Raw genomic sequence first — 57671 nt, 5'->3', positions numbered from 1 at the left:
AAGGTAATGAACTGCCAAGCTCAAAAGGCGTATTGTAGGAGTGACTATGACAAAGCAAAACATCGTTATTATTGATACGGGCTGCTCTAACGTTTCATCAGTGAGATTTGCGATTGAGCGTTTAGGTTATGACGTTACGATAAGCCGTGATCCGCAAGTTGTTTTAGCGGCGGATAAGTTGTTTTTACCGGGTGTTGGCACAGCAAGTGAAGCGATGAAAAACTTGGCTGAACGAGATCTTATTGAGTTGGTTAAACAAGTTGAAAAGCCGCTATTGGGTATCTGTTTAGGTATGCAGCTGCTGGGTAAACTTTCTGAAGAGAAAGGCCAAAAAGCAGATCAAATTGTGGATTGCTTAGGCTTATGTGATGGCGAAGTTCGTAAGCTTCAAACCGGTGATTTACCACTGCCTCACATGGGTTGGAATACCATTAAACCAGTTGAAGGTAACCCGCTGTTTAAAGACATTCCAGAGAACAGTTACTTTTACTTTGTACACAGCTTTGGCATGCAAGTAGGTGATTATACGATTGCTTCTTGTGACTATGGACAACCGTTTACCGCCGCGCTACAAGCGGGTAATTATTACGGAGTTCAGTTTCACCCAGAGCGCTCAAGTAAAGTGGGTTCAAAGCTTATTCAGAACTTTTTGGAGTTGTAAAAGAGAGGGGCAGAATAGAAAGAGTTCAGATCGGTCGCAAGCTCCCTTGCAGAGTTCAGAAGAAGGTGAGGTGATAATCAATGTTATAGCGGCTTTTCTGAATTCTTCAAGCGAAGCGATCTGAACTCTATTACTCTGAAAGTACAGTATTTAATAGCGTAAATAAAAATTAGGAACTCACAGTAAAGTGAGGCGTAAAAGGATATTTATGATCATTCCAGCATTAGATTTAATTGAGGGCCAAGTAGTTCGTCTTTTCCAAGGCGATTACGGGCAAGTAACAGAATACAAAGTTGATCCAGCAGAGCAGTTTAATCTGTATCACCAAGCGGGTGCAAATTGGTTACACCTTGTGGATTTAACGGGCGCAAAAGACACGACAGCACGTCAGTTAGATTTAATTGCACGCTTGTTAGCAAGTACCCCTGCCAATATTCAAATTGGTGGAGGGGTACGTAATGAAGCGGACGTACAAGATTTATTAAACGCTGGTGCACAGCGTGTGGTGGTTGGTTCTACCGCGGTAAAACAACCAGAATTAGTTAAAGGTTGGATGGAAAAATACGGCGCAGAAAAAATCGTATTAGCGCTAGATATTAACATTGATGAAAACGGCACCCGTAATGTGGCTATTTCAGGCTGGCAAGAAGACTCAGGCGTGACTATTGAAGCACTACTTGAAGATTACCTAACCGTTGGTTTGAAGCATGTTTTGTGTACTGACATTTCACGCGATGGCACGTTGCAAGGCTCGAATGTAGAACTCTACGTAGACCTATGTAAACAGTACCCACAAGTGCAATTCCAATCTTCTGGTGGCATAGGGTCACTGGATGATATTGCCGCGCTGAAAGGCTCTGGTGTTGCAGGTGTCATTGTTGGTCGAGCACTGCTTGATGGCAAGTTTACCGCAGAGGAGGCATTCCAATGTTGGCAAAGCGAATAGCCGTTTACTATAGGCTCAGTTATTGACTTGTCCTTAACGCTGTCCTTTGCGTGTCCCTAGCTGTTGTTGGGTGTCCTTAGTTGGGCTATGATGAGGTATATAAGACAATGAGCCTTCGATTATGAAAAACAATTCAATCTCTATTGCACAAGAGTTAGAGCAAATTAAAAGTGTTATAGAACGGGTAAATAAACCGTTGTCAAAGAGTGAAATTCATCAACTGTTGTCTTTTGATATCAATGAAAAAACGCTTCAGAGACGACTTAAAAAACTCGCTGATGAGTCTCATATTGCGACATCGGGTCAACGAAGTGCTCTTAAATACTTGTCTTTAACCAAGAGTATGGTCAGTTCATCAGTACTTCAAGACAGAAAATCAGTTGATAGTCATAGTTTCTTGTTAACTCAAGAGTCCCTAGAGAAACTTAAGAGACTCGATACACCTTCTTATGCTCGCGTTAAAGTGTCCTATGATCAGTCTTTAGTCGAAAGTTATGTCCCTAATCAGACGAGATACGTATCTGAAGATATTGCTCTGAAACTCAGAACTCTAGGTAAACGTTTTAATAAAAAGCTTGCTGCAGGTACTTATGCTAAGGACATTGCACAGAGACTTCTCATCGATTTATCATTTAACTCAAGTCGATTAGAGGGAAATACATATTCAATTCTTGATACAGAAAGGCTACTTCAAGCTGGTGAAGCTGTTAATGGTAAGTTCGATGAAGAAACCATTATGATCTTAAACCACAAAGAGGCAATTCTGTTTTTGATTGAAAATGCTGAAGAGATTTCCGTAACTCCTTTTGTGATCAGAAATTTACATCAGTTATTGTCTCAAGATTTGTTATCTGATAGTTCTTCATGCGGTAAAATTAGGCAAATTGAAGTCAAAATTACTAAGACTTCCTACCTACCGTTAAATTCTCCGCAGCAATTAGAAGAATTATTTACACTGCTTTTGAGAAAGGCAGTAAAAATTAATGACCCGTTTGAGCAATCCTTCTTTCTATTTATGCATCTATCGTATATTCAAGCTTTTGAGGATGTTAACAAGCGTACGGCACGCTTAAGTTGTAATTTACCGTTTATCCAAGAAAACCTATGTCCATTAAGCTTTGTGGATGTCCCTAGAGATGACTATGTTAAAACGCTGATTTATTTTTATGAAACAGGGGACTACATTCCTGCACTAGAGGTATTTTTGTGGGCATATGAGCGTTCCTGCGAGCAGTATAAGGTTGTTGAACAGTCGATTGGTGTTATTGATTCGTACAGGATTAAATATCGCAGTGAACGTAAACAAGTGATCGGTGAAATTATCAGAGGAATGATTGTTGGTGTGGAGGTTCAGGCTCATTTGGAGCTATTCTGTACTGAGAATAAGATTCAAAATGCTGATAAGTTCATTTCTATCACTACGGTTGAACTTGATAAACTTCATAGTGGCGCGATTATTTCACTTGGTGTCACTGAGAATATCTTCCTTATTTGGAAAGAAAAGTTCGACACGAGCAAGGTAGCGTAAAAAATATAATTAAGACAGTGTGTAAACCGGAAAGTTTGCTATCAGAATTTTTACTTTTTGTCTTTTTATGTATAACAAAAATGTGTACATTGTCTTTATGAATTAACGATTTAGTCTTGAATAAAAATTCACGGATATTCAGTTTTAAATATGATAAAACAAACATACTGTTGTAATTCATATTTCTCAAGTTGATATTTGCTGATTTCTTACAGGCTTTGAACGTATTAAATGGAGTTAACGAGTGTTATTTCAAAAGCTTATTGGTGAGGTGCTAGATGCTAGCTAAAAGAATAGTTCCTTGTCTTGATGTTAAAGATGGGCAAGTCGTAAAAGGCGTTCAATTTCGTAATCATGAAATCATCGGTGATATCGTTCCTTTAGCGCAGCGTTATGCTGAAGAGGGTGCCGATGAGTTGGTATTTTATGATATTACCGCATCAAGTGATGGTCGCGTAGTAGATAAAAGTTGGGTTGCACGCGTCGCTGAAGTGATTGATATTCCATTCTGTGTGGCAGGTGGTATTAAAACGGCAGAAGATGCGGCGAAGATTTTAGAGTTTGGTGCTGATAAGGTATCAATTAACTCTCCTGCATTAGCGAACCCAGAACTTATCACAGAACTTGCCGATAAATTTGGTGTTCAGTGCATCGTCGTGGGTATTGACTCTTACTTTGATAAAGATACGGGTAAATACCAAGTTTATCAATTTACTGGTGATGAAGAGCGTACCAAAGCAACCAAATGGGAAACCAAAGATTGGGTGCAAGAAGTTCAAAAGCGTGGAGCAGGCGAAATCGTATTAAACATGATGAACCAAGATGGTGTTCGTAATGGTTACGATTTAGAACAATTGAAAATGGTACGAGAAGTGTGCCATGTTCCATTAATTGCGTCAGGTGGTGCTGGTGAAATGGTTCACTTTGCGGATGCTTATAAAACAACCAATGTTGATGGTGCGTTAGCAGCGTCAGTATTTCACAAACAAATCATCAATATTGGTGAATTGAAAGAATATTTAGCCGAACAGGATGTAGAGGTACGCCGATGAGCCAACAAGAATTAGCAACACGAATTGATTGGGAAAAAGTGGATGGTTTAGTACCTGCTATTATTCAAGATTTTGGTTCAAGCCAAGTATTGATGATGGGTTACATGAACCAAGAAGCCTTGGCGAAAACGCTAGAGACAGAAAAAGTCACATTTTTCTCTCGCACTAAAAACCGTTTATGGACCAAAGGTGAAGAGTCGGGGAACAGTTTAAATCTGGTGAATATCTCTCTAGATTGCGATAACGATACTCTGCTTATTAAAGTAAACCCAGTTGGTCCAACGTGCCATACAGGAACCACTACGTGTTGGGATGGTGATAAAGCCGAAGAAACACAATTGGTGTGGCTTCATCAGTTGGAACAGCTACTTGCCGAGCGTAAGAATGCTGATCCTGACTCATCTTACACAGCAAGTCTCTATGCCCGTGGCACCAAACGTATTTCGCAGAAAGTTGGTGAAGAAGGCGTTGAAGTCGCGCTTGCAGCGACGTCGGGTGACAAGGCGGAGTTAGTGTGTGAATCAGCCGATTTAATGTATCACTTATTTGTTCTGCTTCAAGATCAAGGTCTATCGTTCGATGATGTGATCAATAAACTGAAAGAACGCCATAAGTAAGCCTCTTTAATTACAAATAATAACTCAACGCCGGTCATCTGATCGGCGTTTTTATTGGAATTGAGATACCATCCTCGCTATACTCTGCGCTCAATTTTAGGAGCGCCAATGTTCGATATCCTTTATCAAAATTCAGATTTTCTTGTTATAAATAAGCACCCAAACATCAGTGTTCATAAAGATGATGGTGAAACCTCATTATTGATTGAGTTGGCTAAAGTTACTGGTGATAAGCAGCTTTATTTAATTCATCGTTTAGACAAGATGACGTCAGGGCTATTGCTGATTGGTCGTAATCAGTCTGCTGCAAGTGAATTATCACAATTGTTCGCAAAGCGTTTGGTTGAAAAATATTACCTCGCTATTGGTGATAAAAAGCCTAAGAAAAAACAAGGTCTGGTTATTGGCGATATGGAACGTTCACGTAGAGCATCATGGAAGCTGATCAACAGTAAAGAAAACCCTGCAATTACTCAGTTTTTCTCAACGGCTGCACATAGTGGCAATCGCCTGTTTTTATGTAAGCCTCATACTGGTAAAACTCATCAAATTCGAGTCGCATTAAAGAGTGTCGGTTCGGGTATTTTGGGTGATTCAATTTATAGCTCATCTAAAGCAGATCGTGGTTATCTTCATGCGTATGCTTTACGCTTTACTTATCAAGAGCAAGCGTTTGAATTTGTAGAAGTCCCAAAACAAGGCGATGAATGGCAAGATAACATCATTCAAGCAGGATTAGCGCAGTGGCAAACACCGTGGACATTAACTTGGCCAGAGATTAAGAAGAAATCATGAAGATAGAAGCATTAGATACGTTATTTACTCACTTAGAAGCACAGCTAGCAACACCACAGAATGAGCTTCGTCGTTTATTTCATGGCCGTGGTCAGTGCTTTGAAGGCTTAGAACAGCTTACCGTTGATTGGCTTCAAGGTCAGGGTTCTCAAAGTCAGAGCTCTCAAGGTCAACTAGTGGTGGCGTTATTTAAAGAGCAAGAGCCTACTTTTGTTGAAGCTCTAGAATCAAAGCTACACGTGTTTGCCGGATCTGATACATGGAAAAATGCCAAAGGCCAAGCCATTTTATTGCAACATCGTTATCAAGAGTTAGCACCAACTCAAGTCGTATGGGGCAGTGAAGAGACTTTCCCTGTTGCTGTAGAAAATGGTTTGAAATATCAGCTAGAGCTTAAAAAGAACCAGAACATGGGGCTATTTTTAGATATGCGTTATGGTCGTAAATGGGTTCAAGCGCACAGTGAAGGTAAATCGGTATTAAACTTGTTTGCGTATACGTGTGGCTTTTCTGTTGCTGCAATTGCGGGTGGCGCGACTCAAGTGGTTAATTTAGATATGGCGAAAGGACCGCTGAGCCGTGGTCGTGATAACCATCGTTTAAATGATCATGATCTGTCTAAAGTTAAATTCTTGGGTCATGATATTTTTAAATCGTGGGGTAAGATTAAGAAATTAGGCTTGTATGATTTGATCATTATTGATCCGCCAAGTTTCCAAAAAGGCAGCTTTGCATTAACCAAAGATTATCAGAAGATCTTACGCCGTTTACCAAGCTTATTGAGTGAAACGGGTGAAGTATTAGCTTGTGTGAATTCACCAGCGGTTTCTACTGATTTCTTAATTGATGGTATGGCTGAAGAAGCGCCAGAGCTGAAGTTTGTAGAGCGTTTAGATAACCCGCCAGAGTTTGCAGATATTAATCCTGAAAGCGGCTTAAAAGTGATGCGTTTTACGCGTTAGGTTGTAAGGTCGAAGTATAGATTTAGAAAAGCCCTCTCATTATGTTATGACTAGTGAGAGGGCTTTTTATTACCTGTCGGTATGAATTTTATTTTCCTTCGTTCATCTGTTCGCGATCTAAACACGACTGTTCATTAACAAAAATATCGTTTTGTTTTTGACCACGAGAATTACGAATTAGGTAACGATAAGAAACGCCTTTTTCTAGTACAGGGCGAATTTCTTTATCATTACAATAAGTGGTGATACTGTTTTCAATGATTTGATTAGTACTCATTTCACCAGCGCCACTGTCTAAAAAGATCATTTCAACGACACCTTGCTTCTCTTTTACTTGAATTAAGGTGAGTTGTCCCATCTCTAGTGGAAGGGTACTGGCAAGAATACTGGCACGATAGTCTGCCAACATTTCTATTTTTTGTTGCTGTTCGTTAGAAGCACAACCTGAAAGCAGAATAGCGCTTAACGCAGTAAGAATAAGTTTTTTCATTGTGATTCTTTTTAGTTAAATACAAGTGAGTTATAAACATGAATAGAGTAATGGATCATGTTTAAACAGGAAATTAAGCGGGCAGTACTTTTTTAAATGGTTTTACGATAACATTTGCATAAACCCCAGCATCAATATATGGGTCATTGTTAGCCCACTCTTGAGCGGCTTCTAATGAATTAAAGTCAGCAATTACGGTTGAACCAGTAAAGCCTGCTTCTCCTGGGTTTTCTGAGTCGATTGCAGGCATTGGCCCTGCCACTAATAAACGACCTTCATTTTGCAGCAGGGTAAGACGTTCTAGATGTTTTTCACGAACACTTAAACGACGCTCTAGGCTGTTTTCAACATCTTGAGAAAAAATTACATACCACATGATTGAGTCCTTTTATTTTGTATCATCATTGATATAGCCATCATAAAAAAAGCTCTAGCCATAAACCAGAGCTTTTTATGAATTAATCAGAAAAATTCTAATAACTACGCAGTTTTAGGGATTGGACGCGGTTTTCCACTCGAATCAATCGCAACATAATTAAAAGTGGCGTCACAAACCATAAAGCGATCGCCAACACCGTGTTCTTTAATTGGCTTAACCCATACCTCAAGATTAATTGACATTGAAGTATTGCCAATTTTTACACATTCGCCGTAGCAGCAAACAACATCACCTACTTTTACGGGTTTTTTAAAGGTAATACTTGATACTGAAACAGTGACAATACGACCACCAGAAATCTCTTTCGCTAAAATACCGCCAGCTAAATCAAGCTGTGACATAATCCAACCACCGAAAATATCACCATTCGCGTTGGTGTCAGCGGGCATAGAGAGAGTACGAAGAAGCAGTTGGCCTTTAGGGGCTTGTCCAAAGTGAGCTGGGGTTGTCAAAGTGGTTTCCAATACAACTAAAATGAAGTTAAGCCGATTTTAGCACATAAAAAAGCCGTGTTGTATACACGGCTTAATCATTATCGTTTTAGCTATTCTTGTTCTTCTTTTTTCTCTTTTGGCATGTGTTTATAGACGTACATACCTGTAAATAGAGTATATAAGAAAGTTAAGCCTAATAAGCCAAAGACTTTAAAGTTAACCCATACATCAAGTGGCATTTCAAATGCAACGTACAAGTTAGCAATCGCACAAACCGTAAAGAACAGTACCCATGCGTGATTTATCTTTGCCCATTTATCATCAGGTAATGTCACCTCTTTGCCTAACATACCTTTAATTACTGGTTTACCAAGAATATGGGTAACGATTAAACCTGCTGCAAATACACAATAAACAATGGTAACTTTCCATTTTATAAAGTTGTCATCATGTAAGAATATCGTCATCCCACCAAATACAGTCACCATAAGGAAAGTGATAAGCTGCATTTTTTCAACTTTTTTGTATAGGGCGTAAGTTACGACTAGCTGCACTGCAGTCGCAATGATTAGTGCACCTGTTGCTGTGTAGATATCGTACATCTTGTATAGCGTGAAGAAGATGATCAGTGGAATAAAATCTAAAATCTGTTTCATATATAGGTTGAGCCAATAATTAATTATGTAGCGAGTGTATCGAAAATTTAGAAGGGAGGGAATCGCTAAAAATTGCTTGTTACATTTTTGCGGAATAGATAGAAAAAGAAAAGGCCAACTCATATGATTTGGCCTTTTCTTTTAAAGAGAACGAATGTTACGCTTCTTTATTTTCAATAGGTGTGTCTATTATTTCTGTCGTTTCAACCATAGCATCAACAATTACCGCACAGGCGGCATCGCCAGTGATGTTAAGCGCGGTACGGATCATGTCAAAGATACGGTCTAGAGCGAATAGAAGTGGTAGACCTTCGATTGGAATACCTGCAGCAAGCAGAACCGCAACAACAAGGAAAGAAGGGCCTGGTACGCCAGCTTGACCTACAGCGCCTAGCGTTGAGGTAACAATAATCGCAACATAAGCGCCAATTGATAAATCAATGTTGAATAGTTGAGCAAAGAAGATAGCCACTAAGCCGTAGTAAATAGCGTTACCAGACATGTTGATTGTTGCACCTAATGGCAGAACAAACGAAGCTGTAGAGTTACGAACACCTAGGTCTTTTTCAACGGTTTCCATTGTTACTGGCAGTGTAGCCATTGAAGAGGCTGTAGATAGTGCAACGGCTTGTGGCTTTTTCATTGCAAGAAGGAATTTCTTGGCTGAGGTTTTAGTTAATAGGCCTACCATTAACGGGTAAACGATAAAACCAAACACAAAAATAGCGGCAACATAAACCATAAAGAGTTTAAATACGACCATTAGCGCGCCGAAACCAAAAGTACCAACTGCTTCCGCCATTAAGCCAAATACACCAATAGGGGCGATGATCATCACTTTGTTAATAGTAAAAAGAAGATTATAGCGGTATTATGTTCGAAACAATGAAACATTTAGGTCAGTTTAAATATGAGACTCAATGATTTAGCAGTAGTGGTATCGAACGTTAAACCCGTAGTGATCACTTACACACGATTTTCTACAAGCATACAAAAAGAAGGTTTATCAGAGTATCGACAAGATGAATTGACCCAAAGGTATGTAATTGATTTTTGTGAAACACATGGTGTTCCACTCAACGATATAATATCTCTGAAAGATCGTGGTGTGTCAGCATACCGTGGCAAAAACATGACGCAAGGTTCGTTATCAGAACTGATAAACCTGTTTAAAGGTGGTGAACTTCCAAAAGTGTATAACGAGAAGGGCGAGATAAACACATTCTTTTTCATAGAATCCCTTGACCGATTAACACGTTCAGATCTGCATACTGCAAACAAGCTTTTCTTAGATTTGGTTGAATACTGCAACATCGTAGTTGTGGCTGAAAATGAACAAAAAATCTATTCCTTGAACTCACTCAAATCAGATATGGGAATGTTGGACTTGTTTTCTGCGCTTCTCACGCTTTCTCGATCACATAATGAGAGCCGAATGAAAGAAATGCGACATCGTGAAAACTGGTCGAAAAAACGCCAAGAAGTCATTGATTATTTCGATTTGACTGAGGATCAAAGAGGTGGTCTGAATTATCCTTTAAACCCGACAAAAACTTGTCCTTGGTGGCTTAAACCGAAGCCAGATAATCGAGGTTTTGAATTTATAGAAGAAAATAGAAAAGCAATGAAGTTTTTCTTAGAAAGAATGCTTGATGGATACGGTCTAACTTCGTCAATCAGACGTTTAAATGATGCTATAACTAAGGGCGAATTCAAAGTCGAGTTTTCAAAGAAACAAGATACAAAAAAAGGTTTTCAAACACACACTTTTTATCAGGTTCTTACAGATGATAGTAATGAATCATTGATTGGAAATCTGATCTTTCATAAAGACTATTACCCAACAGAAAAGGATGTTCAGCAAGGGCTGTATGATAGAAAAAAATTAGGGAAAAAGGTGCGTATCCCTGTTTATACGGCAAAAGGATTTTACCCTGCATTGTTGACAGAGATTGAGTTTCTTATGTTAAGAAAGATGATGGGTGAAAGAAAGCAATCAAATACAAAACCAAATAAGCGAGTAGCAAACATTGCGCAAGGGATTTTAAAGTGTCCTAAATGTGGATATAGCTATGTAGTAAATGATGATAAACGTTCAGGCAGACACGCAAACTTAGTTTGTAGTTATTCTCGATCAGGTAAATGTGATGCGTATACGTACCGTGTTGAGTTTTTTGAACATAATCTATTGAGTTATTGCAGAAACATTAACATTGGACGAGTGCTTGGGTATCAAGTTGACGATAGTGCTGTCATGGAAGAACTGACAAGACTACGGCACGATCAATATCAAATAAATCTACTAAAATCACAAGTACAAGTCGAAATTGAACAGTTGGTTAACAATATATCTAATATTACGATTCCATCATTGCTTGAAAAAGTTCAACACGATTACTCCAAAAAAGAACTACGAATTCAAATGTATGAAGATCAGATGAAAGCTATTGAAAGCGATATATTAGCTATCAATATGCGACACAAGAATAGCATAGATACCAATGATTCGATTTACGAACTGATAGATGTTGTGTCTGAAAAAAGAGATGTTGAAAAAAGGGAAAAACTAAATATAGAATTGAAAAAGATAATCAAATCTATGAACTTGATCAATAAAAAAGACGCAGACAATCCATTTGGAAGAAATCTTTTGAAAGTTGACTTTTTTGATGGTTATTCAAGATTTATTCCTGTTGATCGCAAGCTTGAAAACGAAGAATTGTTTGATATTTTACCTGTGATAGAAACAGAGACAGTTAAAGATTCGATTGATTATACAACTACAATAATTTTACCAATAGACTATCTGGAAGGATTAGAGAGCAAAAAATACCCGCCAGTTGAAAAAATGGCACAATTCTATCAAGAAAATCCAGCGAAATACCTAAAAATAAAAAGGCAAATCGAACAGTCAGATCAAATCTTTGTTTGATAATTTAAAGGCACTTTCATAAGTGCCTTTTTTATACCTGTTATTTTTTTTAGAATTTTGCCACTCTATAAAAAATCTCATTCATCAAAACCACGCAACAAAAGCATTCTTGCTGTCCCTCTGTGATATCTCATTCAATGTATATTGAAAAAAGCATAAAAAATGATACATAAATCATATATGCAGAAGGAAATTTAGAATGAAAAAACAAAGAAAAGAGTTGCTTTCTAAAATCGAAAGTGAACAAAAAATCATAAATGATTACATTCTTCAAAATCAAAAACTGAAAGACAAAGTTGATCTGTTTGAAGAGCAAGAGAGTGTTTCAAGCTTTGAAGCTGACAAGATTCATAACTACTATCAACACTATTACTTAATCAAATCAAAAATCAACGAAGTGAATGATTTAGAAAGATTAGTTAAAGATTTGGGTATAAGAAACATAGTGTCTAAAACAAAATCGTTGATAGATGATAAAGAAGCTGAACTTGATATTTTAATGAATAGAAGAGTTGAAGTTGAACAGTTGTTAGAGTCTTTAAGCAAAGAGTTATCTAATGAGATTGAAGCTGAAAGTTATGATTGTGATACTGCCTTTTCTTATGCAAATTTCGATAATGAACAAGAGTATTTGAAAAGAGAAATTGAACGTGTTGAAAAGCAAATTGAAACATTGAAAATCAACAAACTAAGTAAGTTAAAAAAAGCATTAGTGATGCTGTGTGTAGTTGTCGTTATTGCAGAGTTATTTTTATAAAACAATAAATTAAAAGAGAGGAATAGAAAAATGAGTATAAAAAGTATTTTATTAAACCTAATGGCAGTATCAATATCTATCTACACAGTAGCAAGTAAAAGTTCAATTGAATGGCTTGCTGTGCAAGAACCAATCTTAGCCATAGCTTTGATGATTCTTATGTTTATGTATATCTTAACCAGTGTCTTTATGACGCTTCAAGCTATGGAGTATAAGCAAAAAGGTAAGGAGTTTTATCAAGCTGTATGCGCTAACGCTTTGATGCTGATAACGGGGATTATAACGATGTTTAGTGCTGAACTTATCACGACAGCTATATATAAGCCATTTATCTTAGTTTACTGCTACTTCGGTCTTTGTTTAGTAGTGTTATTGTTAAAACAAAATTCAGTGAAAAGTGAGTAATTCTATGAGCGAAAGTATGAAAATATTTTTTAATTCTGATTTATCGAAAGATTGTTTAACTTCTCTGCTGCCAGTTTTTTTGATGTTAGTTTGTATATATATTACACAAAATATGTTTTTCAATATTTCAGTTAGTAGCTCTTACGTAGAATCAAAGCACAATGTCTTTGAAGTAAGTCATAACTTACCAAACGCAAAAAAGTTGAGCGATGAAGAAAAGAAAATGATTTATGAAAATGCTGATTTGGCACTCAATGCTTTTATGAATGTATCTGCAAATCAAAGTTCAAACAATGACAATGAATAAAACAAAGTGATAAGCAAAAGCTTATCATTTTTTATGAATAACCCACATCAAACCCACAACAACAACCCTCGCAATCTTAAATAATCCAGAAGACACGCTCATAAGAGCGTGAAGAATCACAATAATATAATTATTATTGTTCTATGTTTGATTTTTCCCTTCATTCCGTTGTTTCTAATGTTTGTTGTAAAGTTATGCGTATCTTTCTGCGTAGGACAAACGCCAGCTTGAATATTGTTGAGTAAAGACAAGGTTCAAAAAATTAGATTTAATCTCACGTTTATAGAAAATAGCATTAAAATATTTTTTCGTTTTACTCTTGCATTTTTCTTTTAATATGTTTTATTGAATACATGACAAGGAAGTTATTACTATGAAAGACATAAATAATAAAGAGATAAAATTTAATCACGAAGATTTAAAATTTATCAATGAAAAGAAAGAAATGACACTTGATGATCTTGCCGATGGGGTTAAGTTTGAGAATCAAGAAATGAAGTTTAAGTCAAAGTTGCCAAAAGCAAGGAATAGCTTTAAACCAAGACGATAACTTTTAAACAAGAAATATTGAAAAAACTCCTTTTTGATATTTCCAAAGAAAGAAGCTTAATTGCTTCTTTTTTTGTATCTGGATTTGCAAAATCTTATTTTTTTGATATCACATATAGTATAACTAAGGAGAAATATTTATATGATTAACAGTAAGGTTTTTAACAAAGATTACGACATTTTTATTGACGTTATTGACTACGATTTAGACTATGAAGAGTTTCATTTTATAGTTGATGAAGAGACTTTTGTATTGAGTCTAACAATGCTTAACGGCTATGAGTTAATGACGAAAGATAATTCAATGATTGAACACGATTCAGATTATGAATTGATTGATCAAGAAGAGTTGCACCAACTTCACCAGAACTTAAAAGCAACAAGCTTTTACAGGAAGGTGAAACAAAGAGCTATCGAACAGGTGATTAAAGCTGATTCTGAAATGGCTTCAATCGACTGGAATGAGCAAGAGCTTTATGAGACTGAACTAATATTGGACGATTTACAATAGCACTTTTGCAAAAATTGGAAATGTGCTTAACAACTGAAAAACAAGGAATTTTTAAATGAATAGAGAAGAATACACAAAAACCAAAATCCAAAAGACAGAAGAATCTTTGAAGCAAAGACCTTCTGATTTGAACTCATTGAGAGTGAATATGAACCAACAAAACTTTGAATCTAATGAAGAGTTTGTTGATGAGCTTTTCAACCAATGTTCAAAATACGATATTAGACCTGAGATATTTTTAGACCAAGAACAGAACTATCTTCAAATGCCAGCAGAAGCAAATGAGCTTTTACAAGACAAAGTGATTGACTTTCAAGACGCTGAACAAAAGGCTTTTGTAGCTCAAAATGACCAAGACGTTTTAGATCAAGATAAGACGTTGATGAAGTTTAACCCTGCAAAAATTAACGACTTTAAAGCAACTGATGAAGCTACGAATGATGAACAAAATGATCTGGTTATTGGTAATTCTGATGAAGAGCAATTTGTTGATTATTCTGGTGTTAATGATGTAAACCCTCTTAAAAAAGCTGAACCAGAGAATCAGAGTGATAGTGAAATTCAACAGCAAATAAAAAAATACGATGAGTGGGAAAAAGAGTATCGTGAGAAGCTGAAAGAGTCTTTGTCTTTTGAAAAGCAAGGTGTGCTTAAAGAGCGTGTTTTTGATCCAGATTCAAACACCTTTGCGACTTACACAAAAGCCATTGGGGGCGGTTATAAAAATGCGAGTGCTGGTGCTGACGCTTCGGTTAAACAGATTAAATCAATGTTCGCCAATGTAAAACCACCTGTATTAAACAACGCTCCAAAAGATGAAGAGACGCTTAAAAATGTCGTTGAAGCGTGGAAAGAGTTAAAAGCTGATGGATATGATATTTCAAAAATTAGTTGTGGCTTTGGAGTGCCAAAAGCATACAAAGAAGCTCTAAAAGAACTACAAAAACAAGATTTAGTAGTTAATCAAGAGTTAGAACTTGATAACTCTCTACAAATCGGAAAACCGATTGATGTTCCTGTTGAAGCTATTGAAAATGAGTCTAAACAAACAGAAAAGAACGTTGTAGAAGAGCCAAAATCTGAACCAACAAGCGACACTGAATCACCAGAATTTCAACCAGAACAAACATCGCAAGGCGATGTAGAGCAAGAGAATGAAGTTGTTTCGCAAGAGATGAGTGATTTTGCTAATGAGCTAAACGAAAAAGCTGCAATACCAGTTCAAGATTCATCCAACGCTTATGAAGAACCGCCTGAATTTGATGATGGTTTTGATTTCACGAGTGAACCAGTTAATGAAGATTCTGACGTTCAGCAAGAACAAACATTCGAGAACCAAGAGACTGATTTTGACGAATTGCCAGTGCAAGAAAATGCACCATCACCGACATACAGTGATGAAGGTGAGCTTGCTTATTATGAGCGTCTAAATGTTGAAAAACAGCAAATTGATGATGATCAGTCAGACGTTAAAAATGATGAGGTTGAGCCAGAGCAAACCGTTGAACAAGCACAAGAAGAAGTGCTTGAAGTAGCGCAAGTAGTGGATCACGATGCTGAATTACTGAAAGAGCTTGAAAATGATGTAGATAATGCACTTGAACAGCAACAACAAAAAAACGACTCTCAAAAACAAGATCGTAGAAGTCGAAATCGACAACGTAGATAAATGAAAAGAACAGGTTTCAAACCTGTTCTTTTTTTATACTGTAACTTTGTTCAATGCTTGGCTCATACACGCTTTTATCAACATTACTTCGGGTATGTAGTAAAGCTGTCTAAGATTGAAATTCTCTTCAACGTTTCTGAACTGATTTAACTGAATCAAATTCTCTACAAGACTATCTAATCGCATTTTACAGCTACCCCTTTCAAGCACCGACACTTCTTCATAGTGTCTTTGCAATTGCTCTTCTAAGACCAAGTAAGCTTGCTTATATGCTTCTGAACATTGTGGCTTGTCGTCAATCGTCAGAGCGTTAATAAGCGCAACGACTGAACGAGGCTTCAAGCCAACGTTTCTGAATTCATTCATTAACTCGTTTTTAAGCTCATCGTGTTCTAAAAAAAACGTCAAGGATTGATGAATCTCTTCAAAAAAGACTCTTTTAATCACTACTGAGCGACTGTGCTTCTTCTGTAATGCTTTCCAAATTTCTTCAATTGTCAGATCTTCGCTTTTAGTTAAATCAATGCCAAAAGATTTAATGAACATATCGACCATTTTATTATAGAAATTGTCTCTTTTCTCTAATGCTTTTTTTGTCGATTCTGAATATTTATCAGCAGCATAAGCTTGTAAGTATTGTTTGTTTAACAGTGAAAAATTAGCAGTAATTTTAAGCAAGCTTTGATATTTAAAGCCAGAAGCTAAGCAGATAAATTGATTTAAGCGATCATTTTCTTCTTTTGTTGCAGGTTGCTTGATATGTATGTATTGCACTAAGTTTGATAGTTGTTGTTTATTCATATAGATACTCCATTATAGTTTTTGTGATTGCTATAATATCTATACCATTTTTAATATAACTTTCAATTTTCTAAAAGAGTTATGCTTTTTTTGCTATACATTTTTTCATCAAAAATGGAAAAAGTTCAAAAGTAAAAGACCTTGTTTAAAGTGATATTTGTTAGTCTAAAAAATATTTAATAAATCTCTATTGAATAAAAAATATTTGTTGTAAATAAATATTATAAGAAACAATAATTAAAAATGGAGAATAAGAATGAGATTAAATCTTTTAACACTATCACTGCTTTCAGTAGTTTCGCTAAATGCGAATGCTGCGTTTGTTGCTGTTGTTCATAGCACAATAAGTAATCAAGAATTAGAAACACCAACGGCTTGTGTTTCAAGAACAGATCTGGTTGAAATGATAAAAAATAATGAAGATGTGACAAAAGTAAATACAAGTTGCATAACAGATTTTTCATTACTTTTTGACTACAACACTACATTTAATCAAGATATAAGCAATTGGGATGTGTCGAATGGAATAAATTTTACATCTACATTTATCGATGCATCGGCATTCAATCAAGATATAAGTGGTTGGAATGTATCAAAAGGAACGAGTTTTACGGGTATGTTTCGCAATGCAGTATCATTTAATCAAGATTTAAGTAAGTGGGACGTATCAAAAGGAACAAGATTTACATATATGTTTAATAATGCAACATCATTCAATCAAAATATAAGTGGCTGGAATGTATCAAAAGGGGAAGAGTTCAGTTTTATGTTTTCTGGTGCTACTTCATTCAATCAAAAATTAAACAATTGGAACGTATCCAATGGTGTTCGATTTAGTTCAATGTTTGCAGGTGCATCATCATTCAACCAAGATCTAAGTAGTTGGAATGTATCAAAGGTAAGAAAGTTTGATTCTATATTTAGTGATGCAACCGCATTTGATCAGGATATAAGTAGTTGGGCAATCTCTGAATATGCAACGAAAACTAATGCTGATATAAATTCTCCGATCCACAACACAGCGAAATCACCATTTTCTGCGCCAAAAAATGCTTGTGATACACAAACAGAGCTTACAAGAGTCGAATTAGATGCAATGATTGCGAATGGTGATGATGTGACGAACGTCTGCACAAAGGGTATTACTGATTTTAGCAATATGTTCTTAGATACATCTTTTAATCAAGATATAAGCAACTGGAATGTAGAGAATGGAGTGAATTTTTCTCGAATGTTTTACAGAACAAGCTCTTTTAATCAAGATTTGTCAAAATGGGATATGTCGAATGCTGAAAATTTATTAGATATGTTTTACGCAGCAGAACGCTTCAATGGAAATATAAACAATTGGAATGTAGAGAATGTATCAAATTTCAGGGGTATGTTCAGTCAAGCAGTGAAATTCAATCAAAATATAAGTGGCTGGAATGTAGGGAATGGTACAGTTTTTGCGAGTATGTTTTTCAAAGCATATGACTTTAATCAAGACATTAGTAAATGGAATGTTTCAAAAGGAACGAATTTTGGGTCTATTTTCAGTAGTGCAAGCTCTTTTAATCAAGACATAAGTGGTTGGACAATCGCAAATGGAGCTAATGTTGAATATGCTGATTTTAATTCTCCAATTCATAACACCGCTAAATCACCATTTTAAAATCATTATTAAACTAAAAAAGCACATTATTTGTGCTTTTTTTGTGTCTGATAGTATTAAAATAAAAAAGTTGAATTTATTTTCATGACCTAAAAACGTGATGCAAATCACATTGCAAAAAATTGGTTTTAACCTGTTTTTGGCTGTGTTTATGCTTTGTTCGGTATAAAAGCAATAAAATGTTCTTAAAACTCAATAACTTAAAAAATATTGAATTTTTATTTTAAATCACACCTTGGGTTTAATGTCAAGTTTTTTCTATTGACTTTTTCAAAAATTCCAGGCATTATTCTCAGCACAAATCGGAACAGAACAAAAACTAAATGGAAAACTTTTAACAGAAACTTTTATAGATAGTCAATTGGTATATAGATTACTAAAAAACACGTATAAAGTATTAACTTAACCAACAGGAACTTTTGTTCTTTCCCTGCATAAAACAGGAGAAAGAAAATGCAAAACAAAAAACTACAACAAGCTCTACAAAACATTACTGATTCCTTGAATGAAGAAATCAGAGAGCTGAATCATCTTTACTATGTAATGAATTCTGATGATTTAATGTTGAACTACAATCCTTTCGTCAACGGCTCAAAAGTCGTTAGAAACGCTGTCTCACAATCTTTGACTTTATCGAGCAAAGATCAGCTAATTGATTTTGTTCTTGGTATGCTTAACAAAGCTTATGCTGAGAATAACGTTTATCAAAAAATCCTCTTTAATGGTTTCAAATCGACAGTAAACGACTACTCGCTTACTGAGCATTGCTACGCTCAAATGATCGTAGAAATGTGCTCAAATCGTCCAGCTTGCAGACCTGATCCATTGCTATACACAACCCTTGCGGTAATCGTGAATCATTATGCTGATTACTTCCAAGACAGACACTCGCAACTGATAGAAGAAGCAAAGCTTGTTTGTTTAGCAAAGATGTTTGTGTCTATTCGAGCGAAAAAAGTTGAGTTGCAGTTAGCAAGCTAAAAAATACTTAAACAACGTCCCTTTTGTATGTCTGAAAAACTGGCAGGGGCAAGCTACATCTAAACAAAACTTAAAGAGGAATAAATACAATGAATTTAAAAATAAAAGATCTATCTGGATTTCGAGAAACATTAGAATATTTTGAAGAACTTAAATGTCTTGAAAGTGAGCAAAGAGCTGTTGTTAATCATTTTATCAAATTAGTTGATGATAAAGAAATCATATCTAAATCAGATTTAAATGAACTGCACAATGTTGTAAGCGTTGTTTATAACGCTTTTGATATTGATTCAAAACAATTGCTGATGGGTGTAATTATAAGGTCAAAACTTCTAAATATTTTAGAAGAATTGCTTGATATTGAAATAACAAAAATGGCAGTCAGAAGGTGGAAAAAACAGTCAAAAAAAGATCAGGTTAGCGAATGGTTCGAAGCTATGCAAAATGAGCATAAACAAAGATTAAAACAAATAGAGGATAAATAATATGAAAATTAAACTAACAGACAAAAATGACAATATTGAGATTGTCGATTATGAAGAGTTTAAAGAGTCCCAACAACTTTTTTATAACTATGTTGTTGAGTTAGCGATATCGAGTGTAAGACTACAAGATGTTGATTTTGACTTTGAATTTGAATCATATTCCGAAGAAATTATGTCAGCTTATGATTATGACGATGAAGATTTTGAAGTTGAAGAGTATGTGAGTTCAATTTATGAAAATTACATCGAAGACATTCAGCGTTTAATCAATAAATACTCTGATATTGAGATTATCTAACAAACAACAAACAACAAACAATAGAGAAATATAATATGAATACACAAATTGAACAATACAACGCAATCTTTAACGAAAATAGAGAATTAGAATCTCTAATGAATCTACTAATCGATCAAGATGAGCTTAAATACTATCTGAAAAAAGCATCAACAGATAAGTATTGCTGGACGCATACTGAAATTAACAATGGGTTTTATTTTGTCAAAAAGAATCAAGCTAAAAGCTTTTGCAAACAGCATAATGCTAAACAGATTGATACTGACATATTTTTGTTAATTGGGATTGTCGAACTGTCTGCAATATCTGATTCAGAAGTATCAAGCAAGATTATCAGGTCGATAAAAGATAAAGATTTACAACATATAGCTGAATGCATAAAAGATGAGATTTGGTTTTCAAAACAGATAGAACAAATGAAAAATAACGGTGTTGATATTGTTTATTTGTAATGCTCCAACTTAACCGCCAGTGGTTAAGTTTAAGAGTTATCAATGATAGCTTTTAAACATAACCACTTAAAAAGGATATTCTATGAGAAAAGTATTAAAAGTTATAGATGAAGAAGCACATCAACACGATATCAAGCAACAAAGAATGTTTGAAATTTTCGTAGAAATGCAATATGTGTTCGTCAATGCTTGGGTAGTTGAGTCTAAATATTCTGAGTATTCAGAGTCAGTATCAAAGATCACCACTGCATATCTAAATGAGCTAAAAAAGCACCCTTACCGTGATGTTTTAGGTGAAGTGATGGGTAAAATCTACGCTCTTAAAAACAGCAGTAAGTCTAAGTATTGCCAGCACTTAACGCCAACTTCAATAGCAGATTCAGTCGCTCAAATGCTATGTGTTGAAAAAGGTGAGTATTATGTTGGTGATATAGCTTCTGGCACTGGTGCAACAACCCTCGCTTTGCAAAAAGAACTATCTAACCAGAGTAATGATAAACACATAAAAATCTTGATGAATGACTTAGATTCTTACGTTAGTAAAGTTGCAGTGATACAGCAAGAATACACTCAAATGTTTCACAACAAATTCTCTACTTTCTATCTGAATTATAACCACGATGTGATTAAAGAATGGAATGATTTTGCGACACAAGGCATAACCAATAAAACGAAAATCATAGGTTGTACTGAGCGTAGTTTGATCACTAACGATGTTGTAAAACGTGCATTATCTTCCCCTGAGCACATTGAAGGAAAGTTGCTTATGAACTCTTTTCAATCCGTTCGAGCATTTAATCACTACCTTTCGACAGGTGAAGTTTAAAGCTTCTAAAAAATCAGATAAATAAAAAAGTATTACTTTTTTATGATTGATTAAATCCCTTTAAATGTGGATTTTGAAAATTATATTAAAAAAAGTGCTACAAAATTATTGACAAAGTGAAAATGTATGGAATAACAAATAATAAGAAAACAATAATTTAAAGAGGTAATGAATATGAAAATTATAGAGATAAAAGAAATAAACAAAAGAATTAATACAAATGGAAATGCATCATTTGAGGTTGTTGAGTTTCGTGTTGACTATACAATTGATGAACTTTCAGGTTATGAATACATCACTATTGAGTTAAATGAGAATAATGAATTAGTTTCTAATATAGATGATAATTCAATATTTTCAGACGAACAGAAAGAAGTGATTTTAAAAGCGGTGATGAATTTTCACGGAAAACCACTTGTAAGATACACTCTATTACCATTTTTAAAGCTAAATCAGAGACAAAAAAACATAGTCAATAAAGTATACGAAATGCTTAAAAATAGTGAGGTTTACCCTTCTGGTATGACAAAAGCAAATAAATTTTATGCTGATAATTCACACCTAATCAGTTGTAGAGCACCATCAAGAGCTTTTCCATATTCTGAATTGAATGCTTGTCGAACTAAAAAATACGTTGCAAAAGTATTGCAGTATTACAACTGCAAATCAGTGAAGACTTTACTTAAACATATCTAATAAAAAAGGGAATACGTTCCCTTTTTTTCCATAAAAACTATAACAAAGAGGAGTTTTCAAAATGACTAAACAAGTAAAAACTAAACATTCAGTAAGCGTTAACAAAAATCTATTAAACAATGCGTCTGTGCTGTTTCAAGCGAAAAATCAGAATGATGTGAAGTTATCGCAAGCGATTGATATTATGTCTCAATCTCTGCTTTTAGTAGCAAGTGAAGCTCTACCAGATGACTATACACAAGAGCTAAAAGATCAATTCTACACGGCTTACAACGGCTATTGCATAAATCATAAAATCGCAAAAGATGGATTGATTCAAACAATCAACAATATGTCTTCTGAGTTTTATCAAAGTTTCATATATGAGTCGAGCTACACTATTACTGATATTGATGATGCTATGAGAGTGATTGACGCTTGGACAAATATCCAAAAATTAGCAGTTTTGTATGATGTTTTGATGTTCTGGACACCGCTTTCATCAAGCGATAAGCAACAAATGTTTATAAATTAGAGCTTCTTCGACTATCGATAGCAAAATTACATATTTATAAAGACTGTTTTAGTTCTGGTTTATCAATTAAAAATTATGAAATTTTGATAAATAGTATCATTGAGCCAATAAGAGAATAATACTAAAAAGAAGGGTTTTCTAACTCTTCTTTTTTACGAACTCGAACAAAATTTAAATCATTTGTTTGACAAGTATTATTAAAATGTTATATCTAAAAGAGTATAGATTTAGTTGTTTTATACGCAATGAAGTTCTAAAAATAGTTATGTATTTCAACAGAGAATAGCCATGTTCATCATGGAAGTTGTAAGTATCGATTCTTACTATAACAAACAACTATATTTTTAGAGTTAAAACAAACGAGCTGAGGCGCTGATCACGCATCGGCTTTTTTGACACTAAAAAACACTCTAACGAGTGCTTTTCATTTATGGTCTTCTATTCCTTCTGCGAGTTGGCTTCTCTGCCTCTGCAACAGTGGCTTCAACGGCTTCTGGCTGCTTTTCTTTGACAACTTCAAGCCTTTGCTTGTCTTCTGCTTCAAATCGCTCTCTAAGCTCTTGACGAAGCTCTTGTGTGTTGTATTTTTCATAAGCTTGATAGACAACTGGGTAAACCGTATCAGCTTTCTTAGCCATTTTTTGAAGTTGTGTTAGATCATTATTCGACAAGTATTTTAAAAGTCCTGCGTGTTTGTTGATGTTATCGTAGCCAAGCTTTTTCATAATCATAGTCGCTGATAGTTCAGTAAGTATCTCTTCTTTAACTGCTAAACCATCAACACGTTTAGAATCTAACTTGCGCTTATCGATACTTTGAGTTGCATGAACAAATTCGTGTAGCATTGTAGAGCAATAGTGAATATCAGACATATACTTGCTTCTTTCTGCCATAAAGACAGTCGAACGGCTTCTATCTTGGGCTGTTACGCAATGTGCTGTATTTAAGTCTTTTTCAACAAAGTCGATTTGCTCATATTCAGTAGTCATAGCAATTTTAACAATTTCAGCGTCAATCCTCGCTTCAAGGTTTACACGCTCTGGTGTCATTTGTTTAGATTTTAACTTTTCATACGCTGCAAACTCTGGAATCGAATCAATAATTCGTTCTGGCAGAATGTCTTTAAAATCTTCAATAGCAAAGTATTGCCATTGACGGGTTTTAGTCTGAAAGTTAGTCAGAATCTCGTGCATTTCTTCTCTTGATAATCCACGCTTTTGAAGCTCATCTATACGCTTGTAAAGATCTTTACCAGTTAGTGATTTTTTCTCTTCTGTGTCCCAAGCAGTAGCAAAAGAAGAGATAACTGCAGCTTTGGCTATTTTGCCTTTCATCGGTTTATCTGGATCAAAACCTTGTGGCGCATTGTCTAAACGAAACTCATCTTTACAGCTCGTTAGAAGCTCGTTTAAGTGCTTGAACGTTGCAAATACTGGCACGTTAACTTCTATTTTTCCTTCGTGCATATCAGCTTCAACCTGAGCGAACTGGATTACATTGAACTGTTCTACTTGATGTTCGCCAGCTTCCATTACAAGCTTTCTTGGTGGCACATTTAGCTCGGTTGAATGAATATAACTTTCCCAATCGGGTTTTTCCGTTGCATCTGATCCGATGAATTTAGCTAATTGAGTTTCAATCAGTTCTAATGCTTCTGAGTTTTTCTTTTTAGCGTCTTCTTTGCTATATGTGCGTTTCCCACTTTTATTTCTATACGTTTTTCTTGCCATAATTGTTTCTCCATTTTTTAATGACCATACTTTTGTCATATCATGAAAATGAAAAAATTGAATAGAATGAAAAATGGTAAGGATTTTTTGTTGTTTAAGTAAAAGAAAAATGATTTGATAATCTTGAAAAATAGACGTAAAAAAACTGACTAAAAATTATAGTCAGCTTAGTATTTTAATACTCTTTAAAGTCTTCTGGTTTGAAATATAGATATTCAGTCTCATCAAAATACTTTTCTTCATCAACAATTCTAAGAAAAACATCAAAACCACTTGATAGATAATCAGTAAGATTATCTGTGTATGTTTCTAAATCCTCAAAATCAAACTCATCACTACCTTCAAAAGCAGTATTACCATTTGATACACCATTAAATCTGTAAACGTGATAGCCACAATCAAGAGTAAATGTGCAGTCTGTTATGACATTCTCATCAAATCGTAGAATTGCGATTCCTGATTTATAGTGTTCTTTATACTTGGTGTAGAATCTATCTCTAAAATCTTGATAGCTGTATTCGTCTTTGAAGTCTTCATAGACTTTTTTAAACAATGTCTCTGACGATTCTACGAATTTGTATCTTTCAATTTTTAACTCATATTCATTATTCATTTTTTTACCTCTATGTTTAAATCTTCTTTAATTTCCCAAATAATTTTATGGCACTCTTCAATAGTTATAACTTTCGGGTTATTCATATAGCAACTTTCAAGCACATCTACTAAGTATTTCCAAGCGTCAAAATCAGGATTGTTATTCAAACTGTTAATCACAACTTTGCGACTGTTTTCTAATCTGCTAATTAACTGACGTTTTGTTTTTGTGTTGTATTCTTTTTCGTAATCCATTATTTAATCTCCTTTGTTATTAATAGATATACTACAAAATAGTTTTTATTCAATTTTTCGTAAGATTATGCACTTTTGCAAAAATTGGAAAAATGACATTAGCTATATTAAACAAGGTTTTCTTTGGACTTTGAAGGGTTAAAACTTGCTGTTTTTGATTTGACATATTTTTAAAATATGGATTAATAAAGGTATGACAAAACAACAACTTGTCATATAAAAAATAAAACAATTAAAAAAGGAAATAGAAATTATGTTTAAAGAAACTTATAGAAAAATCACAGCAAGAAAAACAAAGACTGAAACGTTAAAAGATACTATGTTTTACTATGCAAGTATCGTTAATCAACCTGCATTTACAAACACAACTATCACTTTTATTACTGACGATAAACAAGCTTTTGCGCTTGAAGAGATTAAAGCGGCTCTATTATCTCAAAAAGAATATGCGTTAATGAAAAGAGAAGCAGATCAAAGACATGTTAATCTTATCGCGCAGGGGTTCACATATAAAGCAATTGAAACGCACGTAAAAACGCTGGAAATGCACGTTAAGAAAGTAATAGCGATGAGAGGTAATGACACTGTTTATTTTGGTCTTACTCCTGATAATGAACTGATTATCAAAGCTAATAAACATTCAAGAGATGGGGTTTTAGCTACTATCAACAACATCAAGTTAACTACTCTTAAAATCAAAACGATGTAAATAATAATGATAAATAGACAGAATAAAATGACATAAGAAAAGCCAGCTTGACACTGGCTTTTTTTATTCTGTGAGTTTTATTTTTTATGCTTTTAATTGACTTATTTTTTAATTGTTATATTCGTGTCTGTATAACAAGGAGAATAGAAATGAGAAATAAAATCAATAATTACTACAAGTTTTCAACAACAATCAAAGAGGCAGAAAAGCAGGTTTTAAAGTATAAAATCAAAGAGCTAAAACGTATTGAATCTAAGTTCAAGAAAATAAAAGTTAATCAGATCCAGTTATGTAATTTCATCAACGGTAAACAGCCACATTTGAGTAAAATGATAAATCATTCAAGGAATGATATATCGAAATTTTCATTCAGCAATGTGTTGAGATACAAAATTTCTGTTTTTCATTACAAAACTATGACTCTTACTGATAGTCAAAATGCAATTGATATGTATAAAATTATTCTTGGTAATCGCATTGTAGAAAAGATCAGAAGCTTAAATGTATCTCAACAATACATAGCGAATCATTTTAATACGACACAATCAAGAATCGGTTGTCTATGCACTTCAAAAACCTTTGATTCTTTTTCTCTTGCTATGCTGATGAAATACGCAATTGTATTAAATGTTAAACACAAAGATTATCCCTCAAAATAAAGAAAAATAAGCAATGTTGTAAAATATTGCTTATTCTTTTTTTAGTATAACTCTTGTCTCTTTTTCTTTAAATGATATTAGTAATAGTATATGAAGGAGAAAAAGGAATGAAACAATTAATACTAATATTTTTAAGCATTATTATGCTGTCTGGTTGTCAAGAACCAAGCGATGAAGCTTGTGTTGAGTTAGATGGAGGTATGAAAACCATAGAGAAAATGTCTTTCTCTGAACACTTTTCTATTTGTAAATCAAAAGACAAAACAATCAGTCTTATCGACACTTTTCACGATACTAATGATAATCCGCTTAACAAGTATTTTGAAGAGAATCAGCATATAGACGCTGATCAAGCTGCTTCAAAAAATGCTCTTCAATCAAAGCTAAATGACACTACAAAGTTCAGTCATAAGCTATATAAGAACTTTGCTGTGTTTTTGACAGTCTTTTCAACGTTGGCGGTGTTGTCGATTCTGACAGTCGTTGTTAGACGATTAGCTAATGACAAAGACCAACAGAAGTTTAGTCTTAAAAAAAGTGCATTTTGCTTAACCATAGCGACTACGATTGCTGGTCTTCATTATGCTTCACCACAATTCCAAATCACGCAAAATCAAGCTGCGGTGAGTTATGCAAATGGTTTATCAAAGAATCTAATGAGTTTCCTGATTGATGAAGCTCAAAGTGATCACAATTATCAAGTGAAGAACTCACGCACACAAGCAGAATTGGAGCTTGTTTCGCTATTCGATACTAACACTTGTTTATCAAACAATAGAAAGTATGAAATTGGTGCTCGTGATCTTGCTTCTCGTGAATTTGAAGATCAGAAAGCAGCTATCGACTATTACAACAAGAAAAACGATGCTTACTTTCCAATGCTTGAAGACAAGAAACATCGAGGTTTCAAGCTTTATTACCACGATAGAGCTTCATTTCCGACTTTGACAATGGTGAATGCTGATGGGTGTAGCTCTCTTGTTTACAGTCAGAATGAATACTCTCACGAGTTGGGTGAGTTAATGCGTGAAGTGAAGTTCAGCGAAACTGTGTTTAAAGCTGTTGGTTCAAAAGATTATAAAGCTGGTTGGGATACTTTAAATGGTAATTTTTCTATCTATCAAACTAAATCAGAATTGACTAAGAACAGAAAATCTCAACTTCTTATCGCTTACAGAAACGAGTATCAAAAAGGTCTGTTAGTTGGTTATGTGCAGTTTAATGATAAAGGCAAACCAATTGCGTTTGAAAGAAGTAGTCTTGATCACTGGTTATCACTTGCAGATAAACACTATGAATTTTCAAACAAGAAAATGTGTGCTTTGAATAGTCAAATCGTTCAAAAAGCAAAGAATGATTTTGATGAGTATTTACAGACTAACGTGATGTTTGATTATCACTGTTTAACTTTCAACAAGGGCGATTCAGTTCAGTTAATTTCAGATAAGGTCTATCAAATTGATGGTTCTGATAAAGAAGTGATGTTAAATGATATTGAGTATTACGAAAACCAAGCACAAGCGATTTTTAACAGTGCTGTTGATGAACTGGCAAATCAATATGATGTAGTTAACCAAGCTTTCTATGAGCAAATCCACGAGATTTACGATGTTGAAGAGCGTTTAGTTGAGTTATACAACGAAGGTTTTAAGAGCTTCAACAAGTTCTGGAAAGTCCTTAAAACAGGTAATGGTGAATATCAACATTTGTTCAGTAGTAGCGCATCTTTGAATATTTTCGATACGTCAAAGTCATTACCATATTTTCAAACAAGATCTGATTTAGAGAGTGAGCCACACTATAATCTTTATACTGTTGATAAAATGGCTGATATGTATTCATTCGATCTGAGTAAAGCTGTGGAGCTTGTCGCTAAGTCTAATAGCTTCGGTAGTGTCTTATTAAAAGATAAGTATCAGGTTGATTCTGTTGATGTTGAGCAAAGTGGAACAGCGTTAGAATCTGCTGAATCGAACATTCTTGATGAAATTCAAGGTCTGAATAACGAAATGATGAAGCTTTACTGTGTTAAAGACTCTACAACCACTTCACAAGAGCTTTTAGATTGTCAGATTAACGCAAGCAAAGGACAAGGGAATCAGACTTATCACGATGTTCAAAATGCGCTTCTGATAAATGGTGGTAAAGCCGTTGTAGGTGGTTTAACTACAATAGCTTCATCAAGCATTACGTCTGCGATTGCAAAAGCGATGCTTGATCAAAACACTGGCAAGAAAAAAATCAAAACGGGTAAGAAAAATAAAGCTGCTGTGCTTAAAAATATCACTGCTAAAACGTTAGACGCTACAAGCACAACGGCTAACTTCTTAGGTGGTTTATCGATGAAAGCTGGATTTGTATTTTTCATATTTGGCTTGCTAATGCAACTACCAGAATTATTTGCTCAAAGCGTAAATCACATTACTCAATTGTCTATTGTGTTTGAGTTAAAGCTATACCCGTTCTTGATCGCTTACGTAGTAGCTCAAATGTATTTTTTAAGCACTGATTCTACTCATCACGTAAAAGCGTTGGGTAAAATTGCATTGATTTTGGCCTCTCCGTATATGCTTGCTACGACTGGATTTTTAGCACTTGCAACACTGTTGTATGTTACTGATTTGGTGATTAACTTTTTACCAGTTGTGTTTGACTTTTTATCGTTGAATTTCACTGCTACATCGGGACACGATAGCTTTTTTGAACAGTTTATTGGACTATTTTTAGACAATATGACAGGGCTGATTTTGCTTGGTGGAACTATCTATTATTTGATTAATATTGGTTCTCACATGATGAGATTGACTGATGCGCTTGATGATGTCTCTTTGAAGAAAACAACTGCTGACGATGCGTATGAGCAAAACAAAAGAACTTTTGATATAGCGATAGTCGGTGGAACAGCTCAATTCAATAGATTCACTAAATCGTTGAATGAAAAACTAAGAAAATAACTACTGATTATTTTTCACTAAAAAGATCTCTTTGGAGGTCTTTTTTTTGCCCTTTTTAAAGTGATTTTGAAAATCATAACTTGTTGAAAACTTTTCTTTTTTCTAATCCGTGTTATACAGATTATGAGATAAAAAGGAAATTTTACATGAAACAATTAAAAACAAAAAACAAAAGGAGTTTAAAGTTAAAAATCAGCTACTTAATCATCTTAGTTATGATTCTGTTTGTTGGATTTTCTAACGCAAATGGCAACTTCGTAGACGATTCAACAAAGCACATTTTCAATTTGTTTACTGAGTTAAAAGGCGGTGAATCTGCTGGAACTACGTTCTTGCCAACAAACGCACAAAACAGTTATGGAATGAATATAACTTTTGCTCAATACATTGCAATTGCGATTATACCTCTGTTTTTAGGCACTTTTTTAATCAAAGGGCTGTTAGCCTACGCATTTAATGACAGAGATAGAATCGGTGATGGGTTTCAGTTCGTTAGCTTGCTTATCGTTTTAGCGTTGATTACGCCTAAGTTTGGGATTTATGTAGCTGGTAAGAATGGCAGCCCAGGTTATCAAAAACCTATCGTGGTGTTTGTAGGTGAGCAAATTGCCTTAAAATTCTTCTACTTCGTAGATTCCATAGGTGAACAAGATTTTGATAAACCCGTTGATATACCTGACTTTAAATTAGCTGATCCAGTTGCGTTTTACGATGACTATTACGCTATCACAAACCTAATGCTACAAGCTGATTTTGATAAAGAGTCAGAGAAAATAACGGTTGTTAAAGACCAAGGATTTTATAAAACAAACGTTATGATTGGGGGTGAAATTGTTAGCTTGTCGCTTCAATCAAACGAGATTTTAAACAACCAAGTTTCTGAGATTGGCATTGATTTACAAGCCAAAGAAGAAGCTTATGCAATAGCGCATTTTACTGACTTATTTGAACACGCTGCGAAGGTGAAAAAAGCTCTTGAAGGTGTTGATGTGGGTAAGCATAGACAATCAACAGCAAGTATCTTTGACACGATTTTGAGTGATGTTGAAGTTGCTTACAGTAGGGATTATACGACTTACTGTGATTCGATATACAAAGACTTACCAGAAGCGATGGACACCATAACGTTCAATAACTTTCTTGATGTGGCCGCCCTGTGTGGCTCAAAAAACTTCATAGCTAAACACTATCAGAATCCTTTCTATGACTATGAAACGCAAGTCTTCTCAAACACTGAGCTAAACAAGGGTTTTGCTATGTATTTCGGCACTGAGATAGAGAACTATTCATACAGTGTCGATCAAATCATCGATAAAGCTAAAAGCACTTGTGAAGGTGGTTATTACGCTTGCGCACAAGCTGCTAACTTTGCTGGTCATAAGGATTTTGTAAGGAATATAAAAGCTGGTGCGGTATCGCCACTGGCAAGGACAATAGGCGATAACTTTGACGCAAGTGATAAGACATTCAAACTAATCACTACAAGGGGTTATGACTCTTCTTCTGCAAAAACGAGAGACTTTAAAGATTTGAGTGTTGGAAAAGAATCAATTGGAGAGTTTGAATTTGAGACAACTTCAACAAACTACTCTGAGCACATTAACGCATTGGTAAGCAATCTTGTATCACTGACGAAAGTTGATATTGATACTGATTTTGAAAAAGTCTTAAACACGTATGTAGCTGATGACATTGCACAACCTTTTAAGCGTTTAGCGACTTGCGCTATTCATTCATCACAAGTTAAAAACGGGTTTCGCTGCACTTCAATAACGTCTGAAATACTTAAAGCTGGAAGTGGGTTTTTGCAAGGTGGTTCTAAACTTGTTTTGTTAAGTGAAATGACTAATTTATCGCATAGCAAAGGCAAAAAAGACGGTCTTGAAGTTGGTAAAAATAGCAAGTTTACGAAGTCGATGAATACTGCAAAAGTGTTAAGTGCTGGATCTGTTATGTATCTGACTGACAAACCATTTTTAAACACTCCGTATCAATTTGATGGGACGGTTGAAGCTTTGATTAGTTCAAAAATCATTATTAGCCTGATGATTAGCGATCCGCAACTTAACAGCGATTTAAACAACATAATCTCTGACATTGGCTGGAAAATGATTTGGTTTGGCATTGCGTTGTTCGTGATTGTTCTTGCAGTGCCTTTTATCTTGATCACTCGCTTACTTGCTACTGTCGTGAAAATCATAACTATGATTCAAATATCACCAATTTCGTTTGTGATAGCTGTAATTAATGAATACGGGTCAGCTCGAAATCTTGTTATCGCCTTTTTTAAGCAGTTAATATTATTAGCTATCTATACAGTAACTATGCTGATGAGCTTTGATTTCTTAGACATTTTGATTATGAGTTTTGTTGATGACTTGATGTATAACTACTCGTTTGAGTTTGTGTCAATCGAGAATTTCTTCTTAAACATTTTTCAGTTTTTGATGTATGCAATCTTTTCGATATTCGTTGTTGTTAAGTTCTTGAAACAGAATCAAGTCGAGATAGAAAAAGCAGTGAATACGCTGTAAGAGGTTGTTATGAATAGAGAATTAAACGACTCGCAACAAGCAACACTAAGCTTCTTTCATCATCTGTTTTTAGATAAGTTTGATAGTCCACAGCACTATAATACTTATGATGGTTTTATAGCAGAGCTTAAACAGTCTGATACTTTTCAGACTGCTCTATCACAAGCTCTTACGGCTTGTGCTAATGATCTGACGGTGTTTATTGATGAGACTTGCAACAGGGAAATGAGCAAAGAAATTCACTCACGATTAATGCAGTTGCAAAAGCCTGTGATACTTACTTTATACAAAGAAAGTCTGATTAAAAGGTCATACAAGCTTTGCTTAATCAATGCTGTTTACGATCAGCGTGATTTGACTGAAATTGAGCTAAATGACGTTAAACAACTCTTGATAAGGATTAACGAAAAAGAACACGTTTTAGAGTTATTTGAACTGTGTGTAAGAATCGTTGAAGAGCTTGTTGAGTATAAACATAAAGTGAAAAGAAGAAAATTAAAAGGAAAAAAACCGAAGTGAAAAACTTTGGTTTTTCTTTATTTGTATAATTGTGAAAGTCGTAGGTCCTGATAAAATAATACTATAAATTAAACGATTGGGATTGTAAGAATGAAAGTATCAAAAACAACGATTAACTTTGCTTCAAGAAGAAATATTGAACTTGTCATTGATGATGAATCAATCTCGTTTTTCCCACTAAATGATGATAGTGGTGAACCTGCTTTTGTCTACTCTATTCAAGAGTCAGGATTGTTTTTTAAAGCCAATATTTGGCTTAAATCTGCTGTTAAAGAAGAGCTTCCTCGCTGGATTATGAATGAACAAATGCTAAGAAATGTCCTTTCTTTTGTCAGTCCATCATTCAACGACTAACACCAGTCAAAATCACCAGATCGAAGACGTTGAGATAACTCAACGTTGTTCACGACTACTCTATGTAAGTCTCTTAAATATCTGATATTTTTATCATAAACACTCAAATCAGGTATGATCTGCAACTGTCTGTATTGCTTTGTTTTTATCACTGACAATAGCTGCCTGTGATGTGCGAAATGCTCTTCAAAATCAGACAATGTAAAGCCTCTCTCTTTTATCTCTGACTCAAAACAAAACTTATACTCTTCATCTTTCAAGTTCTTGAAAATTGTATATGTTAGTTTTATTTGTTTTTTTCTTAAATCTTCACTCATAAAAAATCTCCATTCCATAACTATTAAATACCATGAAATAGAGTTTCTACAAGCTGACTGCTTGAACTTATTTAATAAAATGTTATGTCTATAATTGTATAACATTTAAAAATAAGGAATAAAAATGATAAGGACAGTACAAGAATTTTTAGATTTTGTAGAAAATGACTCTGCTTTAACTAATATTAAAGATGTCGAATTGGTTGATAAAGGTGATGTGGTTGTTGTGAAAAAACTACCTGTGGCTTTTGATAACTATGAACATAATGAAAAGGAAGAAAAGAAAAACAATTTCAAGAGGTTTTTACATCAAAGTCTTGGTAAAGAAATTGTTTTTGAAGATGAGAAACAATTCAACACTAATGATTTCCCTGTGAGTGAAATTGATGTGTCATTTGAAGAGTCATTAGATGATTTTGAATCAGACGAAACACCAAGCTTTGGTGTTAGCAAGCCTAATGAAAAAGATGAAGTTGATCCGCTAACCATCATAACCTTTAATCCAGCAGATACAGAAACTAAGAAGCGCATAACGCCTTTTAAAATAATACTGAAAGTTGATGAGGTGTTGTTTAATGCACTTTATCGCTCTGGGATTATCTCAAACACTGATTTAGTTCGTGTTAGAGATATGCTGAAACCAGTCTATGACAAGCGATTAGTTCTGTCTCACTCTAAACGAGATGGATTGATAGACACTGTGCATTTGACGTTTAAAAATACGCTTGTCGAGACTGACACTGTTGAAATTGAAGAAGAGGCTTTACTATTCATCATCTTGTTCATAAACAAGCTCTACGGTAAAGCTTACAGAAGCTCTTATATGCCTGTATTTGAGCATTTTAATGAGTTTTTAGCCAATGGCTTAACGCTATCTTCTGGAAGTCGCATAGAGCCGTTGAGCAACGAATTTGCATTACAGAAATTCATATCAAATAGAATTCGTGAAAAGATTCAAAACAAAGACGCTTTTACTTTCATCAATCAGTGCATAGTCGATCATCTGAAACCGCTTCAAAGCGTTCTCTTTAATCACGAAGATGAGTTAATGCAGAAAGCTGATCAGAATAAGAAGCTTGTATTGACAGCAATCGATCACGGTTTTCTTGACTACAATGATGACATTAAGTTCTATTTGAATGTTGTAGATGTGAATAAATTGGCTGTGCTGTATTCTGCTTTTATCACTAAGTTTTACGTGCAAGCTATCTACTACGGGATTGATGAGCATTTCAAACTAAACAAGGCAAAATAGCACTTTTGCAAAAATTGGAAATGTGCATAAATCAAATAAAAACAACGCTTTAATGCGTTGTTTTTGTTTATATAGACAATGATGGTGATTGTCTGTTGTTGAGTTTGCGCTTTGGCTGTTGAGTTTCTGGCTCTTTGATGAAGCTTGAAACAGGCTTTCGGTCTATCGTGATATTTTCGATACCTTTACTTCTTAGCTTAGATACAGACTTCTCTAAAAACTCTTCAATTCGTTTCTTAGAAGCAGTGTCTAAATGCTTGCTGTCGAGTAAGTAAACCAAGTGCGTATCTGTGAAATTGAATTTGGTTTGATTAGGCTTGTTAGCTGCTTTGTCTATCGCTTGTTCTGCACGATCTAACATCTGTTCTAATCGCTCATTCAACATCTGCTGAGTCTTCGAGTCAAAACCTTCAACCTCAATTTTATTTCTGATGTTAGGATCTTTGTTCAGTGCCACTTCGACAAACAACCACCTGTGAAAATCATCGATCTGACCTGACTCTGGTTTGTAGCTAAGGGTCTTAATATCAGGGTCATTTCTTAACAGCTCTTTATCTATCAGTAGAGCGTCTAACGCTGATTCTCTTGGACGAAAAGCGTTGTATTCAACAATGTCAGTTAAGTCATTCTTTTTGAAGATCTGAATGGTTGGCTCTGACGTATTTTTGTTAAGAACGATAAGCTTATTATTGAATGAAACGATTTCACGGTTTCTACGTTCAAGCTCCTTTTCAATACCAGATAAAAGAAACGCTTCTTTGTCTGTGCCTATCAAGATTCTATCAGTGATAGAGCTGGCGTTGATGTGTGCAACGTTGTAGCGCATAAAACGATTGTTCGGGAAAGCATTCATTATATAGTTGCTTTGTAGCTCTAAGATTGACTCATCATCAAGATCAAAAGCTTCTGCTATCGACTTACCTTGCAACTCTTCATCAGCAAAGATACTCGACTTGTATTTAATCGCTTTAAAGTCGAAATTCCCTTTCTGATTCTCAACAATCTTGTGATACGTCAAATGCTTTTGCTTGTTGATATTAACGATAATCCCAACGCTCAAACAGTTGTTGAAGAACTCGAAGAACTGTTGTTGTTTAAGCTTAGTTAGTTCTTCTGTTGGTTCTGAACCAATTACAAGCTGTTGATTAAGCTTGTTCATAGCCCTGTCATACTTGTCTCTAATCACTCGCTCAACTGCGTCTATTCTGAAATTTTTGTCTTTGGTCAAAATCTTTTCAAACGTCTGTTTAGTGATTAGATTTTTAGCGTATTTCTTTAAGATTTTACGAGTGTTGTGAGTAAAGCTATCGTTTACGAAACTAATACCAGATTGTTGATCTGTGATGGTAAAAATCTGTTCAGCGTCTTTGTGCTTTGAAGCATAGTGCTTAGATTCTGTTTTGTTTTTTATTTCACGTTTATCGATAAGCAAACCACGTTTTAAAAGCTCTTCTTGCAGCTTCTCGAACGTCATTCCGCTTTGCGAAAGTAGTTCATCAAGTTGGTTTGAAACAAAGGCTTTACGGTCGTCATAATAGCTCTCGGCATTATCACCAAGCTTAGGTTTTAGCTTCTCAACTTCATCAGCTTTCAAGTCATTCGCTTCTTTTTTGTGTAGACCTTGCGCCACACCTTGAAGTAAGTATTTGCTGTATTTTTTTTCTAACTTAGTTGATACAGCACGATAAGCCTCAACATAATTTCTTGGGTTTAAAAACAGTCCTGTTGTTGGATCAAATGGAAAGTCGATATAGTGAATGTGTGCGCCACTTTTCCAGTCTGGTGAAACGTGAATATTCATCAGCAATTGAACATCACCGATCTTAGTTTTTGTTTTATATTTCTTTGTTTTATGGGTCTGTTCATCTTTACAGTAATTAGCAAATTCTTTTGAAAACTCCTTAGCATAAAGCGTTAAAAAGTCTGCTACGCAATATCTTGCGTAGTCTTCTGCTGTATCAATACCATATTCAACTTTAAACTCATCTGAGATAGTGTTGTAGTTGTTGTAAGCGTCTTCTCTAATCAAAGCCAATTCAGAATCATCAAGCCTGTGGTGTCCTAAACGAACTGGCACTTCTGGAATGTTCTTAGTAGTTGTTTGTTTAGTATGTTCATCAATAGTAGTAATTTGACGATTTGATAAAGCTTTTACATTTCCATTTTCATCAATGTTTTTCCATTTTTTTGATGATTTATAGTTGTTATGAACATTAGACATAACTGATTTTATGTATTGTTCACACTTATCATCAAAAGCTTGATTTGGTGCGTTTTTAGCTCTTAACTTAAACCAGCTTTTGATATCAACATCACTGTCTATGTTAGATACATCAAGTGATCTTTCAACACTATAACCTTTGCCTTTCTTTTGTTTGTTCCAATATTTGAAGTGAGTAGAAATTGCATTCAATTCAAACTTTTCTAATCTATATACTTTTGAAATCATTGTTTTTCTCCTTTTTCTTATTTCATAACACGTATAAGAAAACTTACAATGCACAAACAAAAATTATTCTTTTTTCAATATGATTAAGCATTTTTGCAAAAACTTGCAAAAGTGCTATTACTTTAAAATAAACCTTATTTCTATATGCCCACTTTCACATTTGCAAAAGTTGCAAAAGTGCTATTGACAAAAGAAATGGTCCTGATAATTTAAATTATAAGAAACAATTTTAAGGAAAATAATTATGTATAATTCGTGGAAACAAAAGTTCATTAAAACTTTCAAAAGAAAAGAGTTTAGTAAAACAATCGTAGTAAAAGTGCATACAGATAAAGGTGGCATTGGTAAATCAACAATCGCTACTCAAATAGCACAAGCGTTTAGTTTAAGAGATAAAGAAACCACTGTCGTTATCGTTACTGCTGATGTGAATGAATGTTTGTTGAAGTATCTGAATGAGGAGTTTTGTCAAAAGCAACTTGGTAGAAAGTTAAATCTAAAACTTATCGCTATTGAAAACGCTGATAAGAAATCAAAGAACCAAATCAACCAAGAGATTAAATCTAAACTATTGGCTGATGAGCGATTAGAAAGTTTTCTTGAAAAGAATGAAGAATCTTTAACAGAAGATGAGTTGGAGAACACATTTTTCTTAGAAGACAAAGGTGAAATCAAACCTGTCGATATGATCATTTATGACATTGCAGGTGGTATCGATCAGATTGAGACTGATGAAGTGAAGCAGGATTCAATTGACCACTTTATCACTGTTGCCAATGCAAACAGCGCAAAATCAAAGCAACGTGCTTTTGTTTCAATTCTAAAAACAATCAAAGCAGAAGATGAAGCGTTAAAAGCTGCTATTGCTGAATCTGGTGATGATTATGCTGATTATAGTGCTGACGAAATCGCTGAAATAAAACAAGAGCAAGGGATTACATACAAATACGCTTACATTCATAGAGATACAAGAGGCTGTAAAAAAGACTTTTCTAAAACTAAGCAAGAACTTCGTGAAGTAGAAAAGGAATACAACGTTAAGATTCAACTAATCTACGTTCCAAGGATGAATTTTGAAGTGTTTGAAGAAGCTGGCGTTAGCTACTTTATAACTCGATACGAGTTAGAACAGAAAGGTATTTGTTTCCACACAATGAAACTAATTGAAGAACGTCAAGATATGACTGTTGCAGTCAAACAACTATTAAAAAATATTGCGTAAGAAAAAGGAGATTAGAACAATGGCATTTAAGATTAAAAGTAAAAAAAGTAAAGTAGAAGTGCAACAACAAGAAGTTATTGCTACTGAAAAAGATTCAGTCTCTTTTGATAAAATCGTAGAGAAGAATCAAAGCACAAAATCAGGTTATACGTTCATTAGATTGAATGAAGAGATTGTGCAAAGAATCTATGAGAATGATTGTTTTGATACTGATATTGCTAAAACAACATCTAACATCATTACGACTGCACATAGTAGCGATAAAAGATTTATTGTAGATAATGATAAAAAACAATCGAAAGGTAAGTTAGTAAATGTAAAACTTAATGATGATTTTTTCAAAATGTTTAATGATAAAAAGCGAGAGCAACTTTTCACTGTTAGTTTAAATAACTATGTAAATCAGCTTATCGAATGGGAGTTAAACGGCAATCCAGAAGTTGAAAAAGTATCAGAGGTTTTGAGCTATGAAGAGCAGTTAAACAGAGTGGCAGTCCACGCAACAAGTTTAGTTTTAGCGACGAAAGGCTTAAAAAAATCAGATTTAGTGAAGATGTTAGAAATGCCAATTTCAACAATTTCACGCTTAAAAACATTCAAGATTAATGCAACTTTAAAATACATCGAGAAGCTAAATTTTGTATTTGATGATCTAACAATTGATTTAGTAAAGAATAGAGTAATTTTAATTAATGATGGTGCAGAAAGTATCTATAACTTTAACAAGTTTTTGAACTACAAACCATCGCATAACGCATAAATAGATTGACTTTTCAAGTAAAAATCTGTATAATTTTAAACAAAGATAAAATAAATAATTTAATAAGAGAGGTATGATATGACTACAAGTTTTCAATGGTATTTTGGTGTTTTTTGCGCTGTTTTCTTTGGTATATTTCGTTATACTGGCATATTTATCGGAATGGTTTACAACGCAATTCGTGATACGATGTGTCAAAGTGCATTGCATTTTTACGGTGGACTAATCACATTAACTATCGCTGGATTCAATATCTATGAATATGTTAATAGCTTTTTAGCTGGATTTTAAAGAAGCACTACGTTTGTAGTGTTTTCTTATACATAAACTTTAACCAGACAACTAAAAATAAAACAATTCTTTTCTACGCTTTTATCAAAGCGATTTTCTGATTTTTATTCTTCTTAAATGACTAACTTATCAGATACTATCAAACTTTCTAAAACATCATAATCACTCACTAACTTTGAAATTCTAATAGATTCATTTCTATCACGTAAAACAAAACCAGATTCATTCTTATAGATACAAAGTTCATCTACATTCAACAAACCTTCATACATTGATTGAGAATCCATTTCAGACATAAAGCAATGCTTATCAAAGTCGATTACTCTTACTGCGTCTTGCTTGTTTAAATCAAAGTTAATCAATACATTTAAAGCCTTTTCAAGATCACCAGTTCGATTGTAAAACTCAACTATTTCATCAGATAAAATTGGGTGAACCTCATACAGAAAATGAGTGAATTGCCCTGCGTCAAGAGGCTCTAAAACTTGCTGTGCCAAACGGTCTACTTCACTTGAAATTGTCTGAGGTGGGTAAAGGACATTATCTTGTTTTAAGGTGCTGACATACTCATTGATTAGAGTGTCTTTCTTGTCTTTATACTCTAACGGTTTGAAGAGTCTACGATAGACTAAATCAGCTAATCGACCTTCGATTGGCAAGCTATCGCAAATCGTGATTTGTGGGTCAAGATGTTCAATGATTCGATAGAACTGAGAGTCAGTGTTTGTGAAGCTTGTGAGAGCTGCAAAGTCTACGTGAATAAAACCGCAAACTATCTGATTGTATTCAGTTTTTAAAGCAAGAAAACGAGTAAAAAGACTGCCACGATTTCTCATAGCAGTTTCAATAATTTCATAGAAAGTTTTGGTTTCGTTTTCCATAGCTCTAACTCTTGAACGTTAAAGCATAACAATAGTTAAAATAAAAACTTTAGTCAAATCAAAAAGATAGACTTACCAACCATTTTTAGACAGCCAGATTTCATCAACGTTTACATAAGTAAGATTAACTATTTCGATAGTATTTTTATGTAGATGTTCCAGCAACTTAGTTCTTGCGTGAACACATCTTGCAGGATCATCACCATTCTTTTTTACATACTCATTTACTTGCGTTAAAGCTGTATTGATTTTGTCTGTGTAGACCTTAATTTCGTCGATCAGATTGTTATTTTTATCATCAGCTACAAGTTCTTGAATCTTGATTGATGATAGTAGCTTAATGACTATCTCATATCGTGTTAATGAGTCTTGCTGTGTCGCTGTTTCGTTTTTCAAAAATGCTGATACATCGAAGCTGTTCAAAGCGTAAAGCTCTGACAGTTTTGACAGGATTAAGATAGTATCTTCATCTACCATTTCAGCCGTTGTTTTGTTCTTTGCAAGATAGTTTGACAACTGCGTAAATCTCTCACTCATCTTTGAATTGTGTAGAGCTTTTTCATCACTGATTTTTATCTGCTCTATACGCTCGTTTAACTGCTTCACTGACTTGATTGAAGTGGTAGCAGTCTTGGTTGATTTAAGACGTTTTAAGTTGTTAACAGAAGCGATAATTTGAGTGTAATACTCGTCATCTTCTGCAAGAGGTTGAGCTTTAAATTTTGGCTTTGAAAAATCGTCAATGATAGAGAAACAAGTCTCTAAAAAATAAAACAACATCTCTGTAAAACTACCATCATTATAAAGACATAAATACTCTGATTTGAAGTCGATGTTTTCGAGAAAAGTTTTAGCTTGATCTAAGTTCAATCCCTCATACGACTTACTGATCATTTGAGGTAGAACAACACCACTTTGAAGCTGCTTTACGTGTGCTGTGATTTGTTGTTTGTTAGGTTGAAAAGTTTTAGCAAAACCTTTCTGTTTTTCTTCACTTTCAGTAGTTGAAAGTTTTGTCAAAGGCTTATGTTTGATAAGCGAATCAAACAGCTCAACCTTGCTTAAAAGCTTCTTTGAATCGTGAGCAAATTCACTTCTCAATTTTAAAATTAGGTTCTCCATTTCTGTGTTTGATTTATATGACCAGTTCATTGTATTTCTCTCCATTTTTTAAAGCGAGTTTGTAGCTCGCTTATGCTTGTTCCTTCTGTGATTTTTTAGTTGTGATTTTCTTTTTATTTTGCTGTGAAATGAACTGCTTCAAATTCATTTTTACAAGAGATTCGAAAAGAGTTATTGCTGTTTCATTTGATAACTCTTCCAGTTCAATTTTCTGAGTTAAAAGTGATAGAGCTTCACTCTTCAAAGTTTGTAATTTTTGATCTGTTTGTGAAGTATCAGTAAGGCGTTGAGCTTTGCTTTTGGCTCTGTTCAAAAACTCTAAAACTTGTTCTCTGTTTTCAAAGTGTTTGATTGATTTAGACGCTCTGTATTCTTTTAACACATTCTTAATGAAATCAGATTTGTCATTGACAATTAGTTCAATGACATAGACCTGTGAAGCTGTGTTTTGTTGGTCTTGAATCATAGCGTTAAGATTTGGTTGTAGAATCTTTTCAAGCTGTTCAACTTCTTTCAGAAACTTAGAAGAATCTTTTGATTTTTCTAATGATGATTTTAGTTCTTTACACTCTCTTGAATGTTTGTTGATAGATTCATTCAGTAGTTGTTTTGGCGACTTCTCTTTTTTCATTTCTGTGTTGTCGTTTGTAATGATTTTTTCTTGTTCATTGTTGTGCATTGTATGAGTCCTCTCTTTAATAATTTATGCTCTCATTTATATTTATTATCATCTTAAAAAGATTCGTCAAACACATCATCAAACGACTGACAAGGAGTACATTTAGCTTTCAGTAAATGTTTTGGTTTTCTTTATCATTACCAATTTTGGTAATGTAATGAATACCTTTCGTCTTGCTAAAAGATAATATTCCCTTATCTAAGGTATTTCGTTTTTTCATTACAATCTTCATTACCTGTGTTGGTAATGAGATTTTTGAAGTGATCTAAAAGTCGTTTTTTGATTGAAAAAGTATCTGATAATTTTTTTCAAAAACTTACAGAAAAGCATAAAAATATTTTGGCGATTTACTGAAATCTCATTAACTCAATTTTCTTCGTTAAAACTGCAAGTGGATTAAAATTATAAAGTAGTTAATGGAATAACTCTTAGTTGCTTTTATTATGGCAACTTCGAGACAAGCTCTTGTTGCTTTTTCTGTAAAAGAATTATGCAAATAATAATATTGACTTTCTTTGTTTTTATGGATTACTGAAATCATAAAAGGAGAGAAATTTTATGGAGAAACAATTATTAAAAATTAAACAAATGTTGTTAATCATTTTTGTAATGACACTATCAATAAATGTTTACGCAAGTGATGAAACTAACTGTCTATCACCACAAGCTTTTGCAAAGCAGATAGGTGATGTAGATGGTGGTAAGTTTTTAAAGCCGTGTGCTGAACAATTGATCGGTTATGATCATCGTTTTATAAGTTGGAGTAAGACAACACTTACTCAAAGTGATGTTGAAAGTCAGAGAGAGTTTTTAACAGGAAAAGGTTTGAAAGTTGATCAAGTTAAACCACATCTGACAGAGCAACTTTTTCTTTGGGGCTACACTACTGCTGAACTTGCTGTTTTTGTCGTTTTGCTTTTATCTGTTTTAGCATTTTCATCAATGACAGTTTTCACTCAAAACAATAAAAACAAAACAGCTTTTACAAGTGCAATGGTTTCGATTTGTTTTGCATTAGTTTTACTAACTGCTGCTTCAAGTTCAAGCATAAGAGTTAGAGCTGTGTATTACCCTACGGCATTAGTAAATTACTTCTTGATTAGTCAACACAATGTTGAGTATCTGAACAGTCTAAACGATAATTTTTTAAGCACATTAACAAGCGAAACAGCAACATCAACAAACAAGAAATTGAGTAAAGCTTTTCATCAGCAAATGTTAGAACGTAAAGTCTATGAAAGTTGGGTTTATCAGAATGAATTTGGCTCACGAAATCGCTACGATAATAACTCTTGGACTGAGGTTGGAAAGATAAAACCAACAGCTCAACAAGCCCTTGATATTTCGGCTGAGTGTCTATCAACACATCAAGCAGTAATGGACTACAACACTGAAATTAACTTAACAGGCATTTTTGAGTTAGATGTTTCAACGAAATTACCAGAAGCTATAACCATTCGTTCAGGTGGTGCAACGGCTAACTACGAGTGTGAGACAAAGTATTTTGGACGTAAGCTTGATTCACTTTCAATACGTGCTGATTTCGCAAACATACTGACAAGATTTTTTGAGCAAAAATTTCAGTCTGATATGAGTGAAAACACTTCTGCGACGACTGATTTCAAATCAATGTTTAATGCAAGTCTTGGTGATGCTCAAAAGATATTCGAGAAAGTGTCTGAGAATGGTTCAAATGCCAATCTTCAAGCAGAAGGTTTATTGATGCAATCCTATGCTGCGGTTAAGTCTTCAAATGAATCAAGAACTAACATAAAGCAAACTGCACAATATGAAAAAGTGGTGAAGCAATTTGAAGGTCTGTTAGGTGATGAAATCCTGTTCAAAAATGCTGACTTCTCAGTGGCCGAAGCTATTACATCAATGAGAAATAGTGGTGAGGCATTTAAGTTCGCTTTCTTAGGTGGTTATTGTCATGGTGAAGATGAAATAACAGGTGAATGTTTATCAGGATTTCAACCTATCGAAGAATGGATTGGTGATACTGCAACTCTATTTCTAAATCAGCAAGAAGCACTTAAAACTTCTGATCACGAGTTTGCGTTAATGCTTGAACACGCAAGTAAGTTCAATGACTTTGATTTAAGTAAACCAAACCATCATTACTCACTGACAATGACAAACGGATTTCACTTAGATGCTTTTGAGTTAAAAAACATTGCTGGTAAACACTCTGTCTTAACTGCAAAAGCAGACGGCTCAAAAGCAGAAGAGTTGAGACTTGATGTGATTGATAGAGAGCTGGCGTTTGAGACTCTTTTAAATGCAATTGATGACGCTGTATATAGAAAAGCAGCGCAAAATCACTCTGAGTTTGTAGAAGAATTGGTTGGTGAGATTTTAAACGACATAAGACCAACGATTCATTCAGTGTTTAGCTTCGATCAGAAGATGATTGACGTAAACAAAGAGATGAGTCAAATACTTAATGCTTATCAAGATATTTACTCTATTGAACAAAGGACTTGGGACGTATCGAAACCTCAAACATATTTCCCTTATGACCTGAGAATTTTTGAAGTCGATGAAGATAAAATTGAGTTATTCAATACTTCTAACAGTTTGAGATTTTATGACGCTTCTTATCTACTTGATGAAATACCAGTAGCAGAGAGAACGCAAACACAAAGTGATGAATCGACACTTGATGATCTGATTAGTGCAATTGGTATAAGTGAGAAGTTAAAAGAATCGTTGATGTTTGGTCAATGCCCTTTAAGAACTACTGACAACCGTTGTGATATGAATCTTATTCAACAAGTGAATCAGAACAAAGATCCAGCAACAACGTGGACAGTGATTTTCGGTTCATTAGGTTTAGGTCTTGAAGCTTTTCAGACAGTTAAAAGTGGAGCATCGAGCGTTCTAAGCGTTGGTAAAGGTAGTGGTATTTTGGGCGATGCAATAGCTCTGTTAAGTGGTGCGCTTAATGCTGGCTTAGATACGATGATAGACACGCTACAAGGTCCAATAGGTTTTGCCTTTGCTGTTATGTTGATTATCACAATCGCTCTTTACGCTATCAGCTACATCGGCTTATTGCTTGGTATTAAATATCTGATTTACCCAATCAAAGAGGTGTTTGTTAGAGGTTATATACTGCTATGCACATTCGTTGTAGAAGTGATTAGCAACATTGGTAAATTGTGGGCTGGCGAGAACGCAAGTTTTGATAAAACAACAACAGCACTTAAAGACTTGTTCTTTGTGTTTGCGTTTTTCCCGATTGAGATAGTCTATATCACGACAATTTTAACAAGCTCTTCAATTGGTGGTGCGATTCACGAACTGGTGTTTGCAACAGCAAGTGATGATTTAATGAGTCAAGCTTTCCACGGATTCTTATTCGTTTGTATTTTGATTGGTGTGGTTATCTATGCTGTATCGTCAATTGACCATATCAGGAATACAGGTAGAACGGCTTTGAACCTTAGAAGTACACCTGATGATAATGACTTGAATTTTGCAACGGCTTATCTTGGCGCACAATCATTCAGTAATGTTAAAAATGGCTTGGGTAGTTTCTCTAAAAGCATTTCAAGAAGGTTTAACAAAGAAGAAGTGAAAGACCAAAAACCTAAAACTTCAACTAAACCAAAGAATACAGAAAAAACTATTGAAAAATAATCTTAAAAGCAATCTCAACAGAGGTTGCTTTTTTTTGCTGTTATAAAAGCTTTTACTACATAGCTTAATCTTATTGACTCTCATTTTATTGAATTATGCTTTTTTTATGATAATCGTATTAATAAGAAACAATTATAAAAAGGCTTAAAAATGAAAAGAATAATATTAATGATTATGTTGCTATTTGGTAGTCAAATGACGTTAGCAACAAACAGTAAGATTGATGATTGTCCTACGTTGTCAGGGTATGGAAGCACAATGATGAATCAATTTGAAGAAGTAAGTAAATGTATAGATAATCAGCGTCAAAACAATAAATCTGATAAAACTAAAAATGCTTATGAAAATTTAACTGATACAACGATTAGAGAGATTGATCCATTGTGGGGCTACGCCTCAAAATTATCAATCATAATGATCATCTTCACCTTCTTCATTACAGCATTAAAATATTTTGGGAAGATTGAGCTTAAAACAAAAGCTGATATGTCTTTGAACATAGCAACAGGTGTTTTTCTTGGGATATTTGCTGTGTCGTCTCATAGAGTATCTTTGCTTAATACGTTTATGATTGACCAGATCCAAAATCCAGCTCTTGAAGCGTTTACGGTAGCAAACAAGATTCAACAGCTATCGAGTAGTGATACAAGAGAAGTGCTTGATTACAACATCATACCAATCAACGAGAAAGCGCAAGTCGTGAGTTATTCAATCATTGAAAGTGAGCTATGCGCAGCGGAATACGAGCAAAACGAGATGATTCAACACGACTTTAATGACCAAAATACCTGGGCTAATAGTGATGTGTCTGAGTGTCTTGAAGAACAGAAAAAAATCGGCGAAAAGGTTGGTTTCATGGAAGCTGGCGGTCGTTCTCCGCTTAACTACGCTGTGAAAATGTGTAGTCAAAAAGTAAGGGGTGAGATTTACGACTGTGGATCTATCAGGAACTACTCTAATAGTTCAATAAACAGCGTCTTTGATGAATTTGCAGTGAAATACATTGAACTGGCTAAACAATATCAGGGCATCATCTGTAATCAAGAATCTCAAACAAAAACAAGCTATGAGCAAGCCAAGCATCTATGTAGAACGTGGGACTCTGAGAGCTTTATTTTGAAGAGTTCTAATCTTGATGTAGCGAAAGCAAATGAATCAGTGATTTTGCTTACAGCAGCGTTAACAGAGGCTTTAAAAGAGTCAATCGGGTATGAGATCAGCAAAGATTTAAAAACTGATATAGATACGTTTAGCTTTTATAGTCAAATCAAGGGGATTTTAAGCGCACCATTCGATGAAACTGAGGTGATTGAGGCAACAAGCAAAGCATTGTCTGGTATAGAGGTTCAAGAGCCATTCATAATCAATCAAGCGTTTGGTAATGAGACTGATAGACAGCAAGAGACTGTATCAACACGCATTGAATCAGTTGAAGACTTCTACGCTTACATCATTAAAGAGGTTGATTCAGTCTATGCCAGTGATGAGATAAACAGTGTCATAACTAACGAGTTTATGGACGCTATTCGAGATCCGAAACGCTTTATTGGCACTTACGAAAAGAAAGGCTTTACGGTTGATGAAGTTCCTTTAAAGAGTGTTCAAGAAAATGCGATTCCACTTGCAACAATTAGTCTGGGTTTGAATTTTACTGGCAAGGCGTTGGTTAACTCAAAAAATGCTTCTCTTAAAGTTGCTGGTAAGAAAGCTCAAAAGCTTGGTTCGTTAGTGCAGAACGTGTTGATTTTAAGCTTTTGTGTGTCGCTTGTGCTTTTTGCTTACATTGTTGGGAACGTCTTTCAAAAAACGTTTTTAGTGTTGATTGACGTTGTAGTTAAGCTGACTACTAACTTGATTGGTAAGAAGAGTTTCATAGCTGTAATTCTGGCTATTGCAGAAGCGTTTTTGAGTGTGTCGAGGTTCGTGTTTGGTGTGTTTCTATCGATCTTAGCGTCAACATTTTTAAGCTCTTTGCTTTTCGTGTTGATGAATGAAGCAAATCTACTGGTTGTGGGAACTGATTCAATATCATTGGATATTATATCACCAATAATTTTTTGGACTGTTTACGTGCTATCGACAATGATTATCTTTCTTTTCTGTTTTAGAAATGTGTTTGAAGTGTTAGAGCAGCAAACAACATTTAATGGTTCAATCTTTAAAGCTGAATCGAAAGGCTTAGAACAAAACACAAGAAAAGTTGCTGGTATAGCAAATGTGATAAAATAATTTTTTAAAAGAAAGTGCTTTAAACACTTTCTTTTTTTGTCTGTGATTTGATTATTATTCTTTTATTGGTATAACAATATTTATACAGTAAGGAGAATAATTATGATTAAAAAAATATTAACACTAACAACAGTTTTAGTTTCAACATCAAGTTTTGCTATGACTTGTGAACAAATTGAATTTAACAAAGAAAAATACGGAGTGTCTGAACTGAATGGTTTAACACTTGTAGCAAAAGACGACCTTGATCGAAGCGTCATAGAAAATATGAGTTTTGCAGTTGGAGCTAATTCAACAGTATCGTTAAACAGTGCAAAAGCGTTCACTATGTATAACTATAAAGAAAATGGTGGGGTAATGAGCTTTGAGACTGAGGTTAAAAAAGATGGGGTTGGTAGATACAAGAATAAGCTTAATGCTTTTAAGTTCGTCATTGAGCGTATAAAACCATACACATACGATATAACAGTGCTTAAACCACGTTATGAGGGCGGTTTAAGAGATAAAACAGTTGTTTGGGATACTCCATCAACCAAGTTCGTGCAAGGTGCTGATATTGCTACTGCGGTAAGGTATGCAGCGATAGAAGATTCAATCGAGTATCGCAATAACTTCAAATGTGTAAGTGAATAATAAAGTGAGGGATTTTTGCAAAGCTGTTTAATCTATGCACTTTTGCAAAAATTGGAAATGTGCATAAATCCAATAAAAAGAGAGAGTTAAAAAATCTCTTTCTTTTATTTCTTTCTATTTAGTAAACTCGACACAAATGACTTTGCTTCTGGTTTATCGTCCAGTTCATCAAAATCTACGTCTAAATCGTCAAGATCATCATCAAGTTCTAAGTCATCGTCCAAATCATCATCGTCTAATAAATCAAGTTCAACATCTTCAAGTTCAGAAGCACTAAAACCATCAATATCTTCATCTAACTCATCAAAGTCTAAATCAAGATCATCAAATCCATTTTTATTTGATTTCGGGGTTGATTGTATAGAATTTCTGTCAATAATTTTTATCAGTAAGTCTTTTGAATCTTGGTCTTCACATAAGTCTAAAAATACTTCAAACAGATCTTCAATTGTATCGATTAACTTTTCAGCGTTAACAAGTTTATCTTTTACTGATGATAGTTCTTTGCTATGTTTGTCTCTTATCTCTGTTATTTCATCTGATAATTTATTTCTATCATATTGAAAACAATCTTTTAAACCTTGTTGCAATGATAATTCTTTGTATAGTTGTTTTATCTGCTCATCTTTATCAGCATTTTGCTTTAAAATGATTTTTCTCATTTCAGCTTCTTCTTTGTAGATAAAATCAGCAAAAGACCTTTGCTCTAATAACTCAATCAAATCTTGCTTTAATAGTTTTGAATAATCCATATGTTCTTTCTCCTTAATTATACTATTGAACATATAGACAGTGATCCACATTTTAGAGAAAATGCAAATTGAAAAAGCATATCGAAAAACCACAAGTGGTTTTTTATTCTGGTGAAATGAATTGACAAGACAATCAGTTGTTAACCATAAACAACCTCTGAATATTTTTCTTACAGAAAAAGGAGCAAAGCGACAAATAACTTTCTTTTAAAAATCGTAAACTTGGCAAAGTTTACTTATTATATTAAATATAGTTATAAATTTAATTATCTTAATTAGCGATCACGACTTGCCTGAGCTAAAACGATCACGCCTTGCCTTTTTTTGAGTTTTGTAGATTATTGAAATTAGTATTTTAATACTGATTTAAAAGAATGGAATAAAGAAAAGAAAAATAATTGTGTATTTATTGGATTTCTTAGCGATTTATTGAATAAAATTGCTGATCTGATATTGACTTAAAATAAAGAAATGATACAACTTTTATTAAGACGAAAAAAAAGCACCTTGGAGAAGGCACTCAATTAACATATCTAAGTCTGCGAAACTTATAGATATTGTAAAAAATCTAATCGATTTGTCAATAGAAACTCCATAAATAATTAAAAATTATTTTAATGCTTTTAACTAAGAGTCTTAAAATTTAATTATTATGGAGTATTTTTATGTCAATCAACAATTCTTATCAAAGCAAGTTCAAATCAAACTTTTTCTCTATTACAAGAGAACATTTACTAAACAAAGAAGTTAAATCAAGATTCATTAACTCTTCATTATCTGAATCACAAGTTAAGTTCAGAAACTATCTATTTTCACGAACTCAAATGCAGTTTAACAAACAAAGCACGTTCTTTGTGTCTTTAAATACGAGAAAATCAGTGAGCTGTGATTACCCTTTTACAGACAGTTTTTCAATAAAATCAATAGTTAAAGACTGGAATGATGAGTATTTCACACTATCTTACGAATATGATTACAGAACAGAACGCCAAGCGATTAAAGTTCAAGTAAATGCTGTTTATTACAGTGATTTTGCTAATGCTAACTTACGTGTGAATCTGACTGAACTAAACACAAAATCAATGTCAGTTTTCGCAAGAGAGTTAAAGCACAAGTTCATAAGTGCTGATAAAGAGAATTTCGTTTATCTGAACGATTTTGCTAATGAAGCTGGCAAGTTCTCTACTACTACAATCGAATGCAAAAAGGTTAGACACCAGACGTTTAAAGCAGCTTGCAAAAAGGCGTTAAAAGCTTGTTCTACTGTTGATTCAAGCACTATCAGATGGTGCAAAAACACTTTCAGATTCTTTTATGAACTTACAGAAGTGACAATGCTTGATAAAGCAGCAAGAGCAGCGAAAAGAGTAGTTAAAACTGCTGTTAATGTTCTTGATTCATTAGCAGAAAAAGCAAGTAAATTAGCTGATAAAGCCTCAACCAAAGCGATTAAAGAACAGTTGAGTAAGGTTTTTACAGCGACAAAACCGAAGCAGTATGCTTCAAACACACAATCAAAAGTTAAGAATAATGTTGTTAAAACTAAAACAACAAGCGAAGCTGTGTCTGATGTAGATGATTTTGATTGTTTCATTGATAACTTTTCGTTCTAAACTTGATAAAAGCATCGAATTGATTTAATTTTGCATAGTAAATTATTTATAAGGTGATAATAGCTATGGCGATGAATGCAATCGATAAAAAGATTAGTGTGGTTAAACTTATCTTTAAAGTAGAAAAGTTTGATGATAAAAATGAAACTCATAATGAACTAACAAGTTTTGGAGAAGGTGAAAATAAAAAGGTTTTCTCTAATCTTGATCAATTCAAAGAAGCATACTCGTTTAAAGCTCTACAACAACTTCAAGAGAGTCTTACAACTTACATTGAAGCTAACATTGAAGCAGAAGAAAAACGTAAGGCTGAGGAAGCTGAAAAAGCTCGTCTTGCGGAAGAAGAAGCAAAAGCTAAGTATGAAGAGAAGTTTAAGCTGTTTAAAGAAGTTGCAAAACTTGAACTCCCAGCAGATAAGCAAGATGATGAATCGATTGAAGCAAAAGCAAAAGAATTGCTTGCTGCACTTTCACAACCTCAATCTGTTGAAAAGTCTGAGTCTAAAACAGTTAATGAAAAAACCGCAAAGCCAGTTTATAAGTTTTACACTATTGGCGGTACTGTTGAACGTACTAAATCAAATCCAGATCAAGCCTTTAAAGCTGCACTAACAGCAATGGCTCTATCATCAAAAGAACAATGGCAACTTCTTCACGAAGATTCTATTGAAGCATTTATCGATGATGAGTCTCCAAAGCCACAAGTAAGTAAAAAGCTAATTCAGTCTTACAGAGACTTTTTTGCTGCTCGAAATGTCGAAGAATTACTTGCTAAACTAAAATAAAAATTAGTTTAAATTCTATTGTTTAAGCCACTTTTCATAGTGGCTTTTTTTATATCTGTAATCGTATATTGAAATATTCTTTTTTTATGATAACTGTGTAGTTATAGACATAAAAAAGGAGAAGCAATTTATGATAAGACAATCACTTTTAATCGCAACAATGTTAATCAGCACTAATGCTTTCGCTGATAAGTATAATTTCACTATTTCAGAATATTTTTCAGCAGATAAAACAACACTTACTACTACTCAAAAATTAATGAAAAAGCGAGGTATTTGGTATTTAGAACGTAAAGTTTATTCAAAAGATCGTAGAGGTCGCAAATCTCCAACAAAAATCTTTTACGAGTGTTTAAATGGTTTCCCTTACGATCCTTATAAAGTGAACTCGTGGCAGCATACAGATAAGAATCTTAGTGGTTGTCCTGATAAAATTGGGAAGTGATATGAATATTTTTAACTGTCTTTTAAAGACCATTATTACAGCAGTTTTAGTGTCATCTTGTAGCGCTTTTGCTATCGAATACGACACAACTTTTTATACTCGAAATGAAAAAGGTGTAGTTGTTGCGAAAGTAGTTCAAACGATTCATTTTAAAGACAAGATTTGGTATTTGAAACAAGTGTTTGATTATGTTGAATCTAATAGAAAAACAATATCTTATCAATGCTTCAATGGCTATCCATACTCACCTTATATTAACAAAAACAAATCTTGGACTGGCACTGATTCGAAATTAACAGGTTGCAAGCGAGTTAGACAAGAATTACTAAAAAAATAGAAGCTGATAGCTTCTGTTTTTGTTTATAGACTGAGCACTTGAATTTTACCCTCTTGATCGATCTGCTGTCTTAAGTCATACTAACTGTATATATATACAGCTTAGTTGTCTTATGAAAGTTATTCCTGTTCCTGCAAGTGCGGGTATCACAGGGTTTGAAAGCCCTGCTGCTGAGTATAATCAGCTTGATCTATCTCTTGATCAGCTTCTTGTCGAACGACCGTCTTCAACGTTCCTTGGGTTTGCAAATGGGGATAGTATGACTGAACTTGGCATTTTTGATGGTGATTTGCTGATTGTTGACCGATTTCCAATAGCTAAACATAACGATGTAATCGTAGCTAATCTAAATGGTGAATTTATCTGTAAAGTGCTTGATATGCACAAACGTCAGCTTCTATCTGCTAACTCAAAATACAGCTCTGTTACTATCAATGACCACGACACATTTACGATTGAGGGGGTTGTTGTTGCATCTATTCGTATGTTCCGTAAAAGCTATCTGTTGAGTGCTTGAACGTGTTTGCATTAGTTGATGCTAATTCTTTCTATTGCAGTGCTGAACAAGTGTTTAGACCTGATTTGCGTGGTAAACCTATCGTTGTTTTATCAAATAATGATGGTTGTATCGTAGCAGCGAACCGCCAAGCAAAAGAGCTTGGCATTCCAAAATTTTCTCCTTACTTCAAAATTCAAGCTGAATGTGAGTTTAAAGGTGTCTATGCATTCTCATCAAATTACGAACTGTATAGCGATCTAAGCTCCAAAATGATGAATGTAATTGGACGTTTTGCGCCAGAGCAATTTATCTACTCTATCGATGAGTCATTTTTGTCGTTTGAACGAACATCATCAGCAATACCGTGTTTGATAGAACACGGTCAGACACTTCGTAAAGCCGTTTGGAAAGAGTGCCGTTTGCCTGTATGCGTTGGGCTTGGTACTACTCTTACACTGGCAAAGTTAGCTAATCATCTTGCAAAGAAAAATGGTGATTTGAATGGTGTTTGCTTACTTGAAGATAAATACACTATCGAACAACTGTTGAAAAGTGTTGATGTTGGAGATGTTTGGGGTATCGGTAAACGTTTGTCAAATCGTATGCAGTTCATGGGTATCAATACAGCTTATGATCTAATGAAACGTCCTCCTGCGCTTTTGCGTAAAGATTTTAACGTTGAAGTTGAACGGACTTGCAGAGAGTTGAATGGTGAAATTTGTAAGAAGTGGGACTTTGTTAAAGCAGATAAGCAGCAAATCTTTTCGACACGTTCTGTTGGTGAAAGAATCACTGATATTGATAGTTTACGACAAGCGTTGGTTAAACACGCTTGTATTGCTTCTCGTAAAGCCAGAGAGCAACATTCACTTACACGAGTGATGATGTGCTTTGCTTCTTCTTCTCCGTTTGATGATAACCCTGCAAGCTTCAAAATCACTCATCGTTTTGCTTACCCTACGTCTGACATTACACAATTATCAAAAGTCGCTGGCGATGCTGTAAATCAGCTTTTTAGAGATGGTGTGCGTTATTACAAGATAGGCGTAGGTCTTCTCGATCTTTCGGATGGTAGACACGAACAATTTGACCTGCTGAATGAAAAGCCAACTAATGACAAGCTAAACACTGTCTTTGATTTTCTGAATAAAAAATATGGTACAGATTCAGTTTTTATAGCTGGACAAGGTATCAATCAAAAGTGGTCTATGAAACGACAACTTTTATCAAAGCAATACACAACAAAATGGTCAGACTTACCTAAGATTTCTTGTCGATAGCACTTTTGCAAGTTTTGCAAATGTGCTTAATTTTCTATTATTCCTTTCAATTATCTTATCAAATCAACATTTTTAAAAATTATTTTCATTGAAATAATCCCTTAAAATGCGCCTTTCTTTATTTTGATTAAAAAAACTTTTGCAATTGCTCTTGAACTTTTATTTTTTAATGATAAAACAATTGTAGAAACAACAAAAATTTAAACAAAATAATTAAGGAAATAAGATAATGAAACACAAACTATTAAACACGAAACAAACTATCGAATACATTACAAGTAGAGAAATCGAGTTCAAATCATTTATGCATGAGCAAGATTTAGAAAAGATGCTTTTTCAAATGATAAATGAAGAATATACAACTTCGTCAGTTATAAAGAAAAATACAGTGAAAGGTGGTTCTTTGGAACTAATTAATGAATTATTTGTTAATGAAAACTCAAATTTTAGATTTTGTGTTGATTTGAATTTACTTTCAGAAGATAAATACCCGATAGTTAATGATGGCTATTTAAAAGGTGATTATTTAATTACTCTAAGAGATATAGCTAATGGTATGGCTTCTTCAAAATCTTCAAAGTATTTTTGTAAAAATTATACAGAAGAATTTCAAGATGCTCTTATCGATAAGATGTCAAACATTATTAATAAGATTTGTTATTATCAAATTCACTTTGTAGAAGAGTAAAAAGAAGCGAGAGCTTCTTTTTTTACTTTAAATCAACCAATAAGCAATTTTGTAAGTTTTGCAAATGTGCTTAATCTTCTATTATTCCTTTCAATTATCTTATCAAATCAACATTTTTAAAAATTATTTTCATTGAAATAACCCCTTAAAATGCGCCTTTCTTTATTTTGATTAAAAAAACTTTTGCAATTGCTCTTGAACTTTTATTTTTTAATGATAAAACAATATTAGAAACAACAAAATAATTAAGGAAATAAGATAATGAAACACAAACTATTAAACACGAAACAAACTATCGAATACATTACAAGTAGAGAAATCGAGTTCAAATCATTTATGCATGAGCAAGATTTGGAAAAGATGATTTTTCAAATGATAAATGAAGAATATTCAACTTCGTCAGTTATAAAGAAAAATACTGTGAAAGGTGGTTCTTTGGAACTAATTAATGAGTTATTTGTTAATGAAAACTCAAATTTTAGATTTTGTGTTGATTTGAATTTACTTTCAGAAGATAAATACCCTATAGTTAATGATGGCTATTTAAAAGGTGATTATTTAATTACTCTAAGAGATATAGCTAATGGTATAGCTTCTTCAAAATCTTCAAAGTATTTTTGTAAAAATTATACAGAAGAATTTCAAGATGCTCTTATCGATAAGATGTCAAACATTATTAATAAGATTTGTTATTATCAAATTCACTTTGTAGAAGAGTAAAAAGAAGCGAGAGCTTCTTTTTTTACTTTAAATCAACCAATAAGCAATTTTGTAAGTTTTGCAAATGTGCTTAATCTTCTATTATTCCTTTCAATTATCTTATCAAATCAACATTTTTAAAAATTATTTTCATTGAAATAATCCCTTAAAATGCGCCTTTCTTTATTTTGATTAAAAAAACTTTTGCAACTGCTCTTGAACTTTTATTTTTTAATGATAAAACATAATTAGAAACAAAAACAATTAATTAAAAAAGGGTAAACAATGAAACATATTTCATCAAACACACAACAAACAATTGAATACATTTCAAGTAAAGATATCGAATTTAAGTCATTTGTTCACGAACATCATATAGAGAAACTAATTGAGGCAATGATACAAGAAAAATACATACCTTCATCAGTGATAAAAGACAATGCTGTTAAAGGTGGTTCGTTAGAATTGTTCAATGAATTATTTATCAATGAAAATTCAAACAATAGATTTTGTGTTGATTTAAAACTACTTGCTGATAACAAGTATCCAATCGTTAATTCAAGACTAAAAGGAGATCATTTAATACCTGTAAGAGATGTGGTTAGCGGCAAAGGTTTTATCCCAACATCAGAGTTTTACAGCGAAAACTATGCAAGAGAATTTCAAGGGGAGCTTATGACTAACATAACAAACTTGACCAACAAGCTTAGAGATTATCAGATTCATTTTGTGGTGGAGTAATTGAATGAAAGATATGACAAGGAGAATGATAGATGCTGTTGAGTTCGTAGAAGCACACTCAACACTTATCAAAGTCAAAGATAGTGAGCTTAGATACGTTTCTAAGCTACTGATTGAACATAGCTTAGTTATTCGTGTTGCTGATGATAGAAACGTCTACATTGCAAAAAATCACTATAAACTAATCTATGATTCAATTGCCGAAATGCCAGAGTTTCAAGAACTGGTTGAGAATGACTTGCAGAATCAAATCAGAAATGAAGTGGTTGCTTGGAAAAAGGGAAAGCGAATTAGGTTTGATACACGTTTAGCTGATACCAAACTGATGAAGTTCTCTAAGATTCTGCGTAAACAGAAAGGCACGTTGAAGAAGGTATACATAAAAATAGATGGTGAGCTTAAAGAATCGGTGTTGATTGACAAAAGGCTTGCAGATCATCTACAAGAAATATTTAAAGAAAAATTACAATACAAAAATTAAGGAAAAGGTAATGATAGAAACAAGATATTTAGATTTTGAAGGTTTAAAAACAACAAATGAAGTGGCATATGAATTCGCTGAATTTTATGACTTAACTACTTACGATAATGAATTTTTAGACACAGATAATGATGAAGATGTTGAAGATTTTCTACGTCTTTATGATTACAAATTTAACTCATATATTAGAAGTAGCCCCATCAATAAAATAGAGGTTGATATTGATGAGAATGGATTTGGAAAAAGATTATCTCTTAGTCAATTCAAATCTAATTTACTTGAAGTAGATGAAGACAAGGAAGGTACATTCATTTTTAATGCAATTCAATCTGATTTAATTAAAGTTATGGACATTGAAGTAAACAATGATGATTACGATTGTAAAAATTACCAAATCGTCATATTTTATGAAGATGATAAATTCTCATACTACATTTTTGACTCAAATGAGTCGGATTTAATTAGTTATGAACTAAATTCGATTAATGAAGTTGAGCAAACTATAAAGAATCACTTCGAAAGTGAAGATTTAGATTTAAATATTACATTAGGTCTTGAAGAAGTTCAGATTAAAGATTCGTTAGAACTTGATATGTTAAAAATGAGTTTTATTGATCAAGGATTCCCAAAAAACCATTTCTTAAAAACTACTGGTAAATATGGTTCTGATTTTTTCACATCCAAATGTGAGGAGGTTTATCCATCAACACTGTCATTAGATGAAGTTGATGTAGACTTATTAACTTTACTAAAACGTGATAGTGAAGCATATCAAAAGAAAGATAAAGCAATTGATTTAAAGCAAGATGAAAAGAAAACTAATAGAAGTCGCAATCGACCACGTTAATGAAGAGAGAAGCTATTTGCTTCTCTTTTTGTTTTAAAATAATGGTTAAGCACATTTGCAAGTTTTGCAAAAGTGCATAAATCTATGAACAACATTCCAATCATTTCTTTTCCAGAAAAGCAGTAGCAAAGCTGCTGCAATCATAGTTCTAAATGTTTTTATTAAAACTCTATTGACTTTTATTTTATCTATGTATTAATTGCTTATAGAAAGATTGTTTTTTCTTTAATGAAATTACTATCACAAAGTTTTCTATTTATTTTTTTATTAATTGTTTCGCCACTCAATAGAGTGGC

61 protein-coding genes and 1 pseudogene (1 of these 62 running past the window's edge) are annotated in these 57671 nt (G+C 33.9%); 47 read left to right on the top strand and 15 right to left on the bottom strand.

Annotation, left to right across the window (positions count from 1 at the left end; all coding sequences use genetic code 11):
* From hisB to PVK70_RS11000, 8 genes are all read left to right on the top strand, one after another.
* A protein-coding gene (gene hisB, locus PVK70_RS11035; RefSeq protein WP_130048259.1) for a bifunctional histidinol-phosphatase/imidazoleglycerol-phosphate dehydratase HisB crosses the window boundary here: on the top strand, nt 1-38 show its 3' end. The gene continues 1036 nt to the left of window position 1, outside the view; 38 of the gene's 1074 nt are visible here — the last part of the coding sequence; its start codon lies off the left edge, out of view; it ends in the stop codon at nt 36-38.
* 8 nt (nt 39-46) lie between these two features.
* Nucleotides 47-661 (top strand): imidazole glycerol phosphate synthase subunit HisH, encoded by a 615-nt coding sequence (gene hisH / locus PVK70_RS11030; protein WP_130048258.1) that lies wholly within the window; start codon nt 47-49, stop codon nt 659-661.
* 208 nt (nt 662-869) lie between these two features.
* Nucleotides 870-1607, top strand: a complete 738-nt coding sequence (hisA, locus tag PVK70_RS11025) for a 1-(5-phosphoribosyl)-5-[(5-phosphoribosylamino)methylideneamino]imidazole-4-carboxamide isomerase (protein ID WP_005418747.1) — start codon at nt 870-872, stop codon at nt 1605-1607.
* Nucleotides 1608-1728: 121 nt separating this feature from the next.
* Nucleotides 1729-3135 carry a Fic family protein gene (locus tag PVK70_RS11020; protein WP_207216391.1) on the top strand — a complete coding sequence of 469 codons (1407 nt, stop codon included), beginning with the start codon at nt 1729-1731 and terminating at the stop codon, nt 3133-3135.
* Nucleotides 3136-3413: 278 nt separating this feature from the next.
* The gene (gene hisF / locus PVK70_RS11015) at nt 3414-4187 is read left to right on the top strand and encodes an imidazole glycerol phosphate synthase subunit HisF (protein ID WP_130048257.1); all 774 of its coding nucleotides are present in this window, start codon (nt 3414-3416) and stop codon (nt 4185-4187) included.
* Entirely contained in the window at nt 4184-4804 is a 621-nt protein-coding gene (hisIE, locus tag PVK70_RS11010; RefSeq protein WP_130048256.1) for a bifunctional phosphoribosyl-AMP cyclohydrolase/phosphoribosyl-ATP diphosphatase HisIE, read from the top strand. The genes hisF and hisIE overlap by 4 nt, the downstream gene beginning before the upstream one ends.
* A gap of 108 nt (nt 4805-4912) precedes the next feature.
* Nucleotides 4913-5599 carry a TIGR01621 family pseudouridine synthase gene (locus tag PVK70_RS11005; RefSeq protein WP_130048255.1) on the top strand — a complete coding sequence of 229 codons (687 nt, stop codon included), beginning with the start codon at nt 4913-4915 and terminating at the stop codon, nt 5597-5599.
* Complete coding sequence (locus PVK70_RS11000; protein WP_130048254.1) at nt 5596-6561, top strand: class I SAM-dependent methyltransferase; 966 nt, start codon at nt 5596-5598, stop codon at nt 6559-6561. Before PVK70_RS11005 ends, PVK70_RS11000 begins: the two co-directional genes overlap by 4 nt.
* An 88-nt stretch (nt 6562-6649) precedes the next feature.
* Here the strand turns inward: PVK70_RS11000 and PVK70_RS10995 are convergent, their stop codons facing one another.
* From PVK70_RS10995 to PVK70_RS10975, 5 genes and pseudogenes are all read right to left on the bottom strand, one after another.
* On the bottom strand, nt 6650-7051 hold the full coding sequence (locus PVK70_RS10995; protein ID WP_130048253.1) for a GspS/AspS pilotin family protein: 402 nt from the start codon (nt 7049-7051) through the stop codon (nt 6650-6652).
* A gap of 73 nt (nt 7052-7124) precedes the next feature.
* Nucleotides 7125-7427 carry a YciI family protein gene (locus tag PVK70_RS10990; RefSeq protein ID WP_130048252.1) on the bottom strand — a complete coding sequence of 101 codons (303 nt, stop codon included), beginning with the start codon at nt 7425-7427 and terminating at the stop codon, nt 7125-7127.
* A 104-nt stretch (nt 7428-7531) separates the two neighbouring features.
* Nucleotides 7532-7879 carry an acyl-CoA thioester hydrolase YciA gene (yciA, locus tag PVK70_RS10985; RefSeq protein WP_242504788.1) on the bottom strand — a complete coding sequence of 116 codons (348 nt, stop codon included), beginning with the start codon at nt 7877-7879 and terminating at the stop codon, nt 7532-7534.
* A 155-nt stretch (nt 7880-8034) separates the two neighbouring features.
* Nucleotides 8035-8580 carry a septation protein A gene (locus tag PVK70_RS10980; RefSeq protein ID WP_130048250.1) on the bottom strand — a complete coding sequence of 182 codons (546 nt, stop codon included), beginning with the start codon at nt 8578-8580 and terminating at the stop codon, nt 8035-8037.
* Nucleotides 8581-8737: 157 nt separating this feature from the next.
* Nucleotides 8738-9439: pseudogene (locus PVK70_RS10975) on the bottom strand (dicarboxylate/amino acid:cation symporter); the annotation flags it as partial.
* Nucleotides 9440-9490: 51 nt separating this feature from the next.
* Between PVK70_RS10975 and PVK70_RS10970 the strand changes: the two are divergent.
* The 7 genes from PVK70_RS10970 to PVK70_RS10940 all read left to right on the top strand — a co-directional run bounded on the left by PVK70_RS10970 (nt 9491) and on the right by PVK70_RS10940 (nt 15710).
* On the top strand, nt 9491-11512 hold the full coding sequence (locus PVK70_RS10970; RefSeq protein ID WP_130043325.1) for a recombinase family protein: 2022 nt from the start codon (nt 9491-9493) through the stop codon (nt 11510-11512).
* Nucleotides 11513-11711: 199 nt separating this feature from the next.
* Nucleotides 11712-12269, top strand: a complete 558-nt coding sequence (locus PVK70_RS10965) for a hypothetical protein (RefSeq protein WP_130043326.1) — start codon at nt 11712-11714, stop codon at nt 12267-12269.
* 30 nt (nt 12270-12299) lie between these two features.
* On the top strand, nt 12300-12674 hold the full coding sequence (locus tag PVK70_RS10960) for a hypothetical protein (protein ID WP_130043327.1): 375 nt from the start codon (nt 12300-12302) through the stop codon (nt 12672-12674).
* Nucleotides 12675-12678: 4 nt separating this feature from the next.
* Nucleotides 12679-12981 carry a hypothetical protein gene (locus PVK70_RS10955; RefSeq protein ID WP_130043328.1) on the top strand — a complete coding sequence of 101 codons (303 nt, stop codon included), beginning with the start codon at nt 12679-12681 and terminating at the stop codon, nt 12979-12981.
* 373 nt (nt 12982-13354) lie between these two features.
* Nucleotides 13355-13531 (top strand): hypothetical protein, encoded by a 177-nt coding sequence (locus PVK70_RS10950; protein ID WP_165366795.1) that lies wholly within the window; start codon nt 13355-13357, stop codon nt 13529-13531.
* A 141-nt stretch (nt 13532-13672) separates the two neighbouring features.
* Nucleotides 13673-14041: a hypothetical protein gene (locus PVK70_RS10945; protein ID WP_130043329.1), complete on the top strand. Its 369-nt coding sequence runs from the start codon at nt 13673-13675 to the stop codon at nt 14039-14041.
* Between the two features lie 55 nt (nt 14042-14096).
* Complete coding sequence (locus PVK70_RS10940) at nt 14097-15710, top strand: hypothetical protein (RefSeq protein WP_130043330.1); 1614 nt, start codon at nt 14097-14099, stop codon at nt 15708-15710.
* Nucleotides 15711-15743: 33 nt separating this feature from the next.
* Here the strand turns inward: PVK70_RS10940 and PVK70_RS10935 are convergent, their stop codons facing one another.
* Nucleotides 15744-16511, bottom strand: a complete 768-nt coding sequence (locus PVK70_RS10935; RefSeq protein ID WP_130048249.1) for a hypothetical protein — start codon at nt 16509-16511, stop codon at nt 15744-15746.
* A 256-nt stretch (nt 16512-16767) separates the two neighbouring features.
* Here PVK70_RS10935 and PVK70_RS10930 point away from each other — a divergent pair, with 256 nt between their 5' ends.
* The 8 genes from PVK70_RS10930 to PVK70_RS10895 all read left to right on the top strand — a co-directional run bounded on the left by PVK70_RS10930 (nt 16768) and on the right by PVK70_RS10895 (nt 22417).
* A complete protein-coding gene (locus tag PVK70_RS10930) occupies nt 16768-18165 on the top strand; it encodes a BspA family leucine-rich repeat surface protein (RefSeq protein ID WP_130048248.1) in 1398 nt (465 codons plus the stop codon).
* A 453-nt stretch (nt 18166-18618) separates the two neighbouring features.
* Nucleotides 18619-19146 carry a hypothetical protein gene (locus PVK70_RS10925; RefSeq protein ID WP_130043333.1) on the top strand — a complete coding sequence of 176 codons (528 nt, stop codon included), beginning with the start codon at nt 18619-18621 and terminating at the stop codon, nt 19144-19146.
* Between the two features lie 89 nt (nt 19147-19235).
* Nucleotides 19236-19631, top strand: a complete 396-nt coding sequence (locus PVK70_RS10920; RefSeq protein WP_130043334.1) for a hypothetical protein — start codon at nt 19236-19238, stop codon at nt 19629-19631.
* Nucleotide 19632: 1 nt separating this feature from the next.
* Nucleotides 19633-19929 carry a hypothetical protein gene (locus PVK70_RS10915; RefSeq protein WP_130043335.1) on the top strand — a complete coding sequence of 99 codons (297 nt, stop codon included), beginning with the start codon at nt 19633-19635 and terminating at the stop codon, nt 19927-19929.
* Between the two features lie 35 nt (nt 19930-19964).
* On the top strand, nt 19965-20381 hold the full coding sequence (locus PVK70_RS10910; RefSeq protein WP_130043336.1) for a hypothetical protein: 417 nt from the start codon (nt 19965-19967) through the stop codon (nt 20379-20381).
* An 82-nt stretch (nt 20382-20463) separates the two neighbouring features.
* Nucleotides 20464-21207, top strand: a complete 744-nt coding sequence (locus PVK70_RS10905; protein ID WP_130043337.1) for a hypothetical protein — start codon at nt 20464-20466, stop codon at nt 21205-21207.
* A 168-nt stretch (nt 21208-21375) separates the two neighbouring features.
* Nucleotides 21376-21903: a hypothetical protein gene (locus PVK70_RS10900; RefSeq protein ID WP_274441437.1), complete on the top strand. Its 528-nt coding sequence runs from the start codon at nt 21376-21378 to the stop codon at nt 21901-21903.
* Nucleotides 21904-21964: 61 nt separating this feature from the next.
* On the top strand, nt 21965-22417 hold the full coding sequence (locus tag PVK70_RS10895; RefSeq protein WP_130043339.1) for a hypothetical protein: 453 nt from the start codon (nt 21965-21967) through the stop codon (nt 22415-22417).
* A gap of 428 nt (nt 22418-22845) precedes the next feature.
* Here PVK70_RS10895 and PVK70_RS10890 read toward each other — a convergent pair whose 3' ends face one another.
* From PVK70_RS10890 to PVK70_RS10880, 3 genes are all read right to left on the bottom strand, one after another.
* The gene (locus PVK70_RS10890; RefSeq protein ID WP_130048245.1) at nt 22846-24147 is read right to left on the bottom strand and encodes a zincin-like metallopeptidase domain-containing protein; all 1302 of its coding nucleotides are present in this window, start codon (nt 24145-24147) and stop codon (nt 22846-22848) included.
* A 175-nt stretch (nt 24148-24322) separates the two neighbouring features.
* Nucleotides 24323-24760: a hypothetical protein gene (locus PVK70_RS10885; protein WP_130043341.1), complete on the bottom strand. Its 438-nt coding sequence runs from the start codon at nt 24758-24760 to the stop codon at nt 24323-24325.
* The gene (locus PVK70_RS10880) at nt 24757-24996 is read right to left on the bottom strand and encodes a hypothetical protein (protein WP_130048244.1); all 240 of its coding nucleotides are present in this window, start codon (nt 24994-24996) and stop codon (nt 24757-24759) included. Before PVK70_RS10880 ends, PVK70_RS10885 begins: the two co-directional genes overlap by 4 nt.
* Nucleotides 24997-25249: 253 nt before the next feature.
* Here PVK70_RS10880 and PVK70_RS10875 point away from each other — a divergent pair, with 253 nt between their 5' ends.
* From PVK70_RS10875 to PVK70_RS10850, 6 genes are all read left to right on the top strand, one after another.
* Nucleotides 25250-25705, top strand: a complete 456-nt coding sequence (locus tag PVK70_RS10875; protein WP_274441436.1) for a hypothetical protein — start codon at nt 25250-25252, stop codon at nt 25703-25705.
* A 149-nt stretch (nt 25706-25854) separates the two neighbouring features.
* Nucleotides 25855-26364, top strand: a complete 510-nt coding sequence (locus PVK70_RS10870) for a hypothetical protein (RefSeq protein WP_130048242.1) — start codon at nt 25855-25857, stop codon at nt 26362-26364.
* Nucleotides 26365-26471: 107 nt separating this feature from the next.
* Nucleotides 26472-29318: a hypothetical protein gene (locus tag PVK70_RS10865; RefSeq protein WP_130048241.1), complete on the top strand. Its 2847-nt coding sequence runs from the start codon at nt 26472-26474 to the stop codon at nt 29316-29318.
* Between the two features lie 146 nt (nt 29319-29464).
* Entirely contained in the window at nt 29465-31852 is a 2388-nt protein-coding gene (locus tag PVK70_RS10860) for a hypothetical protein (protein WP_130048240.1), read from the top strand.
* 9 nt (nt 31853-31861) lie between these two features.
* The gene (locus tag PVK70_RS10855; protein ID WP_130048239.1) at nt 31862-32371 is read left to right on the top strand and encodes a hypothetical protein; all 510 of its coding nucleotides are present in this window, start codon (nt 31862-31864) and stop codon (nt 32369-32371) included.
* 90 nt (nt 32372-32461) lie between these two features.
* Nucleotides 32462-32725 (top strand): hypothetical protein, encoded by a 264-nt coding sequence (locus tag PVK70_RS10850; RefSeq protein ID WP_130048238.1) that lies wholly within the window; start codon nt 32462-32464, stop codon nt 32723-32725.
* On the opposite strand, the gene PVK70_RS10845 is transcribed toward PVK70_RS10850, so the two are convergent.
* Nucleotides 32722-33042 carry a hypothetical protein gene (locus PVK70_RS10845; RefSeq protein WP_130043349.1) on the bottom strand — a complete coding sequence of 107 codons (321 nt, stop codon included), beginning with the start codon at nt 33040-33042 and terminating at the stop codon, nt 32722-32724. The genes PVK70_RS10850 and PVK70_RS10845 overlap by 4 nt on opposite strands.
* A 124-nt stretch (nt 33043-33166) precedes the next feature.
* Between PVK70_RS10845 and PVK70_RS10840 the strand changes: the two genes are divergently transcribed.
* On the top strand, nt 33167-34297 hold the full coding sequence (locus PVK70_RS10840; RefSeq protein ID WP_130043350.1) for a hypothetical protein: 1131 nt from the start codon (nt 33167-33169) through the stop codon (nt 34295-34297).
* Between the two features lie 67 nt (nt 34298-34364).
* Here the strand turns inward: PVK70_RS10840 and PVK70_RS10835 are convergent, their stop codons facing one another.
* Nucleotides 34365-36746 carry a hypothetical protein gene (locus PVK70_RS10835; protein WP_130043351.1) on the bottom strand — a complete coding sequence of 794 codons (2382 nt, stop codon included), beginning with the start codon at nt 36744-36746 and terminating at the stop codon, nt 34365-34367.
* A gap of 244 nt (nt 36747-36990) precedes the next feature.
* Here PVK70_RS10835 and PVK70_RS10830 point away from each other — a divergent pair, with 244 nt between their 5' ends.
* The 3 genes from PVK70_RS10830 to PVK70_RS10820 all read left to right on the top strand — a co-directional run bounded on the left by PVK70_RS10830 (nt 36991) and on the right by PVK70_RS10820 (nt 39019).
* Nucleotides 36991-37968, top strand: coding sequence for an ArsA-related P-loop ATPase (locus PVK70_RS10830; RefSeq protein ID WP_130043352.1), 978 nt, complete (start codon nt 36991-36993; stop codon nt 37966-37968).
* 19 nt (nt 37969-37987) lie between these two features.
* On the top strand, nt 37988-38728 hold the full coding sequence (locus PVK70_RS10825; RefSeq protein ID WP_130043353.1) for a hypothetical protein: 741 nt from the start codon (nt 37988-37990) through the stop codon (nt 38726-38728).
* Between the two features lie 78 nt (nt 38729-38806).
* Nucleotides 38807-39019 carry a hypothetical protein gene (locus PVK70_RS10820; protein ID WP_130043354.1) on the top strand — a complete coding sequence of 71 codons (213 nt, stop codon included), beginning with the start codon at nt 38807-38809 and terminating at the stop codon, nt 39017-39019.
* A 113-nt stretch (nt 39020-39132) separates the two neighbouring features.
* Here PVK70_RS10820 and PVK70_RS10815 read toward each other — a convergent pair whose 3' ends face one another.
* The 3 genes from PVK70_RS10815 to PVK70_RS10805 all read right to left on the bottom strand — a co-directional run bounded on the left by PVK70_RS10815 (nt 39133) and on the right by PVK70_RS10805 (nt 41701).
* Entirely contained in the window at nt 39133-39900 is a 768-nt protein-coding gene (locus PVK70_RS10815; protein ID WP_130043355.1) for a hypothetical protein, read from the bottom strand.
* Between the two features lie 72 nt (nt 39901-39972).
* Complete coding sequence (locus tag PVK70_RS10810) at nt 39973-41052, bottom strand: hypothetical protein (RefSeq protein WP_130043356.1); 1080 nt, start codon at nt 41050-41052, stop codon at nt 39973-39975.
* Between the two features lie 40 nt (nt 41053-41092).
* A complete protein-coding gene (locus PVK70_RS10805; RefSeq protein ID WP_130043357.1) occupies nt 41093-41701 on the bottom strand; it encodes a hypothetical protein in 609 nt (202 codons plus the stop codon).
* Nucleotides 41702-42259: 558 nt separating this feature from the next.
* Here PVK70_RS10805 and PVK70_RS10800 point away from each other — a divergent pair.
* The 3 genes from PVK70_RS10800 (at nt 42260) to PVK70_RS10790 (ending at nt 48208) form a co-directional block, all read left to right on the top strand.
* On the top strand, nt 42260-45346 hold the full coding sequence (locus PVK70_RS10800; RefSeq protein ID WP_130048237.1) for a hypothetical protein: 3087 nt from the start codon (nt 42260-42262) through the stop codon (nt 45344-45346).
* Nucleotides 45347-45604: 258 nt separating this feature from the next.
* Complete coding sequence (locus PVK70_RS10795; protein WP_130048236.1) at nt 45605-47575, top strand: hypothetical protein; 1971 nt, start codon at nt 45605-45607, stop codon at nt 47573-47575.
* A gap of 102 nt (nt 47576-47677) precedes the next feature.
* Complete coding sequence (locus PVK70_RS10790; protein ID WP_130043360.1) at nt 47678-48208, top strand: hypothetical protein; 531 nt, start codon at nt 47678-47680, stop codon at nt 48206-48208.
* Nucleotides 48209-48312: 104 nt separating this feature from the next.
* Here PVK70_RS10790 and PVK70_RS10785 read toward each other — a convergent pair whose 3' ends face one another.
* The gene (locus PVK70_RS10785) at nt 48313-48960 is read right to left on the bottom strand and encodes a hypothetical protein (protein ID WP_130043361.1); all 648 of its coding nucleotides are present in this window, start codon (nt 48958-48960) and stop codon (nt 48313-48315) included.
* Between the two features lie 854 nt (nt 48961-49814).
* Here PVK70_RS10785 and PVK70_RS10780 point away from each other — a divergent pair.
* The 11 genes from PVK70_RS10780 (at nt 49815) to PVK70_RS10730 (ending at nt 57375) form a co-directional block, all read left to right on the top strand.
* Nucleotides 49815-50573 (top strand): hypothetical protein, encoded by a 759-nt coding sequence (locus tag PVK70_RS10780; protein ID WP_274441430.1) that lies wholly within the window; start codon nt 49815-49817, stop codon nt 50571-50573.
* Between the two features lie 65 nt (nt 50574-50638).
* Nucleotides 50639-51358 carry a hypothetical protein gene (locus PVK70_RS10775; RefSeq protein WP_130043363.1) on the top strand — a complete coding sequence of 240 codons (720 nt, stop codon included), beginning with the start codon at nt 50639-50641 and terminating at the stop codon, nt 51356-51358.
* A gap of 130 nt (nt 51359-51488) precedes the next feature.
* Nucleotides 51489-51803, top strand: coding sequence for a hypothetical protein (locus tag PVK70_RS10770; protein WP_130043364.1), 315 nt, complete (start codon nt 51489-51491; stop codon nt 51801-51803).
* 1 nt (nt 51804) lies between these two features.
* Nucleotides 51805-52140 carry a hypothetical protein gene (locus PVK70_RS10765; protein WP_130043365.1) on the top strand — a complete coding sequence of 112 codons (336 nt, stop codon included), beginning with the start codon at nt 51805-51807 and terminating at the stop codon, nt 52138-52140.
* Nucleotides 52141-52252: 112 nt separating this feature from the next.
* Complete coding sequence (locus PVK70_RS10760) at nt 52253-52657, top strand: LexA family protein (RefSeq protein ID WP_130043366.1); 405 nt, start codon at nt 52253-52255, stop codon at nt 52655-52657.
* A gap of 2 nt (nt 52658-52659) precedes the next feature.
* On the top strand, nt 52660-53919 hold the full coding sequence (locus PVK70_RS10755; protein ID WP_130043367.1) for a Y-family DNA polymerase: 1260 nt from the start codon (nt 52660-52662) through the stop codon (nt 53917-53919).
* A 229-nt stretch (nt 53920-54148) separates the two neighbouring features.
* Entirely contained in the window at nt 54149-54607 is a 459-nt protein-coding gene (locus tag PVK70_RS10750) for a hypothetical protein (protein ID WP_130043368.1), read from the top strand.
* A gap of 261 nt (nt 54608-54868) precedes the next feature.
* Complete coding sequence (locus PVK70_RS10745; protein WP_130043369.1) at nt 54869-55327, top strand: hypothetical protein; 459 nt, start codon at nt 54869-54871, stop codon at nt 55325-55327.
* Between the two features lie 264 nt (nt 55328-55591).
* Nucleotides 55592-56047 (top strand): hypothetical protein, encoded by a 456-nt coding sequence (locus PVK70_RS10740; protein ID WP_130043370.1) that lies wholly within the window; start codon nt 55592-55594, stop codon nt 56045-56047.
* A gap of 4 nt (nt 56048-56051) precedes the next feature.
* Nucleotides 56052-56528, top strand: coding sequence for a hypothetical protein (locus PVK70_RS10735; RefSeq protein ID WP_130043371.1), 477 nt, complete (start codon nt 56052-56054; stop codon nt 56526-56528).
* A 10-nt stretch (nt 56529-56538) separates the two neighbouring features.
* Complete coding sequence (locus PVK70_RS10730; protein WP_130043372.1) at nt 56539-57375, top strand: hypothetical protein; 837 nt, start codon at nt 56539-56541, stop codon at nt 57373-57375.
* The last annotated feature ends 296 nt before the right edge of the window (nt 57376-57671 follow it).

This window comes from Aliivibrio sp. A6 (assembly GCF_028765505.1).
GTDB lineage: Bacteria > Pseudomonadota > Gammaproteobacteria > Enterobacterales > Vibrionaceae > Aliivibrio > Aliivibrio finisterrensis_A.
This window is presented reverse-complemented; position numbering and strand designations above follow the sequence as displayed.

Excerpts from the sequence above, each read along its gene's own strand:
- hisH (WP_130048258.1), top strand. The coding sequence starts at position 47 with ATGACAAAGCAAAACATCGTTATTATTGATACGGGCTGCTCTAACGTT.
- hisA (WP_005418747.1), top strand. The coding sequence starts at position 870 with ATGATCATTCCAGCATTAGATTTAATTGAGGGCCAAGTAGTTCGTCTT.
- PVK70_RS11020 (WP_207216391.1), top strand. The coding sequence starts at position 1,729 with ATGAAAAACAATTCAATCTCTATTGCACAAGAGTTAGAGCAAATTAAA.
- hisF (WP_130048257.1), top strand. The coding sequence starts at position 3,414 with ATGCTAGCTAAAAGAATAGTTCCTTGTCTTGATGTTAAAGATGGGCAA.
- hisIE (WP_130048256.1), top strand. The coding sequence starts at position 4,184 with ATGAGCCAACAAGAATTAGCAACACGAATTGATTGGGAAAAAGTGGAT.
- PVK70_RS11005 (WP_130048255.1), top strand. The coding sequence starts at position 4,913 with ATGTTCGATATCCTTTATCAAAATTCAGATTTTCTTGTTATAAATAAG.
- PVK70_RS11000 (WP_130048254.1), top strand. The coding sequence starts at position 5,596 with ATGAAGATAGAAGCATTAGATACGTTATTTACTCACTTAGAAGCACAG.
- PVK70_RS10995 (WP_130048253.1), bottom strand. The coding sequence starts at position 7,051 with ATGAAAAAACTTATTCTTACTGCGTTAAGCGCTATTCTGCTTTCAGGT.
- PVK70_RS10990 (WP_130048252.1), bottom strand. The coding sequence starts at position 7,427 with ATGTGGTATGTAATTTTTTCTCAAGATGTTGAAAACAGCCTAGAGCGT.
- yciA (WP_242504788.1), bottom strand. The coding sequence starts at position 7,879 with ATGCCCGCTGACACCAACGCGAATGGTGATATTTTCGGTGGTTGGATT.
- PVK70_RS10980 (WP_130048250.1), bottom strand. The coding sequence starts at position 8,580 with ATGAAACAGATTTTAGATTTTATTCCACTGATCATCTTCTTCACGCTA.
- PVK70_RS10970 (WP_130043325.1), top strand. The coding sequence starts at position 9,491 with ATGAGACTCAATGATTTAGCAGTAGTGGTATCGAACGTTAAACCCGTA.
- PVK70_RS10965 (WP_130043326.1), top strand. The coding sequence starts at position 11,712 with ATGAAAAAACAAAGAAAAGAGTTGCTTTCTAAAATCGAAAGTGAACAA.
- PVK70_RS10960 (WP_130043327.1), top strand. The coding sequence starts at position 12,300 with ATGAGTATAAAAAGTATTTTATTAAACCTAATGGCAGTATCAATATCT.
- PVK70_RS10955 (WP_130043328.1), top strand. The coding sequence starts at position 12,679 with ATGAGCGAAAGTATGAAAATATTTTTTAATTCTGATTTATCGAAAGAT.
- PVK70_RS10950 (WP_165366795.1), top strand. The coding sequence starts at position 13,355 with ATGAAAGACATAAATAATAAAGAGATAAAATTTAATCACGAAGATTTA.
- PVK70_RS10945 (WP_130043329.1), top strand. The coding sequence starts at position 13,673 with ATGATTAACAGTAAGGTTTTTAACAAAGATTACGACATTTTTATTGAC.
- PVK70_RS10940 (WP_130043330.1), top strand. The coding sequence starts at position 14,097 with ATGAATAGAGAAGAATACACAAAAACCAAAATCCAAAAGACAGAAGAA.
- PVK70_RS10935 (WP_130048249.1), bottom strand. The coding sequence starts at position 16,511 with ATGAATAAACAACAACTATCAAACTTAGTGCAATACATACATATCAAG.
- PVK70_RS10930 (WP_130048248.1), top strand. The coding sequence starts at position 16,768 with ATGAGATTAAATCTTTTAACACTATCACTGCTTTCAGTAGTTTCGCTA.
- PVK70_RS10925 (WP_130043333.1), top strand. The coding sequence starts at position 18,619 with ATGCAAAACAAAAAACTACAACAAGCTCTACAAAACATTACTGATTCC.
- PVK70_RS10920 (WP_130043334.1), top strand. The coding sequence starts at position 19,236 with ATGAATTTAAAAATAAAAGATCTATCTGGATTTCGAGAAACATTAGAA.
- PVK70_RS10915 (WP_130043335.1), top strand. The coding sequence starts at position 19,633 with ATGAAAATTAAACTAACAGACAAAAATGACAATATTGAGATTGTCGAT.
- PVK70_RS10910 (WP_130043336.1), top strand. The coding sequence starts at position 19,965 with ATGAATACACAAATTGAACAATACAACGCAATCTTTAACGAAAATAGA.
- PVK70_RS10905 (WP_130043337.1), top strand. The coding sequence starts at position 20,464 with ATGAGAAAAGTATTAAAAGTTATAGATGAAGAAGCACATCAACACGAT.
- PVK70_RS10900 (WP_274441437.1), top strand. The coding sequence starts at position 21,376 with ATGAATATGAAAATTATAGAGATAAAAGAAATAAACAAAAGAATTAAT.
- PVK70_RS10895 (WP_130043339.1), top strand. The coding sequence starts at position 21,965 with ATGACTAAACAAGTAAAAACTAAACATTCAGTAAGCGTTAACAAAAAT.
- PVK70_RS10890 (WP_130048245.1), bottom strand. The coding sequence starts at position 24,147 with ATGGCAAGAAAAACGTATAGAAATAAAAGTGGGAAACGCACATATAGC.
- PVK70_RS10885 (WP_130043341.1), bottom strand. The coding sequence starts at position 24,760 with ATGAATAATGAATATGAGTTAAAAATTGAAAGATACAAATTCGTAGAA.
- PVK70_RS10880 (WP_130048244.1), bottom strand. The coding sequence starts at position 24,996 with ATGGATTACGAAAAAGAATACAACACAAAAACAAAACGTCAGTTAATT.
- PVK70_RS10875 (WP_274441436.1), top strand. The coding sequence starts at position 25,250 with ATGTTTAAAGAAACTTATAGAAAAATCACAGCAAGAAAAACAAAGACT.
- PVK70_RS10870 (WP_130048242.1), top strand. The coding sequence starts at position 25,855 with ATGAGAAATAAAATCAATAATTACTACAAGTTTTCAACAACAATCAAA.
- PVK70_RS10865 (WP_130048241.1), top strand. The coding sequence starts at position 26,472 with ATGAAACAATTAATACTAATATTTTTAAGCATTATTATGCTGTCTGGT.
- PVK70_RS10860 (WP_130048240.1), top strand. The coding sequence starts at position 29,465 with ATGAAACAATTAAAAACAAAAAACAAAAGGAGTTTAAAGTTAAAAATC.
- PVK70_RS10855 (WP_130048239.1), top strand. The coding sequence starts at position 31,862 with ATGAATAGAGAATTAAACGACTCGCAACAAGCAACACTAAGCTTCTTT.
- PVK70_RS10850 (WP_130048238.1), top strand. The coding sequence starts at position 32,462 with ATGAAAGTATCAAAAACAACGATTAACTTTGCTTCAAGAAGAAATATT.
- PVK70_RS10845 (WP_130043349.1), bottom strand. The coding sequence starts at position 33,042 with ATGAGTGAAGATTTAAGAAAAAAACAAATAAAACTAACATATACAATT.
- PVK70_RS10840 (WP_130043350.1), top strand. The coding sequence starts at position 33,167 with ATGATAAGGACAGTACAAGAATTTTTAGATTTTGTAGAAAATGACTCT.
- PVK70_RS10835 (WP_130043351.1), bottom strand. The coding sequence starts at position 36,746 with ATGATTTCAAAAGTATATAGATTAGAAAAGTTTGAATTGAATGCAATT.
- PVK70_RS10830 (WP_130043352.1), top strand. The coding sequence starts at position 36,991 with ATGTATAATTCGTGGAAACAAAAGTTCATTAAAACTTTCAAAAGAAAA.
- PVK70_RS10825 (WP_130043353.1), top strand. The coding sequence starts at position 37,988 with ATGGCATTTAAGATTAAAAGTAAAAAAAGTAAAGTAGAAGTGCAACAA.
- PVK70_RS10820 (WP_130043354.1), top strand. The coding sequence starts at position 38,807 with ATGACTACAAGTTTTCAATGGTATTTTGGTGTTTTTTGCGCTGTTTTC.
- PVK70_RS10815 (WP_130043355.1), bottom strand. The coding sequence starts at position 39,900 with ATGGAAAACGAAACCAAAACTTTCTATGAAATTATTGAAACTGCTATG.
- PVK70_RS10810 (WP_130043356.1), bottom strand. The coding sequence starts at position 41,052 with ATGAACTGGTCATATAAATCAAACACAGAAATGGAGAACCTAATTTTA.
- PVK70_RS10805 (WP_130043357.1), bottom strand. The coding sequence starts at position 41,701 with ATGCACAACAATGAACAAGAAAAAATCATTACAAACGACAACACAGAA.
- PVK70_RS10800 (WP_130048237.1), top strand. The coding sequence starts at position 42,260 with ATGGAGAAACAATTATTAAAAATTAAACAAATGTTGTTAATCATTTTT.
- PVK70_RS10795 (WP_130048236.1), top strand. The coding sequence starts at position 45,605 with ATGATGAATCAATTTGAAGAAGTAAGTAAATGTATAGATAATCAGCGT.
- PVK70_RS10790 (WP_130043360.1), top strand. The coding sequence starts at position 47,678 with ATGATTAAAAAAATATTAACACTAACAACAGTTTTAGTTTCAACATCA.
- PVK70_RS10785 (WP_130043361.1), bottom strand. The coding sequence starts at position 48,960 with ATGGATTATTCAAAACTATTAAAGCAAGATTTGATTGAGTTATTAGAG.
- PVK70_RS10775 (WP_130043363.1), top strand. The coding sequence starts at position 50,639 with ATGGCGATGAATGCAATCGATAAAAAGATTAGTGTGGTTAAACTTATC.
- PVK70_RS10770 (WP_130043364.1), top strand. The coding sequence starts at position 51,489 with ATGATAAGACAATCACTTTTAATCGCAACAATGTTAATCAGCACTAAT.
- PVK70_RS10765 (WP_130043365.1), top strand. The coding sequence starts at position 51,805 with ATGAATATTTTTAACTGTCTTTTAAAGACCATTATTACAGCAGTTTTA.
- PVK70_RS10760 (WP_130043366.1), top strand. The coding sequence starts at position 52,253 with ATGAAAGTTATTCCTGTTCCTGCAAGTGCGGGTATCACAGGGTTTGAA.
- PVK70_RS10750 (WP_130043368.1), top strand. The coding sequence starts at position 54,149 with ATGAAACACAAACTATTAAACACGAAACAAACTATCGAATACATTACA.
- PVK70_RS10745 (WP_130043369.1), top strand. The coding sequence starts at position 54,869 with ATGAAACACAAACTATTAAACACGAAACAAACTATCGAATACATTACA.
- PVK70_RS10740 (WP_130043370.1), top strand. The coding sequence starts at position 55,592 with ATGAAACATATTTCATCAAACACACAACAAACAATTGAATACATTTCA.
- PVK70_RS10735 (WP_130043371.1), top strand. The coding sequence starts at position 56,052 with ATGAAAGATATGACAAGGAGAATGATAGATGCTGTTGAGTTCGTAGAA.
- PVK70_RS10730 (WP_130043372.1), top strand. The coding sequence starts at position 56,539 with ATGATAGAAACAAGATATTTAGATTTTGAAGGTTTAAAAACAACAAAT.